The sequence below is a fragment of the Komarekiella delphini-convector SJRDD-AB1 genome (assembly GCF_014831675.1).
In the GTDB taxonomy this organism is placed as follows: domain Bacteria; phylum Cyanobacteriota; class Cyanobacteriia; order Cyanobacteriales; family Nostocaceae; genus Komarekiella.
In genome coordinates, this window is sequence record NZ_VJXY01000013.1 from 1 (window position 1) to 57671 (window position 57671).

Consider the following 57671-nt stretch of genomic DNA (forward strand, 5'->3'; position numbering starts at 1 on the left):
CTATAAATTCTTGTAGTTCTGCGATCACGGCTTGTAGATGCTGACTTATCATTGTTCTCTGTTAGACAGATATCTTTCTCCGTATTATCTCGCAGTTTTTTTCAGAAATCAAATATGATTCCTATAGAGTAGTAAGTGCGTTAATAATCAAGTATTGTGTTTCACTCGGTTCCATTAATAGTTATCCTATAAATTGACTTTAGCAATTCTAAAGGAAAACGAAAGTATTTCCTAAGCCATAGCAAATAAACCTACAATAAAAGTAAGAGTTCACAAGTTAGCCCATTCGTCTCTATTCAGTGGCTATAAATATGTGGGCGTAAATTATAAAACTATATTTGGAAGTAATAATAGGTAGTTGTACGTTACACAAGTGTCTTGTTCTCTATTTATTTAGGTACATTAACAAGATAAAAAACTTAAGGAACAATTGTACATATTCCGCGTCATCAAAGTGCTTTTACCTGCGGAATATGCCTATAGATAAGTTCAAAAGCAGTCAGAAACAATCTCAGTGACTCATCGTCATTAAATACATCACTCGCACTCACGGAAAGCCTCTTATGACACACCTTATTCGCTGGAAATCTGGAACCGCTGCACTCATGACAATGGCAATTGCCACAAGTGCTATTACTCCGATGATTGCCTTTGCTCCTGCTAATGCACAATACAATATTGGGCAATCCAGAACAGTTACTATTCCTGCTAATGTATCTTTTCCTGTCACCTACGAAAAAGATAAAGTAGTTGTTACTCCTGGGGAAAGTTTATCCCTAACGCTGAAAATAGCAAATGATATTATTGATAGGAACAGAAATGTATTGATTCCCGCTGGAACTGAAGTTGTAGGACGGTTAGAACCTGTAAATTTGGACAGTTATTCAAGCGATAGAGATTACAACAGGGATAGGGATTATAACAACGATAACAATAGAAAAGGTGTAAGGTTTGTAGCCCAGGAATTAGTATTTTCTTCTGGTCAACGTCAGCAGATTAATGCAACTTCTAGGACATATACTAGAACTGAAAAAATTTCTAAGGGAGCCGATACAGGCAGTATATTAACTGATGCAGCTATTGGTGCTGGTGCTGCTAGCGTCATTTCTCTAATTACAGGCAACCGCAGAATTGAGGTATTGGAACCTATTATCGGTGGTGCGGCGGGTGCAGCAGCAAGTGTGCTGTTGCGGAAAAAAGAAGCAACTGTTTTTGTCCTCAGACCTGAACAAGATTTGAGGCTCACACTCAACTCTAACTTGAACTTAGTACCATATCGCTACTAAGCTTAACTCTTTTCAAGTTGTGAATTTAATTATCCCCAATTAGCGATCGCCACTTCAACTAGAGTGTGCGATCGCTTCATTTTTAGCTAAAATTTATTCTTTTTAAAGACTACTTAATAGTAAAAATTTTTATTGACTAGCAACTATTTTATTAATGTCTCGTCTTGTTAAATATAAAGTAATACCCTTTAACTAAAACAATTGGCACTACCAATAACCTCTGTATTAGAAGACGTTGCATTGCAACGTCTACAATTGTCCATTTAATTAGGATATACAATATTTTAATTTTAAAATTAACTACTGATAAACTTAACTTTCTAGGAACTTCATACTTTAATTAATGTCTATTTAATTAACAGAAGAACAATTAATTGTAGAGAAATAAGAAACTAATGTTTGCTTTAAAAAATTGGCAATCTGGAACATCTGCACTCATGGCTTTGAGCATTACAGCAGGTACTATAGCTCCTTTTATTACAGCTACACCATCTTTTGCTCAAACAACTTTTTATGACGTTTCATCTAACTATTGGGCAGCACAGTTTATTCAAGAATTATCTGGGCGAGGTGTAATTGCCGGATTTCCTGATGGTAGCTTCCGCCCAGAACAAGCGGTAACACGCGCTCAATTTGCCGCTATGGTCAACAAAGCCTTTCAAAAAGCACAGCAAAGACAGGGAATCAATTTTGCTGATGTGCCAAGCAACTATTGGGCATCTAGTGCAATTGGGCAAGCTTATACTATCGGTTTCTTGTCAGGTTATCCTGGCAATCTCTTCAGACCTAACGAGGCTATTCCCCGCCAGCAGGTCTTGGTTTCCCTCGCTAACGGTTTAGGATATACTCCTAGCGGTGATACCACAAGCACTCTGCAATACTTCAACGATGCCTCTAGCATCGCTGACTATGCCCGTCGCCCTATCGCTGCGGCGACTGAGAAGCAAATTGTGGTGAACTATCCTAATGTGAAGTTTTTGAATCCAACTACAACCGCCACACGGGCACAGGTAGCTGCTTTTATCTACCAAGCGTTGGTCAGTTCTAATCAAGCCTCAGCAATTAACTCGCCCTATATCGTAGCTACTCAGTCTACGACCCCAACCCCTGTAGCTGTGACCATTCCTCAAGGAACTGCTATTCCTGTGAAGTATGATCAGGCTGAAAAAATTCTTGTCACTAAAGATGAAACAGCGCCTTTAACACTTACAGTAAACCAAAATGTAGTTACTCAAGAAGGAAGTGTAATAATTCCTGCTGGTAGCCAAGTGATTGGTCAACTTAAACCAGTTCAGGGCGGCTCTCAATTCGTTGCTGAGAAACTAGTGTTGCCTACAGGCCAAGAGTATCAAATTAACGCTACTTCGGAAGTGATCACCAAAACCGAAACAGTCAAAAAAGGTACTAGTACAGGTGCAATTCTCAAGAATACTGTATTAGGTGCAGGAGCAGCAGCAGCGGTATCTGCTGTTACAGGCGATCGCGCGATCGCCACAGAAGAAGTTTTGGGTGGCGCTGGTATAGGTGCGTTGATTGGTCTGTTCTTTGGTAAAAATAGTGTTGATTTAATCGCAATTGATCCAGATACCGATCTACAAATGACGATCAATCAAAATTTGCTGGTTTCACTAAGATAGTCAAGAGTTAAGAACTATGCATTTTTAACTAATTTTTAACTTCAGGCAACCAAATAATAAATGTAGTTCCTGGTGCATTGGGTGAAGTAATTACTGAGTTGATTGCAGGGCTGAAAATTTCAATTTTGCCCTGCATTTGCTCTATTAATTGTTTAGCGATCGCTAACCCTAAACCCGTGCCAGGAATTTCTGTTTGCGCTTGTACACCCCGGTAATGTCGTTCTCCAAGATGCTCTAAATCTTCGGGTGGAATGCCAGGGCCGTTATCACTGATGACAATTCCTTGAAAATTAGCTTTTTTTTGTCCCGCTTGGATCAAAATTTTACCACCAGCGGGAGTGTATTTCAATGCATTATCAATGATATTGCTCAATACTTCTTGTAAAGCTTTAACATTGGCGCGTACTAGTGGCATCTGCTTAATTTCAGCTATTAGTTTGAGATTTCGCTCCTGCGCTATTGCTTTGGCTGATACTAATAATGGTTTTAATATATCTGCTAACGAGCAATCAGTTTCTTTGTCTCCCGTTCCTGGTAATAATAGCGCTGGTTTGGCATCTTTTTGGACAGTTGCTTCTACCAATACTTCATGTTCAGGGAGCGAGAGTGGTGCTAAATCTGCCTCTGTCAAGTCAATTACTTTATCGAATTGTTGCAGCAATTCTTCGAGGCGATCGCTCTCCCGCACTATACTATTTGCTACATCACGGTTAGCATCCGCTGGTCGTAATCGCTTTAATAGTAGTTTGCCAAAAGTTCGCAACGCTGTTAATGGGTTACGAAACTGGTGTAATAAGTTATCTAGCAAATCCCGCTGTTTTTCTTGAAGAATTTGTTGTTCATGCAACTGTTGTTGCAACCATGCTCGTCGCTGATCCAAAATGCAAGCGATCGCTAATGTTTGAGCTATCCGTTGAATTTCACTTTGCTCATGTTCATTCCATACGCGATCTTCTCTACCTGTCACCAATAATCCCATCATCACACCCTCATAAATTAGAGGTAAAACAATTTGCTTACCACCAAGCAAGTATTCCTCTCTTAAATGAGGTTGAGTAGTATCTTGTGTCTCATACTCCCGTGATGAGGTGGGATCTGAGCCCGCTAACAACAACCTTCCTTGATGATTGGGTAATACTAATATATTTCCTACTTTCAATTGTTTGCGTAGTATTGACTCAGCAGTATCCTCTCCTTGCCGCAGTGCTGCTGTCTCCGGGTAAACCATTACAGGAACTAGTTTTGCCTCACCTGAACTCGACTCTACCAATTCTTGTGTTAAGTACACAACACTCAAAGATGCTCCTAACCCTTGGGTGAGCAGTGATATTTGCTCTCGGCACAGAGCAAGAAAATCAGAACTGGCAGACATTAACATTTTTTAGCATTTGCTCAGAATTACAGACTTTGAGGGATGATAAAAAAGAACACTTAGTTTTCCCTCACTCATTTAATAAAGCTTAACTGAATATTTTTAGTGATGCTTTGTACCAGGGGATTATATCCTTAGCTACTTTTAATTTATATATCTTCAAAAGATATTATTTTTTCTTGTATCAAAAGGTTAATTACTATTGATATTTTGAACTAGAACTTATATAATGACGACGGATTTTGTAGCTATCACTACAATCTATAGCTTGAAAGAGGAGGACAATAGGTTGGCAAGGAGACGTAAAAGGAAAAGTCGTCGTCGCCAAGAAGGACGACGAATTCTGGAACATGTGCCTCAATATAGCATCGAAAGCGGCGAAGAAAAACCTGTGACAGCAGCGAGAAAATTCATTCAAGCTGAAGGTATTTTGCCACCGGCGTTGCTACTCGTAAAGCGAAACGAACACACCACAGACCGTTATTTCTGGGCAGAAAAGGGACTGTTTGGTGCTCAATACGTAGAAGAAAACCATTTCTTGTTTCCTAGCCTGAGGGTGTTAGAACCTTCATCTAGTCAAGAACCCCTTGCTTTGGCTAGTAGGTGAACCATAAATGGTCATCTGACAAATTTATAGTGTGGCTTCTGACAATCATTTAACTGGCAAACTTGCTCAGTTTATGCAAAAATTTCTTTTTTTTTAGTTTGTAACTGAATTTGCCAGTCAGGCTAGTCCAGGTATTTGGAGAATCAACTCGTCTTCAACCACACTAGGTTAATTGCATGAATTGATTATTACTAGTCAGATGATACAGAAGGGAGTGAGGATATCAAGCGCTAGTGAAGTTGCGTTTGCATCCAGGTAGATTGTTAAATACGCTCTTTCAACATTAAACTTTTCCCCACAACTTGCGTTGTGGGGAAAATTGATAAAGAAAGCACTAGTTGTTTACTTCTCTCTACTGTCCATTGCTCAAGGAGTAAGTCAGAAGTCTGCATATCAAAAGATAGAGGATAGTGAATAAAACCAGCAATTATTCACCAGCCTTTAACTGTAGGTTCCTCTGCAATTCAATGAGTTCATCTCGATGGGCAACTACAGTTATCTTACTTGGGGAGGGTTGTTCGCTCTGGGTTGCTTCTACCTTGAGAGACACCTTCTCAAGTCTTCCAGCTTTTTTCCAATAAAATATACCACTCAAAGGCGACAGTAGTACCATAGCCAGAGAAAGCTTACTGAGGCCAGGAAAAAGTAGCGACAGAACTAGTGATAGGCAAACAAAGCCAGTAGATGCCAGCACAGTCAAAAATATAGCTAAGAACCAGCTGGGTCTAACAAACCCTTCAAAAGTCACTTGGTTTTGTTCTCGGTCTACCGCTGCCACTCGGTAAGACCGCAAGCGAAAATACTCCTTTAATTGAGACATTAAAGTAGCTTCATCTTGCTGAGATACCAGTTGCACTGTTTGTGTACGGTCTTTGGTCGAAGCACGAATAAAGAAAAACAGTCCAACCGATAACAACAAGGTTAGCAGCAACGTAGATGGCAGAATAGCAGTATCCATAACTATTTGTTACTGTGCGACTGGAGGAGACTTATTCATTATCAATATATTCCTTAATTTGTCCTTCCGTTTATGTAATCTTGCCAAAGAAAAGCCAAATCCTGTGCTTGAACTTGCCATTCTGGAGAAACTTGGTACATCCGCCTAGGGCGTCCTCGCCCTTCGAGTTTCTTCCAATATCCAGTAATTGCCCTTTGGTCTTCAAGAAATTTGATCGCACTATAAAGCACGGTGTCCGAAAGTCTATATGTGGAATATTCAGTTTCTAGTCGCTGGATTAACTCGGTTCCGTAGGATTCACCTTGTAGCAAAACATACAGTATGTAACAAACTGCTAGTTCCTGACAGAGGTAAGTTGGCGGAGGATTCTCAAAGAATTGATATATATCCTCAAGTTTCATGGTTAGTGAATGGCTAAAAAAAATGCCTTAGGGTAAGGTCTACAAGGATTGTAGTCAGTATATAGTTTTACTACAAAATGAGTAAGTATATAATGCTACTTGGGCCAGATTTTCAAAATGTAAACAACACAATAATTACCCACACCTCTGTAAAGTTGTAGGAAAAATTTGCGAGTTTTAGAGGTGCAATATATTACACCCCTACCCAAGCTCGATACGGTGTTGTGAGGAGCGATTTAGACAATGGCGAAGCCAGAGTCTTAGTGTTAAGCGATGCCGAGCGGGTTAGAACTGCTTAAGCATAAGATGCTATCGAAGAAATTTTACAGGTAAAATGCCGTTTTGTCTGTAAAACTTAATAAACACTTTGTTTGACAGTGGTTTTCCCAATGTATATTCTAAAAAATCAAGCTAAACGAGATGTCTTGGTTATAACCGTTCTGCTAGTGAACACACTCAAGCGAACATTCAGTACTGAAAGACATAGTGCTGAGTTACTGAAATTCAGTTGACCCTCCGACCGGGAATCAAGCTACGTATAGTGTTCCGTTGGCGCAGCCTCTCGTAAAAAAGGAAAAGCGTTAACGGAGCCATCACTATGCAGGTTTTATAGCCCAACCATTCTTTTAGTACTTCTAACTTTCTGGGCTTGAGATCCTATTGTTTCATCTGGTAAGTGTGATAGTAAACTTATCAAGCGCCTAGTATCTTGGTGATCAGTTATGTCACAAATCCCCGATGCTCCATCGTCTTCCTCTACTCTCCGAGCAATTGCCCAAACTTTTCGCCTTATAGGTTGGATTAGCTTTTGGATTCAGTTAGTACTAGGCGTTGTTTCTGGCATAATTGTGCTGCTGTTCGCCATCTTTAGTCAAAGATCTGGCAGTCCTAGTAATAACCCTGGAACTGGTTTTGGTGTTTTTTTAGCAGTTTGTGGACTGATTGTTTTGGGTGGAGGTATTTATTTAGCTTATCGCTACACTAGAATCGGCAGGCAACTGCAATCCTCCAATCCCAGTAACCGACCTCGGAAAAGCGAGACTGTGCAAGTCTTACGCTTAGGATTATGGGTGAACTTGGCGGGAACGTTAGTAACTCTTTTAGGGGCGCAAGCGATCGTTGGTACGTTGGTAGCAAGGTCTATATCTCCCCAAGCCATAACTACCCAGTTTTTTGATCCCACCCGAATAATTAGTGGTCTAGATATGCTTGTAGTACAGGCCAACACTAATACTGTCTCAGCGCATTTTGCAGGTCTTGTAGGGTCACTTTGGCTACTCAATCGCATCAACCGAGCTTAACAGGATGAGTGGCAAAGTAAGAGTAATTTTGACTTATTACTTATAAATCAAAAAGGTTTATCCTGACTTTTCCGAAACAATCAATCCTAAGTGTGAAGACTTCTATGATAGTTCCTGAAGAAACATCCTTTTAATGGGTGATGCCACACTTGGCACAGGGACGAGATTAACCTTTATTGGAAGTCTTATATCGTGAAAAATCAAGAAGCATGGAAATTTGCTATACAGGTTTTCTTTAGTACCATTGTGCTTGGGCTGTGTGTTTTTCAGATTGGCTCAGCACGGGACAAGGAGAATCTTGCACTTTACTGGGGTGGGTTATCAAGTGTACTTGCATACTGGTTGCCTTCACCTGCTGGACAACTTAAAGATGACAAGGAACAAATGACTGTAAATCAAAAAACCTTTGCAGCTGTTAATGACAGTAATGGGAAAGGTCAGGGTCTTGCTCAAGTTACTAATACGACAGTCACCACAGAACCTCAAAACTGATTGATTTGGCGAATTATCTATTTTTGTAGCCTTGGTAATAATGCTAGGGCTAAATTTTTTTTTAGTAAACCAAGACTGATTGTTCTAACAAATTTTGTTTTTCTAGTCACAGGAAGGCAAAATTACTATATGCTGCTGATGTGTTGACAGGAAGATACTAGGCGAAAGACTGAGAAAAATCTGTGCTGGATATTAAGCAAATACGGGAAAATCCACAATTAATTCAGGAACGGTTGGATAGTCGCAGTGGTAAATATGACATTCAGCCCATATTACAGCTAGATCGACAACAACGGGAACTGGAAGTGACGCGTAGCCAGCTCCAAGCTCGTAGCAACGAAATCGGTAAAATAGTCGGACAAAAGATCAAATCTGGTATCGATTCTCAAGACTCAGAAATTCAGACTCTACGGGATGAAGGCAATTCCATCAGAACTCAATTGAGTGAACTGGAACCGCAGGAAAAAGACCTTAAAGCTGAAATTGCACAACTTTTGCTGGCACTTCCTAACTTACCAAGCGACTCCACACCCATTGGTAAGAGTGAAGAAGAGAATGTAGAAGTGCGTCGTTGGGGTGATGAGTACATTATCCAAAACCCGAATATTCTGCCTCACTGGGAAATTGGCGAAAAGCTAGGTATTCTCAATGTTGAGCGGGCTGTAAAAGTTGCTCAAAGTCGCTTTATAACCCTGATAGGCGCTGGTGCAGCGCTGGAGAGGGCATTAATTCAATTTATGCTCTCTGTCCAGACTCAAGCTGGGTATATAGAAGTCAGTCCGCCGTTGTTAGTTAATACTGCGTCTTTGACGGCGACTGGTCAGCTACCAAAGTTCGCTGAGGAAAGTTTTAAATGTGCTGACGATGACTTATGGTTGATTCCCACAGCGGAAGTACCCGTTACTAACCTCTACCGGGGTGAAATTCTCGCCGCTGAAGACTTGCCTATCTACCACTGTGCTTATACTCCCTGTTTTCGTCGTGAAGCTGGGAGTTATGGGCGTGATATGCGAGGATTAATCCGCCTGCATCAATTTAATAAAGTGGAACTGGTAAAATTTGTCCATCCCAGCACTTCTTTTGATGAATTGGAGAGATTGGTGGGGAATGCAGAAGCGATTTTGCAGGCGTTACAATTGCCTTATCGAGTAGTAAGTTTATGCAGTGGGGATTTGGGATTCTCCTCAACCAAAACCTATGATTTAGAAGTTTGGCTGCCATCTTCTGGTAAATACCGCGAAATTTCCAGCTGTTCTAATACTATAGACTTCCAGGCGCGACGGGCTGATATTCGCTTCAAAGAGGCGGGGAAAAAAGGTACGCAGTTTGTACATACCCTTAACGGTTCTGGTTTGGCGGTGGGACGGACAATGGCAGCAATTCTGGAGAATTATCAGCAACTAGATGGGACGGTACGGATACCAGAAGCGTTGCAACCTTACTTAGGACGTGAGGTATTGTAGTTCAGTTGTCATTTGTCCTTTACCAGTGACTAATGCCAATAGACGACGGAAATATCCCATTGAGAGAAGTCCTATCTTGTGACACATCTTAAAATGGAGATAAGTATATAGCTTAATATCTTCACTAATTTGCTCTATGTCAGTTTTAGCAGCGATCGCAGTCTTGGCTGTTTTGATCTTGGTTCACGAGTTGGGACATTTTGTTGCAGCACGTTCTCAAGGTATTTACGTTAACCGCTTTTCTTTAGGTTTTGGCCCAGTTCTTTGGAAGTATCAAGGATCGCAAACCGAATATGCTGTCCGTGCTTTTCCTTTGGGTGGTTTTGTGGGCTTTCCCGATGATGACCCCGATAGCGATATTCCACCCAATGACCCAAATCTGCTGCGTAACCGTCCAATTTTAGACCGGGCGATCGTTATCAGTGCCGGAGTGATCGCAAATTTAATATTTGCCTATATGTTACTGGTGGCCCAGGTTAGTTTCATTGGCATAGGGCAAGCCAGCCAAAACGGGGTATTGATCCAACAGCTCGCACCAGAGGTTAGTTCTGTAGCAGCTAAAGCAGGCATTCAGGCAGGAGACGTTATATTAGCAGCTAATCAAAGAGAATTTGGGAAATCGCTGCAAGAGATAGAAACTTTAAGGGACATCATTAAAACTAGTCCAGGTAAGCCCGTTCAACTAGAAGTTGCCCGTGGCGATCAAAAACTAGCTGTGAATGTGATTCCTGAAGCCAAATCCAATGGAGGTAGTATTGGTATCGGACTTGCTCCCAACGGGAAAGTTGTGCGTCGTCGCGTTACTAATCCAATAGCAGCTTTGAATTTTGGTGCTACAGAATTTCAGCGACTTGTGACAACAACTTTTAAAGGTTTTGGGCAACTAATTACCAACTTTGGCGAAACAGCTAGTCAAGTAGCTGGGCCTATTAAAATTGTGGAAATTGGTGCCAACATTGCCCAAAATGATACAGGTAGTTTGTTCTTCTTTGCCGCACTAATCAGCATTAACTTAGCGATTATTAACATTTTGCCACTACCGGCTTTGGATGGGGGACAACTCGCTTTTCTGCTGATTGAAGGTTTGCGCGGTAAGCCCTTGCCCAATCGCATTCAAGAAGGTGTCATGCAAACTGGTTTGGTGCTACTGTTAGGACTAGGAATTTTTCTGATAGTTAAAGAAACCACCCAATTAACTAGCCAGTTGGAATGGGTGCAAAAATTATTGCAATGAGCCTCTGGCAAAATTTATTTAACGCTATCAGGCTGAAGTCCTTTTCATTACCAGTATTTTTTTACCTCTGACTTCGTTGCTATAACGCTTGGAAATTAAGTTCCAAAGCTAAGAACAAAGTCTGTTGAAACTGAAATCTTACGCTCCTAGAAACAACCGCCTAGGAATTCATTCCTAGGCTAATAGCTAAAGTCTTCTAAAAAAGACTAAGTTAGGGTTAAGTCCACGCAAGCGTGGAGTTGGGCTATGAACCGCTGCAATTGATTGCAGGGCGTGTAAGGATGCTGATTGACATTGGTGCAAGTTATCAAAACGAACTCAGTTTGAAAGCATTTTAACTAAAAATCCAGTGAGCGTTACCCGTAAATTCTTGTCTAAAAAGCAACGGGCGCTAGAAATTTTAGCTCGTTTGAAACATTTTTATCCAGACGCTACTTGCTCTTTAAACTACTCAACGCCGGTGCAACTGCTGGTAGCAACAATTCTTTCGGCTCAGTGTACTGATGAACGAGTAAATAAAGTGACGCCAGCTTTATTTAGTCGGTTTCCCGATGCAGCTAGTTTGGCGATCGCGGATTTGGTAGAGTTAGAAAACTTGGTACGTTCGACAGGATTTTATCGCAATAAGGCCAAGAATATTCAAGCCGCTTGTCGGATGATTGTTACCGAGTTTGACTCTATCGTCCCCAATCAAATGAAGCAACTGTTGCAGCTTCCAGGTGTGGCACGCAAAACAGCAAATGTAGTTCTGGCTCATGCTTATGGCATTAATGCTGGGGTAACAGTAGATACTCACGTTAAGCGTCTGAGCGATCGCTTGGGTTTAACTGAGCATACAGACCCCGTTCGGATTGAGCAAGATTTAATGGAGTTATTGCCACAATCAGATTGGGAAAATTGGTCAATTAGGCTAATTTATCATGGTCGTGCTGTTTGTAAAGCCCGCTCTCCTGCCTGTGTTGCTTGTGAACTTGCCGATTTATGTCCTGCCGCTAATAAACCAGTGGTAATAGGGTAGAGAACACAAGTAGCCCTAGAATTGATGGGGAGACTGTAGAATAGAAAATGCTGTCTTTAAAGAAATTAGAAAATGTATGGCGAAAAAGAGCATGATTGAGCGCGAGAAAAAACGCGCCAAGTTGGTAGAAAAGTATGCTGACAAGCGGGAAGCTCTGCTGGATGATTTCAAAAGTGCAGAATCTCCGCTAGATAAGCTGGAAATCCACCGACAAATTCAACAGCTACCCCGGAACAGTGCGCCCACCCGCCGCCGTAACCGTTGCTGGGTAACTGGTCGTTCTAGAGGTGTTTACCGCGATTTTGGGCTATCTCGGAATGTCCTGCGGGAATGGGCACATGAAGGTCTTTTGCCTGGAGTGGTTAAGTCTAGCTGGTAGTCAGTAGAGACGCGATTAATCGCGTCTGTACAATAATCATTAGTCATTAGTCATTGGTAAAGAACAAATGACTAAGCGCAAAGTACTGAGCTAAAGCTTCCTTAGATTAGACGCCAGTGACGTTCCTGCGTCGCTACCGCTACGCTAATGCACAAGTCTCTTAACCCGCACAAGCAACTGGCTCAACTTTGTAAGAGAGGACAAATGACAAATGACAAACATTATTGACCACAACACTTATCAATTCCCAGACTTTCTAAGAGTAGGTCGCTAACGGCGTTGGCGATCGCAAACTCTCCATAGAAGCTATTGGAAAAATCATACGACTGCATCTCTGTGACAATGGCAATTACCAGAGAACCTAGGTCGTTTTCTCCTTCCATCCGTTGACGCACGAAAATCTGTGCTGCACGTTGGGCGATATTTTGATTGACTGCTTCGGGGATAAATTCTGTATCTAGCCACCGCAATAAACTCTCTTGCAACCATTGACCTTCGAGTTGGGGATTTTCGGGCGGTGGTAGAGTGATGGGTGGGATTGGTTGAGTCATCTTTTTTATTTTAAACGCTGAGGTAAACGCTGAGGAACGCTGAGGATGGTTGTTAACATCAAATTGCGTTTCTCCGATATTTTTATATATTTATGCAATATGATATCGCCGCCATTGTTCAAGGTTATGCTCAAGGTTATTTTCTCATGGCTGATGAGCGCGATCGCCTGAGTTGGTACGGAAGTCGCGATCGGACTTTCATCCCTTTAGATGAACGATTTCGTTACCCTAAGTCTTTGCAACGTGTCCTTAATCAAGAGCGGTTTACTGTGGCGATTAATCGTGACTTTGAAGCTGTGGTAGTTGGGTGCGCTAACCGCGAAACAACTTGGATTTCACCAGAATTACAAGAGATTTACTGGTTACTTTACCAGACAGGATATGCTTATAGTTTTGAAACTTGGCAGGGTGACGAACTCGCTGGGGGAATTTTAGGGATTGTCATTGGCGGTGCTTTCATTGGCGAATCGATGTTCTACCGTATTCCTGAAGGGTCAAAGGTAGCGATGGTAAAGTTAGTGGAAAGATTGCGCCAGAGGCAATTTGTGTTTTTCGATGCCCAAATGATGAATCCTCACTTAGAAAGATTTGGTGCTTATCGCGTTGGGGATGAAGAATATCAAGCTTTACTTAAACAAGCGTTGCAACGCTGCTGTTCTCTAATTATTCCGTCAGGCTAAAGTCTGTGGCTACAGAAACTAAGCTTTCTTAGTTAGGTTAATCATTTTCTCTGTTGTGTAAGCAGAATTTTTCATTTGTGTTACACTGCCGCAATTATCATGTCAACCGTAGACGAAAGTAAGTATGCCTATCGATACTGCTGTTAATAACTTGCTCGCTATTCTTATTGAGCGATTGCAAGGTAGTGAAACGCTAGAAGTCGAAGTCAAATTAGCCCAAGGCGGTATACCTAAAAGTCTCTGGGAGACAGTCAGTGCATTTGCCAATACTAATGGTGGGTGGATTCTGTTGGGCGTCAAAGAGTCAAATAATATGCTTGAGATTGAAGGGCTTTTTAATCCGTCCAAAATGTTGGATGATTTCTACAACATGTTGCGTAATCCTCAAAAAATTAATTACCCAATTTGTAACGCACAGGATGCACGGATTGAAACTTTAGATGAGAAGGAAATACTTGTTATCCGTGTGCCAGAAGCACCACGCCAACAACGTCCTGTTTATATCAATGGCAACCCATATAACGGTACTTATGTGAGACGCCACACTGGCGATCATCACTGCACTAAGCCAGAAGTAGATCGGATGATGCGTGAAGCGTCAGATGTCGGTGCAGACTCCGCGATTTTGCCCGGATTTAACCTAGATGATATAGACCAAGATGCATTAACACGATATAGGCGATTAGATCAAACACTTCACCCTGGCGAACCGCGTAATACCTATGATGATCTCCGGTTTCTGACAGCAGTAGGCGGTTATGGTCGTGAGAGAGGAACTGGAAAAGAGGGCTTGACTGTCGCAGGATTGCTTTTACTAGGAACGGATGGGGCTATTCGGGAGTGGCGATCACGTCACCTTATCGACTATAGAGTGGTACTAACTGAAGATGATCCCGATAAGCGCTGGGATGATCGTGTTCCGTGGGAAGGACATTTGTTTGGTGCTTTTGAGAATATTTATCTTCGCCTAACAGCAGGTCTAGCTACAGCCTTTCAGTTGCAGGGAGCAACACGAATTGAGGAAAGCCCTGTCCATATTGTACTACGTGAGGCACTGGTAAACCTTCTTGTCCACGCTGATTATGCTGTACCAGAAGCATCACTTATTGTCCGCACACCTAGCGGGTTTTTGTTTCGGAACCCTGGAAGTTCTCGTATTGCTGAATTTGATCTTCTTCACGGTGATCGTTCTGATCCGCGTAACCCTGAATTAGTCCGCATGTTTCGTCTAATTGGATTAGCAGAAGAAGCGGGAACTGGCATCCCAAAAATTATCCGAGCATGGCGTGAATTAGGCTTAGAAATGCCCAAAATTGATGCAGGAACAGAGCGATACGAATTTACATTACAGCTTCGTCAGGCTCACTTGCTTTCTGTTGAAGATCGTCGTTGGCTAAAGAATTTGAGTTCTCAATGGAATGAAGCAGAGCAATTAGCCTTGGTTCATGCCAAACACCATAGCTATGTTGATAATGCAACATTAACTCGATTGACTGGACAGCACCCAGCTGACATATCTAAGGTACTAGTTGGTCTTCGTAATCGACAGTTCTTACAAATGGTTAGCGGAGGGCGTTACGCTTGTTACGAGTTAAGTTCACAGGTGATATCTGGAACTCGAATGCCTACAAATACTGTTACATTGCCCAGCAAACAAGAAACTATTCCAATAAATATTTGGAATGAACTGATGCAGCTAGGTACAGTTATCCGGGATCATCGTCGAGTGAATCGCCTAACATTAGAAACAGTCATAGTACAAATATGTACATTAGCTCCACTAGGAGTTAATGATATTGAAACTATTTTACAACGTAAAAAGCAATATCTTCTAAAAATAATTCGCGCCTTGATTGCGTCAGGTCGGATTAACTACTTCTATCCTCATCAACCTAATCACCCACGCCAGAAGTATATTGCAATAGAGATAGTTAATGAAAATGTTAGTTCACAGTAAACCTCTTTGAACTTCAATTTAAATTAAACGGCTATTTCAACTTACTTCCTAACGGAAATTACCAGCAATGTTGTTTAACAAGAAATCCACGTGAAGTAATTGAAATCGGTGAGGATATATTTTGAGGTTGCCTGTTGGGCGATCGCAGTTAAATTAGTTGATTATGCTTACACTCTTTCTTCAGTAACTAATGTCAGACTGACCCATTCGCCTTTGTCGTTGTAGCTGCGAATCATCCGCTGGCGCAGGTTTGGCTGGATTAACCAACCCACTTCCAAGAATAAGGGTTGACGTAATTGCACTTTGAGAGGAGAAGTTGCAGAAGCGCCATCAGGTAGCAGCAATACTTGTACTTGCTTTTGCGGATCTTGATCAAAGAGGATGATGGAGTCTTTGATGGTAGCAGTTGAGGTAATTGTCCGATCGCCAAAAGAGGTACTTTGAATTAATCGCCCAGCGTTATCAAGTTGTAATTGCAGAGTTGTAGAGTAAATATCAGGCGATCGCCAATCTGGATATATTGTTACTGCTTCGCCTTGCCATTCTCCCAACAAGTCGTCTACCTGCAAGGGTGGACGTTCTACTTTTTCTGTTCCAGCTAAATGTTCTCGAATTAGAGTTAGTGCATTTAGATGACCGTTTTTATCAAACAGTTGTACTAGACGCAAGCGGTGATTCTCATGAATCAAAGCCAGTTCTGCACCGAATTCCGAAAATGGGCCTAGCTGAATTAAACCTTCAGAAAATGCCCCATTTTCAAAAAACAAGATACTTCGCCCCAGAGAGCTATACTCTAAAACCAAATCATCTCGTCCCGAACGACACAGAGTTAAGCGTACTGTCTGGTTATTGTTCAAACCTTCTAGGGATAAGCGGCTAGGAACATCTTTCAAAAGTGTACCTTGGGGAGAAAAGTTAGTGAATGATCCTTCCCATATGCCGAGATTTTGCAGAAAACATTCCCATTGAGATTTCATAGTGATTTTATCCTTTGTCACTAGTCATTTGCAATGACCAATGATTAATGACTAACCCTTAGCAAAACGCCGGACAGCAAATAAGCTTCCCATTAATCCTACAGCTGCACCAAAGCTCAAGAGAATCAGGGGGAGTTGTAAAATTTGTGCTGGAGTGAGTTGTACCCCGTTGGTAATAACTTGGATAAACTCAGGTTGCTTGGCTAGCAACCTACCCAAGAATTGTTGAATAACAGAAATGAAACTCCAAGCGATCGCACCACCAACTAAGCCAAAAGCAATTCCTTGTAAAATAAATGGGAGATAAATCCAAACGGAAGTTGCTCCCACTAATTGCATAATTTCAATTTCCTGGCGTCGTGCCATGACGATCAAGCGTATTGTGGTGGTAGTAACTGCGATCGCAGTTAAAGTCAAAATGATCGTAATTGTCAAAGTAATCTTGTTTAGACCTTGGTGCAATTGGGCAATGCGTTTGACTGCTTCATCTATATATTGCACCGCATCAACTCCTGGCAACTTGGCCAAATTCGTCGCTAAAGTTGGTACAACTTGAGAATTACGGGCTTTCACTTTCATCTCGTCAACTAGAGGATTCTCCTCTAGCTGCTGGGTAGCACCTTCGATATCCGAAATGCCCATTTCTTTAACTAACTTAGCCCAAGCTTGCTCTTTAGGAATGGTTTGCATCGTGGCTACCTCTGACATTTTTGCTATCAGTGGTTCAATGATTTCGGCTCGCGTACCCGGTTCGAGATAAACTGATACTTCCAATTGACTACCGAACTGATTAAGGAGTTTTTCTACTTGCCAGGAGGTTTGCAAACTCAAACCGAATAAAAATAGTAATACCGTTACAGTACTAACAGCAGCCCAATTCATCCAACCGCCCCGCATTAAACCCAGGAAAGTTTCTTTGAGCAAGTAATCAAGTTTCGTAAGAGATTTAAACATAGATCACCTTAAAACTTAAAACTTAGCGCTTTAGCGTTAAGTTCTAAGTTTGCGTATTTGCGTGGAATAATACCACTATTTATACTCGACCAAAGTAGAGTTCGTGTATTTTTGCTCCAGGTAGAAGAATGTATTCCAGAACTTACGCACTCAGATCCCCCAACCCCCTTAAAAAGGGGGCTTTATAAATTCTCCCCTTTTGAAGGGGAGCCAGCGCGGTCTTCTCTACTTTGAGGCTGCGCCAAGGGGGTTTCCACGCCACTCCCCACAACGGATAGCGCAGCGTAAAGCCTTCTGTTCGTTCGCGTAGCGTGTCGTAGACAGAGGCTTCGCCTTAAGCGAAGCCATGCCGCAGGCTTTACGGCATGGCTTCTCTACTTTGAGGCTGCGCCAACGCTGAGAGCGAGTCTTGTCTGCGACACGCTGCGCGAACGAGCGTCGGCAACCTCCGCCTTGGGGTGGCTCCCCATGAGCGACTAGCGTGGGCTAGAGGGGATCTAGGTTTCAGCCTTCAGTGCGTAAGTCCTATCTATATTCTTGTTTCTGAGCAGTTTTAACTTGAAAATTCGATGCAAGTAGGTTCCATTGGGGTTCTGCTAAATCAGTCACTTAACCAAGGCTGTTCGCATTTGTTGATATAGAGTGCGTGCTTCTACTGCATTCATGAAAACTTAAATTTTTTACATTGACTTGCTGACAGTAAAGAAAGCGCAACGTGGACGATAAACTATAGCGGTTCTCGTTTGAGTGAGGTATCACGTACGAACGTCTGTGTTTCACTGCTATATTTGGGCTTTTATGGAAACCATATCAAACACTCCATTCCTTGTGGATAGAGTTTTTGAGCATCGGGAATGAGGTAGAGTTTGTCGCTCCTCTACGACTACCTAAAAGCTTAGTATATGGGGCAAGTCAGAAAATGCTATTAAGGAGATTGTTGCATCTCAACTGGGGTCTAACTGAGATTGATAGAATTAAAGTAGGAATTTTCACAATTTAGCTATCAAGAATCATGCCCTCGGAAATTGCTGTAGAAAAAACAAAGTTAAAAAATCCGCCTTTGGAGCTTCACTATTTAGGCGATCGCGTATTGCGTCAAGCTGCAAAGCGAGTTGCGAAAGTAGATGACGAAATTCGCCAACTGGTGCGCGAAATGCTGCAAACCATGTACAGCAAAGATGGCATTGGTTTAGCTGCACCCCAAGTGGGAATTCATAAACAACTAATTGTCATCGACCTAGAACCAGACAACGCAGTGAATCAGCCTTTGGTGCTGATTAACCCTACAATTAAACAGGTTAGCCGCGATATTAGCGTTGCTCAAGAAGGGTGTTTAAGCATTCCTAATGTTTACATGGATGTGAAGCGTCCTGAAGTTGTAGAAATTGCCTACAAAGATGAGTATGGCCGTCCCCGGACATTAAAAGCTAATGATCTGCTAGGCCGCTGTATTCAACATGAGATGGATCACCTTAATGGGGTGGTATTTGTAGATCGTGTAGAAAATTCCTTGACTTTGGCACAAGAGTTATCTAAGAATGGCTTCTCGTATCAAGCGGTGAAACCAGTAGCATAGGGTGGTCTAATAGTGTATTTAACTCCAAAAAGCGGATTATTTCTAGGTGGTTCGTGTGTAACAGCCATCGCAGCTGTAGGTTCAATTTTTGAACTCAGTTATGGGCAACCGGATTTGGGCTTCCAAGTAACTGCCATTATCTTGGGATTGAGCATTCCACTTACAGGATTATTTTTCTTTGCCGCAGTGAGGGACGCAAGGGCTAACATTAAATAAGCATCAGGTACATAAAAAAGGTAAAGGGATGAGTTAAAAATACAAAATTCATTCTTTTACCTTTTATTTTTCTATATAGCGTTTCCTAATCTGCTGAGGTATTAACTCATCTGTGTTTACACCGAAGTTCAGAGCGGCGGCTTCCGCAGCTCCGACTTTTCTCCATGTTCATCTGTGGTTAATTACTTCTTTGTGTACCTCACTGAAGTGAGAAATGCTATATATCCTCCACCGCACCTAAAGCTTTTAACGTCACCTTTTGAGCCGTAGTTAAACCGATAGAGCCTGTAATATCCATATCCTTGTATGGTTTAGGATTGCTGAAAATTTTCAAACACTCGCCAGTGTCGGCATTCCATATCCTTACAGTCTCGTCTTCACCACCACTAGCCAGGAATTGTCCATCGGGGCTGAAGACGACTGACCAAATCCTCTTGGTGTGCCCTTGGAGTGATTGCAGGCATTGGCCTGTAGTCACATCCCAGATTTTCACAGTATTATCATCACCAGCACTGGCCAAAATGTAACTAGGTTGCTCGCTCTCATTGGTGGTCGCATAACTGCGAGGACTAAAGGCGATCGCTCGTACCTTATCAGTGTGTGCCTTCAAAGGAGGTTGTAGAGGTTCTAAGTGTTGGTCGTTGTTAGCCTTCCATAATCTGACTGTACCATCTTCGCTAGCACTGGCTAAAATGTTACCTCTAGGACTAAAAGCTACTGACCTTACCCAATTAGTGTGTCCTTGCAAAGGTTTTAAGGATTCGCCAGTGCTAACCTTCCATAGTTTCACTGTATGGTCTTCACTAGCACCAGCTAAAATATCACCTTTGGGGCTAAAGGCGACAAACCATATTCGGTTAATGTCTTCTGACAAAGTTTTGAAACATTTGCCAGTGTTTACATCCCATAACTTTACTGTTTGATCATCACTGGCGCTGGCTAAAATTTGACCGTTAGGACTGAAGCCAATTGACCATACCCAATTAGTATGTCCCTTTAATGTGTGTAAACAAATACCAGTTTTTGCATTCCACAGTTTGATAGTTTGGTCATCACTAGCACTAGCGAGAATTTGACCATCGGGACTAAAGGCAACTGACCGTACCCCATTCGTATGACCCTGCAAAGTTTTTAGACATTTACCAGTGTTGATATCCCAAAGCCTAACTGTATAGTCATCATTGGCACTAGCTAGAATTGGATCGTTAGGACTAAAAGCTACACACCATACCCAATTGGTGTAACCTTTCAAAGTTTTCAAGCATCTACCAGTATCCGCATCCCATAGCTTTACTGTTTGGTCATCACTGGTACTGGCAATTGTGCGACCTTGGGGACTAAAAGCTACTGACCAGATTCTATCTGTGTGCCCCGGCAAAGTTTTCAAACATTTACCAGTATTGACATCCCACAATCTAACTGTTTGGTCGTCACTGCCACTAACTATAATGTCTCCTTGAGGACTATAGTCTACTGACCATACCCAATTAGTGTGACCTAACAAAGTTTTTAAGCACTCACCTGTGTCTACATCCCATAGCTTTACTGTTTGGTCATCACTGGCGCTGGCAATTGTATGACCTTGAGGACTAAAAGCGACTGACCAAATTCTATCTGTGTGTCCTAGTAAAGTTTTCAAACATTCACCGCTTTGGACATCCCAAATTTTCACGGTCTGGTCTTTACTGCCACTAATTAGGGTTGTACCATCGGGACTATAATCTACTGACCGTACCCCATTGATGTGACCAGACAAAGTTTTTAAGCATTCACCGCTTTGGACATTCCAGATTTTCACGGTCTGGTCTTCACTGGCACTAGCAATGGTATGGTCTTGAGGACTAAAAGCGACTGACCAGATTCTATCTGTATGCCCTAGTAAAGTTTTCAAACATTCACCGGTTTGAACATCCCAGATTTTTAGGGTCTGGTCTTCACTGGCACTGACTAACGTTGTACCACTAGCATTAAAAGCAATTGACCAAACTTTATTATTGTGTCCTTGATAAAGCAAAAGTTGTTGACCATTGATAACTCGCCACAGGCGAATCTCACCGTTTGCATCTCCTGTAGCTAAAAGTTGACCGTTTCGACTAAATGTTACTGACAAGACAGTGGCAAAGTTTTTCGCAAACACAGAGCGAGTTAAGTTGCTGTAAGCAAAACTAACCTGATGCAGATTTACATTCTGGAGGTAAGTTTGTCGAACAGTTAAATGGGAGAAGTCATAACCAGTTAAATCAGTTTGTAGTTGACACAGTAGATGGAGAACATTACTTCCGGCATAGCCTGGTTTAATTACAAATTTGTCTCGTAAGGGTTCCAGAATTTGAGTTAGCTTGTCTTCAATATTTGTCTTACTAAGAAAAAGACTGAGCAATCTTTCTAGAATTGGCTTAAGTATGAGCCGAATTTGAATATCTCTGACATAATCTTTGACAGTTGCCCCCATCAGACCATGACTCATGAATAGTGCAATTTTACCTGTAGTAATTTCTTGACAAACCTGCTCAATTATGGATTCTGTAATGTATTCCATAACCACAGGTTGCAGGGTAAACAGTGCTACACTTTTTTCAATTAGCGTAGGCAAAGCCTTGTCGATTAGACATCGCCTGCGTAGAGATTTTAGTGCTTCTAGTAATTCCCTTTTTGATAAAGGACGCACAATATCATCTAGCAATTCTTCCAGTGAAACTGGCTCACGTTTAATTGCCAACCAGTAAATGATTTCTTTTTCAAACTCTGAGGCGCGCTCAAACTGCTGGTCTAATAAATTACGGGTGTCGCCAAAAATTATCTCTCCTTCATCTAAAAAGGCAGCAATATCTCCACCAAATAATTCTCGGATTGTCTCAGAGACTAGCTTTAAGGCTAAAGGATTACCTGAATAATTATCAATTAGTTTTGCCCAGTTTTGCTGCGACCCAAATAAGCTTTTATCTTTAAGAATTTCTTGCCCTTCTGTTTCTCCCACACCAGCTACTGACATTGTTCTAACTGGTGATGCTTCGCCTTCTAAAGGCGCAAATTCGTTTGGCTTTTCGCGACTGGTAATCACTAAGCAACTTTGATGAGGTTCTTCCCCTACCCGTCTCAGTAGTTGACCATAACCTTCATATCCTTCTTTATAGTATCCAACACGGGCTTCTTGCAAAGAAGCTTGCAAAATAGTTTCTGCATTGTCCAACATTAGTAAACAACGGCGCTCTCGTAAATATTTAATCAGCAGCGTGACTCTGCCATTTACGGTTTCTGGTAAATTTGTTTCGCGCTCATCAGATAGAAATCGGATCAGATTTGCTAACATCTCTTGGATAGGTGGAGCATTACGGAGAGTTCGCCAAATAAAATATTCAAAATTCTCCTGAACTTCGTCTGCTAGCTTCACAGACAAAGTTGTTTTGCCAATTCCTCCCATACCCAGTAGTGCTACTAATCGACAGTTATCTTTGACAATCCATTGCTTGAGCTTAGACAGTTCTGCTTCCCGCCCGCAAAAGACACTAAGGATGCTAGGCGCTTCACCCCAGTCTTGACGCTTGGTTGCAATGGGTTTTATTGTTTGCGAAGATGCTTGATATGCATTTTCGATAACTTGCTGTAACTTAGTGAGCTTACCTGGCCCACCGCCACTCACTTGGAATTTTTTGTAAACCTCGCTCAATCTTTTGCGTACTGCCTCGGCACTAATACCTAATTCTATGGCGATCGCATTTGGCGATTTGTCCTGAACAGCATATAACAATACCTCTAGCTCACTGCTAGACAAGCAATGCTCTTGCGCTAAAGCCAAAAGAAAGTCTTCGGGAATCTCACTCATACTCACACCAAGACGAACTGAACTATACTCCCAATCTTAGCTCACTAGGTGAGAAATTAACCTAGATAGAGTGAAGTTCAACTAGTGCCTTGTGTTTCAAATACCTTTTTGAATAAGTCTTTTATCGTTTTTTAAATAATTTTTTCAGTTTTGCCTTGACTAAGTAACTTAGTTACTTTATAGTGAATTTAACACAGGTTAATTGAATAACTTAGTAAGTTTACGGTTTAATTACAGAAACTTAGTGAGTAAGAGGTAAAGGCAAAGGCTAAAACGGTTAATCCATCTTGAAAAAGTCAAGCATTAAAAATCTGTTGTCTGTAGAAATTGCATTTTAGGGGTTAATGCGCGTAATGCTTATTCTGCATCATCACGAGCATTGAGCGCCTAACTTCGATTGCAAAATTATCTTTGGAATTGATTTAAAGGTTTACTTTCACCATCTGCAAATATCAAGACTACTGTTGTTGGCATTCAAACTTTACTTAGGTTTGGTAGGAATGCTGCGTGCCTTGACTAGCTAAAAGCAACGCTGCAAGTATTGGCTCCTTTTTTAGGACAGTCGAGGTAGCGTTAGCTGCTGCTTAGATTCAACTCTCAAAACAGGACAAAAACAATGAAAACTAGTCTCAAAGATGACGATAATCTGCTATTCAAGTGGGCTTGTAAGGGACTCAAATATTTCTTGTTGATTCTGCTAGGCTTTGCTATTGCTTTTGTTTTGGCTCACGTTTTTGGCGCAGGCTCGATACTTGGGATGCTGTTATCTGCAAGTATATGGAGATGGGTTTTTCGGACAGCAGTTTTCCTATTTTGCTTGTTTGCGATCGCCATGATGATTGAGTCTTGGGGTTAGTCTTTCACCCACTGATCAGTAGCAAGATTGCAATTTTAGGTTCGTGGTCAATTTTAATCAATTGCCTTTGGCTAACTTGTACTTAGCTAGAGGCTTCCACTTGGAGATCATATCATGCCAAATAACAAAAGTAGCAATTCTGGAGGAGAAATCCTTTCGCCGATTTTAGTCATCTTAGTGGCTGGGTCAATCTCTTTAGCAATTGTGAACAAAGCTAATCACCCAGCATATTTTGACATAGTTAAAATAGCGATCGCCTACAGTTTTGGTTCAATGAAAAACAAAGGTGAAATTAAAAAGTTGGAGAAACAGGATGATTTAGATGACGACGAGTTGAAATAGCTATTATTTCACATCAGTCACCCGCCAGCTTAATTTCAAATTCACCCAGAAATTCCAAATAGTAGCAACTGCGATCGCAATTAAGTTAGCTATGTAGCGATTAGGAATCAGGAAATTGAATACCAAATTCAACACCAGCACATTCAACACAAGTCCAGCAAGACAAACGATGTTGAATTTTAAAAAGCGCTTTAGGCGATGACGCCATTCTTGCTGGTTTACACTCACATCAGCAAAAGTCCAAGCGTCATTCCATAAGAAATTATTGCAAATCGCAATTTCACCTGCAAGAATTTTGCTGCGCGTCAAAGGCCAAGCTAGGGTTGTCGGATCGCTAAGTAAGTAAAGTACTGTCATATCCACAAATACACCACTCAATCCCACCAAACCAAAGCGCAGGAATCTACCAATGGGAAAATCGACTTTTTGACTGATTTTTCCTAATCTTCCTGTGGAAATCCGCAACCGCAATAAATGGTGTATGTAATCCACATATTGCTTCCATGTCACTTTGCTTTCACCTTGTTTACGCTCACAGAACACATAACCAACTTCAGCAATTTCGCTTACCTTTCCGCGTCCAATTACTTCAAGGAGGATTTTGTATCCTACTGGATTAAGTGTTACACCTGCGATCGCACTCCGACGCACCATAAAATAACCACTCATGGGGTCAGAAACCCTGCCCAATACCCCTGGTAGAATAGTCAATCCCAACACTTGTGCGCCACGCGATAAAAAACGCCTAACAACACTCCAACTACTAACACCGCCTCCTTCTACATGACGACTGGCTACTGCTAAATCTGCTCCCTGTTCAATTGCGCTGAGCAGTTGCGTCAATATCTCTGGCGGATGCTGTAAATCCCCATCAATTACCCCTAGCACACGCCCTCTGGCTACCTGCCACCCACGAATCACTGCAGAAGATAGCCCTCGCTCTTGTTGTCGTCGCATCACCTGCAACTGCGGGTATACTTCCATCAGGGATTGTGCTACCTCCCAAGTGCGGTCTGGACTATCATCGTCTACTATAATCAGCTCGTAGTTTCCTGGGATAGCTTCATCTAACAACTGGCTCAATATTCTGACAACATTTTTAATATTATCTCGCTCTTTATAAGTGGGAATTACTAGAGAAAGATGTATAGATTTATTACCTATACTTGTACCACTAGGAGTCAGTTCAGAAATCTGCAAACAGCCAGATGGTACTGGTAACAATGAAGTAAGTTGGTTGTTACTCATAAAGCAGAATCCAGGTTGTAAAAGAGTAGTTTTTTGTCAATCAATATTGCTTTAATAGGTTTAGATTTTATACATTTTTTTACTCAAATTGAATACTTTGTTTTACTCCTAAGATCTTCTTTCAAACAAATAAACCCGATGTTGCTCATAAGTTAATTGGAAACCTGGATTATTTTTTAATTGATTGATAAAGCTATTTACAGAATCATTTGTTTTAAAATTGTTCATAAAACTAGAATGATTCAAATTGAGTAATACATACTCAAAACTATTTAAATTCTTAGCAAAAAAAGGATTACCATCCCAAGAACCATAATAATTAACCAAGGCACGGTGGGTTACATGAGGTGCAATTTCATGAGTTGTTAAAACGCTTCCCTGAGTTTGAATCTGTGTAATCGCAGCGTTTGTTGCTTGCCAATTTGACCAATCAAAAGGAGAGTTTTTAAAATCCATCCGGGACAACCTTGTTCCAAGACCTAATAACAAAATCATTAACATAAACAAGATTATTTTCCGTCCCTGTTTTAGCCATCCTTTATTATCAGCCAGGGTAGAAATTATCGATAGGAATATAAAGGGAATGATGAGTAAAGAATAGTGGTTATCTATCTGCCGCTGAGAAGAATAAATAGATAGGATATTTAATGCCAGTATTGGAAGTGCTCCAATTAACGGAGATAGATGCCGAGGTGATAATCCCCAGATTATTGGCAATACCAATAAACCTAAATATTTGAGTGTGTCCAGAGAGATAACTTTGCTCAAGATTATGTTAGGTCTGAGAAACAAATTCTGGACAAATTTTAGAGGAGTTTCACCTAAATATCTATAACGATTTAATCCGTTCAGATAACCTATAGTGACATCCCCTACTGCATTAGCACTAAAAAATGGGATGATTGCCTTAGTAGCAATTAAATACCAACTTACACCAGCAAATAATGCGATCGCACCACATAAACGCCTCTTCTCAAAGAAGAAAAGCCATATCCCCATTGCAAATACAGTCAGTGACAATACACTTTTGCAGCTTAAGGCAAGAGCAATAGCTAATCCAAACCATATTGTCTTACCCAAACGTGCAGCCCAAACTGCTCCCAAAAGTGCTGGAACTGCTAAAACTTCTGGATGAAAATCAAACAAATTGCTGGTCAGAACCACTGGATACATTAGATAGGCTACTGCTAAGCCTATTGCTTGTTCCTGGTTTAATCCAGCTTGACGAGCTAAACCCCAGATTGGCCAAGCTCCCAAGGCTAAAGCCAATGCTTGCACAGCTAACAACCAATGAACATCTGGGATAATTTTGTACAGCAAACTCAATGGATAGAGGATTAATGCTGCATGATCCCCCAAAATATGAACATTTAAGAAGGAGGAAACAGGTGTTTGTCCCTGACTAATTAAGTAAACCACTTGGTCAAAAATTCCTAAGTCCCAAGCGCCTGAACGAAAAAGTCCGTGTCTAAGACTACTGAAAGTGAATAATACCAGAGCGCCCACGCCAATTATCCAAACCACAGTCTTAGATTTTAGTTCTTGAGGGTTTAAGCTATGCATATTTTTGCACTATCTTTTGACTTACTTAAAGGTTTTTTACTAAGTTAGAGGTGATGCTTACCTTGTCTATACACATACTGTAATAATTGGACATCTCATTGAGGTTATTAAAACTCAGACCCGTTACTGTATTTATCGCAACTAGGTCACACAAGTCTGCAAATTTGTGTAACCAAATCAGGTTCTTCTTAACCCATAGAGACTACTGAAAATGAGTATGTCGGGTAAAAATGTTTATATGTAAATGTATGTAAATATCTTCTAATCCCTGACTACTACTAGTTAATTTTCAATAAAAATACTGTGATATATTACACAGTATATTAATATGACTGTAACATCCTCAAAATGCAACTACTATTGAAGTTCTTTATCAGAAAAATATAGTGAATTTTTTATAAGTCAGAAACATTTACAGTACAACTGTAGATTTTCATAGCTATTTCGTTTGTGTAAAATTTCAATAAAGCCTAGCATTTATAACTTATGTATTAATAAATTAAAAAATATATAAATTAAAACATAAATAAATCTAATACACCTAAGTTAGTGCAAATGATCAAGAGTGCTGTTAGCATAACCCGTGCTGAGTTTGGTTAATGCTTTTGACAAACCCTGACGCTCGCGTACTTATGAACACTGAGTAATGCACTCGTTTGGCTCTGTTTCTTCTGCTTTGCTCTGAATACAAGGGTTATAATGCTTACCAAGCTATAGAAACTATTTAGTTTAGTGCCTCAATTTGCCTAGATTTTTGATAGCGCTTCTAAAATATAAGAATGCTATCAACTACAACTCAACTATTACGACTGTCTCAAGGGCAGCTGAACTTGTTAGAAGCTTGTCCGCGTAAATTCCAACACACCTATTTAGAAAAACTCAGTTCTCCCTTAGATCCCGAACACGAGGAACGACAGACTTTGGGTAGTCGTTTTCACTTGCTGATGCAGCAGCGAGAAATGGGTTTGCCAATTGATAGTTTCCTGCAAGTAGATGCTCAACTACAAAAGTGGATGTCAGCTTTTGGCAATGCAGCACCGGAAGTTTTAACGCCTGCAACCAATAACCAAACTTTCCGTGAAAGTGAACACTATCGCACCTTGCAACTTCAAGACTATTTACTGACAGTTGTCTACGATTTATTAATTGCAGATAACCAGCAAGTACAAATTCTTGATTGGAAAACTTATCCTAAGCCACCAAATAAAAGCAAGTTAGCAAAGAACTGGCAAACACGTCTTTATATGTACGTGTTAGCGGAAACTAGCGAATACTTGCCGGAAAAAATTTCGATGACTTACTGGTTTGTTCAGTCTGAAGGCAAACCACAGAGTATTAAATTTAATTACAATGCTGTCGAGCATGAGCATACAGCCAGGAAACTTAATCAACTATTAAGCAAGTTAACAAATTGGCTGGAACTTTATCAAAATAACGAACAATTTCCACAAGTGGTGGAAACTAGTAAAGCCTGTAATTATTGCCAGTTTGTTACACGATGCGAACGTAAACAAGCTACCGAACAAGACATTTATGATGACAATCAACTAAGTGTAAACGGCACAAGCTTGTTACCAAATCTTGCTAACATTCAAGAAGTATCGCTTTAATGTGAGTACCCAAAGACTTGATGATAATGACTTGAAAATAGATTCTCATATTAAAAAATCACAACTTCTACAACTATGACAAACTATGATGGAAATGACATGGTTTATGTTCGTGAATTAGGAATTGATGACATTGCTCCCATTTACCACTTGGGAGAAGAATTATTTACTAGTGATTTATATCCTTATTTGTACCGTACCTGGGACGAATGGGAGGTAATTGGGCTTTACAACACAGATGCAGAATATTGCCTTGTTGCTGAAACAGATGGGGAACTAGCAGGATTCGTTTTAGGAACCATTATTACTAAAACATCCTGGACTTATGGATACATTTTATGGCTAGGAGTGAGTCCTAAGTTTCAGCGTCGGGGAGTAGCAGATAAGTTGGTTGATAAAGTCGTTGCCCGCATGATTGAAGATGGAGCAAGGTTTATGTTAGTGGATACTGACCCAACTAATACTTCAGCATTAAAGTTTTTTAATCGTAAAGGTTTTGGTAATGTTCGCCAGCATATTTTCTTATCAATGAATTTAAGTAAGCACGAATATTATGGCAGACTGATTGACTACGAACACCAAAAAGCTGAAAGAGCGGGTTATAAGCGATCGCGTCCAGCAATTCGCGCCCGTAAACCCGATAGTGCTGCTAATGAAATCGTTCTCAATCCCCTTGTTAAATCTCAAAGCAATGAAGAAGAATCTTCAATTTGAGCGTTGATAAATGTGCTCAATTAATGCTAGGTATATACCAAAATAACGCACAAAATAACTTAAATTTGATGACAATTTTAGCTCAGACATAGCATTATAAAGTTTTTGAACTTTAAAATATTTTAAATGCAGTGGATTCTATCAACAACTGAACAAGCGCCAGAGTGGTTCATCCAAGCAGTGAAACAACATACACCCGCATCAAATGGATTGTACGCGGCAAAATTGTTGTGGCAACGAGGAATTAAAAATGAGCAACAACTAGCAGCTTTTATCAATCATAAATCTTATCAACCAGCAAGTCCGTTTGAGTTTGGGCACGAAATGCATTTGGCGATCGCAAGATTAAAACAGGCTTGCAGTGCTAACGAAAAGATTGCTATTTGGGGAGATTTCGACGCTGATGGGATCACAGCCACAGCTGTATTATGGGATGGCTTGGGAGAGTTTTTTACCCAACATACTCAGTTAATTTACTACATTCCTAATCGCCTCACAGAATCTCACGGACTCAATAACCAAGGGATTGATAACTTAAAACAACAAGATTGTAAGTTAATTGTCACTTGCGACACAGGAAGCACAAATATTAATGAGATTATTTATGCTAAACAGCTAGGCATAGATGTAATAGTTACAGACCACCACACCTTACCCACAGAACGCCCATCAGTTTCAGCGATTATCAACCCTCGCTACTTGTCTAGTGAACATCAGCTGTTTCATCTTTCTGGGGTGGCGGTGGCTTATAAGTTGGTGGAAGCCCTGTATCAAAGTCTGCCTGATGTTCCCCAACATCCGTTAGAGGATTTATTAGATTTAGTGGCAGTAGGGCTAATTGCTGACTTAGTACAGTTAAGTGGAGATTGTCGTTATTTGGCACAGTTGGGAATTCAACGATTGCAAGCAGATTTTCAACAGCCAGCAACAACAAGACGACGACCGGGGGTAGGGCGATTATTAGAATTGTGCCAGAAAAGTGGCGATCGCCCTACAGATATTTCCTTCGGCTTAGGGCCGCGAATCAATGCCGTCAGCCGCATCCAAGGCGATGCTAGTTTCTGCGTCGAATTGCTGACTAGTCGAGATACCAAATGTTGTAACCAACTAGCTGAAGTTACAGAACTAGCCAACGCCCGTCGCAAGTCTTTACAGAAAGATGTGCAAAAGCAAGTAATACAAAAACTTACTCAATTAGATTTATCAACCACCAGCGTGATTGTGCTAGAAGATGCCCAATGGCCAGCAGGCGTGTTAGGTCTAGTCGCTGGACAAGTAGCACAAGAAACAGGTCGCCCCACAATTTTGTTGAGTACCGAAGGAATGGGGACTGAAGGAGATAAGGAGAATTCTCTTCCTCCTCTTGCAAGGGGTTCCGCCCGTTCAGTGAATTCTGTCGATTTATATCAATTGGTAAAAGACCAAGCACATTTGTTGCATCGCTTTGGTGGACATCCCTTTGCAGCAGGTTTGAGTTTGTTAGCAGAGAATATTCCTTTATTTACGGCAGCTATTAATCAGCAGTTGCGGCAATCTTTGGGTGGTAAAACCCTAACGCCAACAGTGCAAGCAGACTTGGTGGTAACAGTTGCAGATTTAGGAAAAGAGTTATTTTTGGAACTTAAATTGCTAGAACCTTGTGGTATGGGCAACCCTGTCCCGAAATTGCTAATTCAAAATTGCTGGTTTGAAAATACTTGGAATCGCAATCAGCAGGATTGGCAGGGGAAAAAGGTACAGTACATTAAAACTGAGTTTGAGATCCGCGATGACTCTGGCAGAAGTGCCTTTCCTGGCATCTGGTGGGGGCACTACAAAGATGAATTACCTCTAGGAAGGTGTGATTGCATAGCCGAACTGGACTATAACACCTTCAAAAAACGCTATGAAATCAGATTACTGGCCGTGCGTCCTGCTGCTAACACAGAACTTAGTACTCCTAATTCAACACTCATACTAGACTGGCGCAACTTTGCAACTGAAAAATACTCAGCACAGGCTACGCCCCCTGACGCTAACACAACTCAGTACTCAGCACTGACTGTCGATGAATGTCCCACTAGCTGGGATGATTTACGTGCGTGGTGGCGGCGATGTCTAGCTACAAGCCCTTCGGGTTCGCAGTCGCCTGCGGAGGGAAACCCTCCCGCAGCGCTGTCTCACCGCTCTGCGTCTACGCAATATAATCAACAACTAGCGATCGCCTGGTCTAAACCCAACCTGCAACCACCCAGCCAAATTTGGCTAACTCTTGTGGGAGTTGCTAAATATCTCAGTCGCACTAATCAACTAGTTACTCGTGTACAGCTTTTGGAGAAACTCGGCATAGGCAACCAAAGCTTACTTTTGGGATTCAAAGCTTTAAAATACTTGGGATTTACAGTTAAACGTCAAGACCGTTGTTTACAAATTAGCTGGTGTGAAATTAATATCACAGAAAACGCTGCCGATGTTGCCATTGCACAATTTTTAGCCGCTGTACGAGAAGAACAATTTCAGAAACAGTATTTTGCCGAAGTGCCTCTATCTACCATTATTGCGATGATAAATAGTCAGTAGTCAGTTTGTTCAGATTTTGCATAAGTTCCGATAACGGTCTCAGAATTCATGTTGAGGCTAATAGCTAAAGTCTTCTAAAGAAAACTGAGTAAAGGTTTTGGTTTATTGAAATGAAGATGTGAGAAATGATAAGGGTTACAAGCTAAAGGATTCTGAGTTTGGCGGAATTTCACTAAATCTAAGTCGAGGTAGTATCTTCCCAAAAGCAGGCTTAGCCTGCTTTTTTTAGACGCTTTGCATTTTATGCTATGTTTTTCTCAAAAAATGTGGCAACAGAAACAGGAGTTTGGCAGTCGTGAAAAAGTAAGCTTAAAAATCCTTATTACTGAACTAAAGAATTTAATATAAGTCACGCCATAATGATCTGAATTTGGGATCAATAATTTTCTTGTCCATCTACCTATACGTATGTCTAATCGTCCATTGAACGTTGCAAAACCAATATTATTTTGGCGACACCTGTGGGTTGTTGTTTTCAGTAGTAATTTGTTGATCCCCTACTTTGGGAGCCAACCAGCAGAGGCACAAGTCACCCAATATTGTCAGTTATCACCAGCTGCGGCACAAAAAAAAGAAAACTTACGTTTGTCAGCCATCAAAGGCAATCAAGATTCCCAGACTAGCTACCAAAAGCTAGTGCAAGAACAAGCACAGGAATTACAGGAGTGCCGCACTCGCACTTGGCCGCAAATCCAAGCAATCTGGTTACGTTTGTATCCTTGCGACATTCGTCCGGGAGCAATTGAGCAGATTATGGATCGGATTGTTAATCGCGGCTATAACCAAGTTTATTTAGAAGTATTTTACGATGGACAAGTATTATTACCAACGACTGCTAACCCTACAGTTTGGCCTTCTGTGATTCGCACAGCAGGATCAGAAAATATCGATTTGCTCTCTTTAGCTATTCAAAAAGGTCGGCAACGCGGTTTAAAGGTTTATGCTTGGATGTTTACCACAAATTTTGGCTATACCTACGCTCAGCGTCGAGATAGGGAAGCAGCGATCGCCCGCAATGGCAAGGGTCAAACGAGTTTATATGTAGTAGATGACAGCAGTCAGGTATTTATCGACCCCTACAACTTGCAAGCAAAGCGCGACTACTATCAAATAGTGCAAGAAGTGCTGCGCCGTCGCCCAGATGGATTGCTATTTGACTATGTACGTTATCCCCGACAGACAGGAAGTAATTCCATCGCTACCAAAGTCACAGATTTGTGGCTATTTAGTCCAGCAACTCAAGAAGCTTTATTTCGACGGGCACTGAATTACAAGGGGCTGGACATGATTCGCCGCTTTTTGAGTCGGGGATACATTACAGCAGGAGATATAGCTGAAGTCGATAAACTTTACCCCCAAGAACCAGAACCCATGTGGCAAGGACGCACTCCTCCACCAGGGCAAAAGTCAATCCTGCCTGCAACTGAGAGACAACCACTTTTGCAATGGGAGTTATGGCAACTTTCTGTTGCTCACGCCATGCAAGGCATTCTAGATTTTGTAACCATAGCTAGTTACCCAGCACAGCAACAAGGTATTCCCGCAGGAGTGGTGTTTTTTTCTGATGGCAACCAAACGCTAGGCCAAGGATATGATTCCCGTTTGCAACCTTGGGATAGATTCCCCAGCACATTAGAGTGGCATCCCATGTTGTACGCGACTTGCGGTAACGTCAGTTGTATTGTGGCGCAAGCACAGCGGGTTTTGAGTATGGCAAAACCAGGTACGCAGATAATTCCAGCTTTAGCTGGCAAATGGGGACAACCCATCAGTAATCGCCCACCGCTAGAAGCGCAAATGCAAGCACTTCGCAAATTTACCCCCCAATTGAAGGGAGTTAGCCATTTTGCCTATTCTTGGCAATACCCTGAACATGATGGCGATCGCAAATTCTGTCGCACTAAGTAGTTTACTTCGTTTCCATCCAATTATCACCCGCACGTACATCTACAACTAACGGCACACTTAATTGCACCGCATCTTGCATCACAGACTTAATTTGCGGTTGCAATTCTTCCCACTCTTGAGGAGGAACTTCAAACACTAATTCATCGTGAACTTGTAATAACAAACGCGCTTGATATTTTTGCAAAACTTCATGCAATCTTACCATCGCAATTTTGATAATATCAGCACTCGAACCTTGAATTGGTGCATTAGCAGCGGCGCGTAGCAAACCTGCATCATAAGCTCCTAAATTCTTCAATTTACTTAAGTCAATCTTTTCTGGACTCTTACCTTTTAATTGACGTAAAGTGTTGTTAGTAAACTCAACATAGCGACGACGACCGAGAATAGTTTCTACATAACCTTGAGCGATCGCTTGCTTTTTTACCCCTTCCAAATATGCAAAAACTTTGGGATAACGTTCGTTGAACCGCTTAATGAACTCATTGGCAATAGCTTTATCTATTCCTGTGGAACGTGAAAATCTAAGAGAACCCATTCCATAAATCACACCAAAGTTGATGGTTTTCGCTAACCTTCGTTCATCTGATGTTACGTCTTCTTTTTCAAATATCAAACGAGCCGTTACTGTGTGAATATCTTCATTTTGTTGATACGCTTGCACTAATATCGGCTCTTGACACAAATGAGCCAAAATCCGCAACTCAATTTGTGAGTAGTCAGCAGCCACCATTAACCAACCTGGTTCTGGCAAAAATGCCTTACGAATCTGGCGACTAAAAGCTGTGCGAATTGGGATATTTTGTAAATTTGGATTAGAAGAAGACAACCTACCAGTTGATGTTGCTGCTTGGTTAAAATCAGTATGCACCCGCTGGGTATCTGAACGTACTAATGCTGGCAGTGCATCAACATAAGTAGACTTTAATTTAGATAGGGTGCGGTACTCAATGATGGCATCAACAAACCCTGTTTCATCAACTTCTCCGAGTTTTTCTAGTGTCGCTGCATCTGTAGAGTAACCTGTTTGAATTTTGCGAGAATGCTTGGTACTTAATCCCAATTTTTCAAACAATATTTGACTTAACTGTTTAGGCGAACCTAAGTTAAATTTTTCTCCAGCTATTTCAGTTGCTTTCTGTTCCAATCTTGCTAAATCTATTTCTAAATTCTGCGAAAGTTCTTGAAGATAAGCTGAATTAATGCGGACACCTGTATATTCCATTTCCGCTAAAACTGCTTCTAGCGGTTGTTCAACTTCTATCAATAGCTGATACAAAGCTGGAATTTTTTCCAGTTCCTCTCGCAATTTTGGTACTAAACCAAATGTAGAATAAACATCCATCCCGCAGTAATCTGCTACAGCAGGAATATCTATATCAGCAATGGTTTTACCTTTAGGAACTAAATCTACATAACTTTTTCCAACCAACCCCAAATATCGCTGTGCCAAGCCGCTTAGATTATGGCTAGCGTCTGGATTTAAAAGGTAACTAGCTAGCATCGGGTCAAACACCACTCCTGCCAAGTTAATTCCTTGACAGCGAAAAACTAAGCGGTCAAATTTGGCATTTTGTAAGCTTTTGGGATAATCAGCACTTTCGAGAATTGGGCGTAGTACTTCTAGCGCCACCTCTTTTTTTAGATTATCCCCAGTTTTATGTCCAAGGGGAATATAAGCTAATTCATCTGGTTCTATTCCCCAGCAACAACCAATTCCTACTAACTCAGCGTCTCGTGGTTCTAAGTCGGTGGTTTCAGTATCCCAAGCAACTGGTGTTTCTGGGTTAGTGAATTTTTGCAAAAGTTTTACTAACTCAGTTAGTTTGGCTTTTGTGTCGATAATACGCGGCTGAATTGGCAACGCAGACTGTTGTTGTGCATCTTGTGTCTCAGCAAAACTGAAAAACGCAAGGTCTTCACCTTCAAATTCTGGTTCTGTATCTGCTTCGGCTGTTTCTATTGTTGGCATTGCTTCAACTTTGCCACCAAACCGTTGCTGAAGTTCGTTGATTTTGCTTAAAAAAGTTTTGAATTCTAATTTTTCTAAAATTGATGCTAGGACGCTTGTGTCAAACCCTTTTAATTTACAATCTTCTAAATCAATTTCTATAGGAACATCTATAACTATGGTTGCTAGATAACGAGATCTATCAGCGTCTTCTTTACCTAATGCCAGTTTTTTCTGAGTTGCTGCTTTGATTTCATCCAAAGCAGCATAAATATGGTCAAGGGAACCATAGGCGTCCAGCAATTGTACCGCTGTCTTTTCGCCAATTCCCTTGACCCCTGGAATATTATCTGATTTATCACCGCAAAGAGCTTTGAAATCGACAATTTGTGAAGGTAAAACGCCTAGTTTTTCTTTGACTTGTTCTATCCCAAATTCGGTGATGCTATTGGTGGAACGCTTGAGGGCATCTGGACTAAAATTTAGAACAGTGATTTCCTTATTAGGGTCAATCAGCTGAAATAAATCGCGATCGCCAGTGAGAATCTTTACTTTGTATCCAGCAGCAGTTGCTCGTTGTGCTAAGGTTCCCAAAACATCATCTGCCTCGTAACCAGGGGCAGTTAAAATTGGGAGATTAAAGCCATTGAGCAACTCGTGCAAGTTTGCTAAGTCGGGAACAAAGTCTTCTGGTGTACCTGGACGATCAGCTTTATAAGTATCGTCAGCTTCGTGGCGGAAGGTTGGCAAGCCCAAATCAAAAGCAATCGCCATTGCTTGTGGCTGTTGTGTTGCCATTACCTCCAACAGGCATTTCAGAAAACCAAAACATACACTAGTAGGAATGCCCGTTTTTGTACGTAGTCCTCCATCTCGCCCTTTAGCGAAAGCAAAATATGAACGGTAGGCGAGGGAGTGTCCATCTACGAGGATGAACGTGGGGCGTGTTACGGTTGCAGAATCGGAAGTCAACTGGTTAGAAAAAGTTTGGGACATAGCCCTATTTTAACCAGTGGCTTCCGCTGCATGAACAAATAGTGTTATTTAAGCTGACTTTTCTGCTTTGCTCTGGCGACGGCGACGCAATTTCAACATCCCAATTGCTCCTACACCCAACATCGCTGCTGCTGTAGATGGTTCTGGTACAGAAGAAGTTAGTATATTGTCTTTGCCAAAATCCACAACAAAAACTACGTCATTGAAGTCGCGATCTGTAGGACTGATATTACCGCCATCTGTGGAACCTAGTGAACCATACAAATCTTCAAACCCAATTAGAAGATAACCATTATATTCGTAAGCAACTAAGTGTTCTAATCCATCTGGATTCGCAGCATCAGGAGCACCGTAGACATTGTTAAAACTTCTGTTTTGATTAGCACCATCTGCGTTCAACCAAAAGTTGATTTGTGTACCACCAGCTATTGTCCCCAGATCAACATAATCACCAACATTCAAGATTCCATCGTTACTGGGTTTTTCGCACAGATTACCTGTTTTGCAAGAGGCGTCTTCAAAAATTAATCCTTTTTGGGATTGACTACCGTTGATTGCTTGGTAAGCTAACTGATTTTTATAGCTAGCACCTTCATTGAGAAACCAAAGGCGAACATTGCTCTCAGATTTCAAAAAAAGCTTAGTGGGGTCTAGTTTATTGAGATTTTGTAATGCTATTCCCTCTGGTTGCACCAATTGTTGGAAATTAGGAATCAAAGATTGGAAACCAGATGTATCAGTCGTTGCGCTTTGAACGCCGGAAGTTGTGGCATTCCAATTACCCCAGGTAAAGTCAGCCGCACTTGCAGGAGCTATGGCAGAAATTACACTAGTTAAAGTAGCTGCCGCCGCCGCAATGAGTCCAGTCAAGCCTTTATTATTCATGAAAATCCTTGTATTATTCACTTGAGTTATCGAATTGTTCACTTCATTTAACCCATAAATGGGCTTTCAAAAAGTACTCAATTCAGCCTTTAAGGCTTATTTGCATTGATTGAAGTGAGTTGGGTTGATTCTTTAATTGATAACTCTAAAAATCACTAAATGTCTATATTTGTTAACTGGTTTGGAACACTCTTTATATTGTTAAGACTTTGGCTTCTAAAAACCGAGATTATTTCCTATAATGTTCTTTTTTTATAGAATTCAAAAGGATAATTACTGAAAAACCTTAGTAAGATTACGGGGTTAATTATCTCCAAAAACAAATTATTAATTTATAACTACGTATTTATTCATAGTAAGACTTATTATTATCAACACCATTTATACAATGTTTTGCTATGACAGTCCTAAATCCTAATTACATGTGTATTCGATTTTTTTGGCATTACCGTAGAAGTTCAGTTGCATGTTCTAGTCAATCCATTTTTTTTCTTACCACTCCCCGCTGGCTACTAGAGCCTGTTAACCTCATACTGGGAGTTCAAACCTAGGGAATTATTATATGGAGAAAGCATCTACTACTCATTTGGCATCCACTGGTAATCAGATTATGGCTGCAAGAGATATCAAACTACTAGTTTTAGATATTGATGGCACAATCGCCGGAAAGTCTAACAATCTAAGCGAGGCTGTCAAGCAAGCAATTTTTGCAGTACAAGCACAAGGAATTCAAGTGGCGATCGCTACAGGTCGCATGTACTGCTCAGCCTTACGCTTTCACCAAGAAATTAACTCTGTTCTGCCATTATTAGCCTATCAGGGAGCCTGGATTCAAGATCCAGCCACTCAAAAGATTCATCGCCATTTGGTTGTTTCCAGGGAAATTGCCCACCAGCTAATCGATTATTTTGAACAGCCTCAGTTGCGATCGCTTTTGTCTGTTCACTTCTATATTAATGATCAGCTATACGTGCGGGAGTTAACAAGAGAAACCCAAATTTACGCAGAACGTTCCGGTATTAACCCAATTCCTGTAGGTGACTTGCGCCGAGTATTAACTAATGAACCGACAAAAGTTCTGGCTTTATGCGATGACACAAATGTAATCAATGAGCTATTGGGTAATTTACGCCGCCAATACACACCAGCTGAACTTTATCTAACAACATCTGTTGCTACCTTCTTTGAAGCGACTAATGCCTCTGTCAATAAAGGATATGCTGTGCGTTACCTAGCTGAAGAACTGTTGGGATTAGAGAAAGCCAACGTTATGACTATTGGTGATAACTTCAATGATTTGGAAATGCTAGAGTATGCTGGCTTTGGTATAGCTATGGGCAATGCACCAGCAAAAGTTCAAGCGATCGCTCAATGGGTAGCTCCTACTGTAGAGGAGGACGGAGCCGCAGTGGCAATTGAAAAGTTTTTGCTGTAGTAAGGGCAGTCTTTTTTACCTACCTTACTTAAAATCAGAAAGGACACCGACGACTGGCCGTGTTTCGTCTCGGTGCCCCTGCTGGTTCGCTCCTCACACACCTGCTAATATAGCCGAGGTGATTTATTGAGTCAATAGCTGTTATAAAAGTTTTTATTTTTACCTCAGAGACATTTAATAATTCATAACTCCAAGGGTGCAAAAACCCCCAGTTTTTCTTCTAGCAAAAACCTTAATACAGACTGAGTGGCCATAAGCAATCCGAGTCTGGCTTGAGCTAGCTCTAATGAGGTAATTTTCACCTCACCCCAAATGCGGCAATTACACCAAAAGTTTTCAAACGCTCGACTCAAATTTAGCGCTGCTTTTTGCCATTTTAAATAACTGCTAATATCAGGACACTTTATGCTGTCTACTACTTGTACTAACTCGGCAATTAGACGACGCTCATCTGGGTGATGTAGGCGCAGTTTTCCGTCGCAGTTAAGCCAAGGAATGGGGTTGGAAGAAATAAAACTCCAAAAAGCTGGACTAGTATCTGGAACTGGTTCATTAAGTTTAATTAACCCTTCTTGGTGAGCTAGCAGTACTAGAGAGCAACAGCGTGCATGAACATATTGAACAGCAAATAAAGAATTGGTGAAATTAGAGCCCTCTTTTGGAATTAAGTATTTCTCTTCATGTACGACTCTCTCCATCTCCGACTCTCTCCATCTCCCACTTTTCTCATCTCTTCCTGAATACCCAACGACGAGACTTTGCAACCAAACAGCTAAGCTAGGGTGAGTCAATTCTAAATGTATCCAGCCGGGGGGAACTATTTGAATGCTAAAAACGTCATCACAGGTCGCTGATAAATGAGAGGCGATTGCATGGGCAAGCTCCATAGATTTTTGATTCTGAGATTTTGATAATCGCAGAGCCATACCTGAGATATACAAAACTCGCTTATCATCTCTATCTTTATATAGAAGACTTTTTTTATGTTCTATGTAATTAACTTTATAATTTTTAGTACAAATACTTAGTGTATTCACTAAGTAACCATACAACAACCACTTAATTGCTGTGTATTTGCTAACTAGTAGTCTATGATGCACGTAGTCCTGGGTAAATAACTCCTTACATTGTATTTGTTGGTTTTCTGACATCTATCTTGAGATATAAGTTTAATCTAGATGAAGAAAAATGAGAGTACGATAAAATTTGATGAATAATCGATGAATAGTAAGTAAACTTTACTACCATCATTGTACAGTAAGAAGTATAACAAAAGAGTGGAGCGCAATTAATTTGCTTTCTACTCTTTGTATGGCTGGCGCTGTTAGGCGTTAAGCCAACCTCGCCAACACAAAGACACTCCTTGCACCTTTTTATGACGTCTTTGTCTTCAGCCGAACGCTCTTTGTTACCTATGCAATCTCCATCCTCCTTTTCAGAGGCTTCACGGCCTTTTCTAACTTGGCAACGAATTCTTGATTGGGCTCAAGAACACTATCGCTGCCGCACCTTTAGCAAAGATGAGCGCATTCCAGCTCGACCTGGATTGCTATATTTGGTGCAAAGGGGTGCTATCCGTATGGTAGGAACCGCCCAGGTTAGTGCTACTGCCAGTCAGCTAACGTCTCGACGAATCAATAGAACTCCAGAAGAAGCTTTCTTGGGTTTTGTGGGAGCGGGACAGCCGTTTGAAATTGTTGCCCAGTCACCATTCACACTCCAGGCTTACGCGCATGTTGATCAAACTGCGGTGCTGTGGATGTACTGGCACGACTTAGACAATTGGCCTCACTTCCGCCGCGAAGTTATGGATGCCTTTAGATATCAGCACCAGCGCAAGCTGCTGTGGCTGAGTGCCTTGGGGCAACGACGCACAATTGACCGACTCTTAGGATTTCTCACATTGTTGATTGAGGAATATGGAGAGCCGGCAATGAGCGACACTGATCCTGATGTGATTCGTGGCTATTGTCTGCCTTTTCCCCTCACTCATGCCCAAATTGGTAGCGCGATTGGTTCGACTCGTGTTACCGTCACCCGTTTGATGGGTAAATTGCGTCAACGCGGCTTAATCCTTACCCAAGGAGATAATCTTATTTGCTTGCCAGCAGAGTCGATTAATAGAGCCAGCTAGAGCACCAATAGCAGGTGTCAGCGAATTTTGACAAACCCTGTTTGGGTAATCAGTTCCTGTCCCTGCTCAGTTAGCAGTAAGTTGGCATAGGCAACACCTGCTTGCTGCTCATCTTGATCATTCTGTTTGACCACCACGAACAGATTGCGGGTAATCGGGTATTTTCTTAATTGGAAAGCCTCAATGTTCAATTTGTTCCGTTTACCAGGACATTCAGAAGGGAGGACAAATGGTTCTTGGTAGGGAGCAATTATTGCCCTTGCGTCCGCCCCAAAGGCAAGGGCTTTATTGAACACTGAGGAACTACCTGTGGCGCAGAAGCGTAGTAAATGCCACTAGGACTACTAGCTAATTTTTGCAAAGCTTGGGTGGTAGTTGAGATAAACTCCACATTAGAGCCAAAAGCTTGACCACTCAAGATGTCTTGGACAAAAAGTTCGGCCGGCCGTATCGCCATCAGCGACGCGGTCAGAATAAAGTTTGATCAGCATATTGGGGCCCCCACCTGGCTCCAATTGTTAACAGTTCTCGTACAAATTGACTTTTACTGGTCTATTGTCAGTCCAGGAACATCGAGGCTAGAGTTAACAGCTACCGCTAAACCGTAAATTGCCAGGAGAATTTGTTTTAGTTTAAATTCTCTTTGCTTGGCACGCGAGGTAACTTATCGTCTGATACTGGTATGCAGGGCTCGGAAAAGGTAATTTGACCGTCGATTAGGAATTTTATACCTATATCAGCTTGATCGCCGCTGATAGATTCCACATAAAGCAGCTTAATATAAATGCTTGATAAGTTTTTGCTACTTGCAATTGTATTTAGACAGGTTTTTTTATTTATTAGAGAATTTTGAAAAATCCTGCTTTAGAAATTAATTTTTGACTTTGAACAGTCAACAGCAATTTAGCGTATATTTCTCATACTTGCTTACTATTTTATTGATATTGCTTAATTAAGAAAATTACCGCCTAGTATTAGATATTTTAACTGCTTATTGCACTAAGCTTGAAAAAGCTGGTTGAGATTGTATTGAACGTGGTTGCTGCTGTTGCTGTGCCGTTGTTGTAGCGGTAATACTGTTGGAAGTATCAATGGGTAAGAGAGAGCTTCAAGAACCTCATAAGCCGACTGAAACTGTTGATTAGCAACAGGTAGAAGCAGCTTATCTAAAATATCAGCCAAGTGAGGTTTGATAGTCCCTTGCATTCGCCATTGCCATTGATTGCTGTGAGCATCAGATAGCTTAGTTGGTTCCTGACTTATTAATAAAATAAGAGTAGTGACAGTCAAAGCATATAAATATTACTGCAAAGAGAGAAAACAAATCAGTAATTTGTTCGTGTTCGAGACCAATCTGTGCTAGGGTTTCTGCCTATTTCAAATATATGTTGTGCTTGTTGCAGTTGAGTGGAGGTTAAGTTCCCGGTGGTTGGAACTACTTAACCACACATTGATGCATTCCCAGAATTAGGCGATCGCGTGCCAAATGCTCCAAATTCACCTTTTCTCAATAGCTTAATTGCTACGTAGCGGTCATCTAGCATCAGTAGCATACTACAGTGGTACAGTATTTTTGCTGCGCTGTTTTCAGCGTTGTAACATCACCTATGAGCCGCGAAATAGTTTTGTGAGCGTGGACAGCGTAGACGAGTACAGTGAAGTTCCATTTTTTTGTCCTTAGTCAGTTGTCAGTTGCAAAAAGTCAAGAGTTTTTTACTAATAACTACTGGCTATTGACTACTGAATATCAGTTCATTCAACGGGAGTAACCCACTGATCGTCTTTGACGTCTCACGCCACTTGCACCCCTATCAAGAAGTAAGCTACGCACAGCACTGACCGTAGGAAAAGTTATGAAGCTACTCCCGAAGTTCTGTTCGCCCACCGTAGCCTTTCTCTACGGTGCGCTGCGCGAACAGGAAAGCAAGCTACGCATAGAGTCAATCATAGGAGAAGTTCTGTTCGCCTAGGCGAGTCAAGCGGGCCAGATGCTCTGGTGCGGATGCTACGCATAGCCTCCTTAAGAGTAGGGGTATTGAGTACGCTATTACCTCCATCCGGTGCATCTTGCGGGAATTTGTAGAAGCTTCTAAAAGGTTCTGTTTGCATTTACGAAGCAAGCCGACCCTCAGACTTCTCTGTGTAAGTGACTAGCTTCTCTTAATGCCTGACAAAATTTTAGACTCCTCCTGAGTTAGGTGTAGCTGCATCTAATGTAGCTACCACTATATTTTTTTGTGCTAATTTTAACAGATCTTGATTCCATCCAGGATTAGCAAACTGGGGCAAAATTTCCTGACTAAACGCTTCTGCGGCCTTGGATCTATAGCGATTGGGATTAAATATTAGCCACAGTGTTCGTTTGACAACAACACCTTCAATGGGGGCGCAGTGTAGAACGCCCATTTGTAACTCTTTAGCGATCGCCGATGTTGAAACAAAGGCAGCTCCTAAACCAGATTGCACAGCATTTTTAATTGCTTCAATGGAATTTAGTTCCATTTCGACTTTAAAACGTCTTGTATCAATCTCACAGCGTCCTAGCACTTGGTCAATTACCTTGCGAATAGTTGATTGAGAATCTAGAGCGATGAATTGTAATTTATATAGGTCTTCTTTTTGGATTGTTTCAAGTTTGGCAAAGGGATGAAAGACAGGTAAAATCAGCGCTAGTTCGTCTTCAGCGTAGGGAAGAATTTCCAATGATTCAGTCAGTTCACCTGGAATCTCTCCACCGATGATGGCTAGATCAACCTGTCCGTTAGCTACGCTCCAAGCAGTTCGCCGGGTAGAGTGGACATGCAATTGCACAGCCACATCTGGATATCTTTGTCGGAACGTCCCAATCATTCTGGGTAAAAGATACGTGCCGGTGGTTTGAGAAGCGCCGACAATCAAAGTACCGCCTTGGAGATTTTGTAAATCCTCGATCGCGCGGCAGGTTTCTTGACATAGACTGAGGATTTTTTCGCCGTAGCTTAAGAGTAAATGCCCTGCTTCGGTTAATTGTGCACGACGTCCCCCACGGTCAAATAGGGGGACATCCAGCTGCCGTTCTAGATTTTGGACTTGCAAGCTCACGGCAGGTTGGGAGACGTAAAGACTATCAGCGGCGCGCTTGAAGCTGCCTTCTACGGCGATCGCTTTTAGAATACGTAACTGATCTAAAGTGAAAGGAAGGTCAGACATAAGGCTCAACCCACAAACTTTGAAAGGAGCGGTGGCAACAAATCAAGTTTCACAGCAATAAGCCGAGGCTGATTTATTGCATCTTAAACTTGAAGGCTTTACTCGAAAAAGACAGTAACACAACATCTTGACTAAAGTCCTCTTTTGAACACTTTGTGGTATCGGTGTACTGAATTAAGTTTTCTTGAAATTACTTTACCTGTGTATATGATGCTGAATCCTTGGTTAACCCCCAGTCATTTTGTCATACTAGGGTTACAATTAGCTTTTGCGATCGCTCACAGTGGGGGCGCTGCTTTGCGCCCTTGGGCAGAAAAATATATTTCACCAAGGCTTTATCGCGTTCTCTTTGCATTAATCAGCCTAGCGTTGGCTGTGATATTAATTATTTACTTTTTTAACCATCGCTATGACGGTTTGGTGCTTTGGCAGGTGCAGGGAGTACCAGGTGTTCGGGAAGTAGTTTGGATGCTATCAGCGATTTCGTTTTTGTTTTTATATCCTGCTACCTTCAATCTACTAGAAATTGCTGCCATTCAAAAGCCCCAAGTCCATCTCTATGAAACAGGGATTATTCGTATTACCCGTCATCCCCAGATGGTAGGACAAATAATTTGGTGCTTTGCCCATACTCTTTGGCTCGGTACTACCTTTACTTTGGTGACATCAATTGGGTTGGTGTTACACCACTTGTTTGGAGTTTGGCATGGGGATCGCCGTTTGAGTTCCCGCTATGGAGAAGCCTTTGAAATTGTCAAACAACGGACTTCAATTATTCCCTTCCAAGCAATTATTGACGGTCGTCAATCTATCAAATGGCAGGAATTTCTCCGTCCTGCCTATTTTGGAGTTGCTATTTTTGTGGCTTTACTTTGGTGGTCGCACCCTCTGTTGCTGCAAGCAACTAGTAGGATAGGATGGTAATTTTAAATGATCCCCGATCCCCAATATAAGCATGAGATAAAAAGTAGATGGACGTTTGAGCTTATCAACTGCTACCGAATCAATGTAGGATGAGTTTAAACATCTATGAGTGGGAGTGTATTCAGTCGGTTTGAGATTTTATATTGTTAGTTGTTGGTCAGTGGTCTTTCCTGGGGAATAAATGGCAGATCAGTCTACATTTCTAGGCAGCCACGGCAATCAGGAGTTAGAAATCCAAAAAAGCCAGCGCGACTTTCACGGTGGCTTTTTTGTCAGAGACACGTCAACGCGCTTATTTTTTGCTTAATTATCTGTGTCTTGCACATCTGTGTCCTGAGAGCATCTATCGGCAGTTACTGGCTTGCCAATCCCTCAGTGCTGATAGCTAGTTTGATATAAAAACCCTATAATCCAAGAGGCGTCATGGTGTTGTCGGTTAGTGAGCGGACATTTACTCAAGAAGTTTTAGAATCTCCAATTCCTGTTTTAGTTAACTTTGAAGCACCTTGGTGTGGATTGTGTCGTATTATCCAGCCACTATTGTTGCAATTTAAAGCCCAATACGGAGAGGAAATTAAATTAGTTGGGGTTAACGCAGATCAAAATTTTAAATTGTCTACTACCTATAAATTAAAATCACTGCCAACTTTACTATTGATTGAAAATGGTATTGTCCGGCATCGCTTGGAAAGTTTTCGTGGTAGAGAAGATTTACGTTTAGCCTTGGAAGAAATTAAAGTCAGCTACAGCAACAGTCCTAAAAACTACAACAGCTCAAAAACCGCAGATTTGGGATGTCGCTCAGCATAAAGAAAGTTAACAGTCAATCGTCAATAGTCAATAGTCAAAAGTGAGTATTTAAACTCTTGACTATCGACTGTGGGCGATTTAACGAGTCAGTCAAATCTAAAACCATGCTTAACACCCCACCCAATGGTCATTGGGTGGGGTATTTTATCCTAAAGGGTGTGTGTCACAATTATTAACAGTTCCGACTCGAACAGTTTCCTACGACGGACATCGTCTAGAAAACTGTTCTACCTTAGTCAAGAATTCTAAAAGTAGGCGTCAGTGATGGAAGTAATCTATCAGTATGCCTGGCTGATTCCGGTATTACCTCTTTTTGGGGCAATGCTGGTCGGTCTAGGGTTAATCTCGTTGAATCAGGTGACAAACCGCTTGCGGCAGCTTAACGCTGTAGTGATTATTTCCCTGATGGGAGTGGCCATGGGGTTGTCGTTTGCCTTGCTATGGAGTCAAATTCAAGGACACGCGCCTTATATCCGCACTCTGGAATGGGCGGCAGCAGGTAATTTTCATCTGAGCATGGGCTACACTGTTGACCACCTGACAGCCCTAATGCTGGTGATTGTGACAACAGTAGCCTTCCTAGTCATGGTCTATACCGATGGCTATATGGCTCATGATCCCGGTTACGTGCGGTTTTACGCCTATCTCAGCTTGTTTGGCTCCTCAATGTTGGGTCTGGTGGTCAGCCCCAACCTAGTACAGATTTATATTTTCTGGGAACTAGTCGGGATGTGTTCCTACTTGCTGGTCGGCTTTTGGTACGATCGCAAGTCAGCAGCAGATGCCTGCCAAAAAGCATTTGTAACCAACCGTGTGGGTGACTTTGGTCTTCTATTGGGTATTCTGGGGCTGTTCTGGGCAACAGGAAGCTTTGAATTTGATGTGATGGGCGATCGCCTAGCACAACTGGTGCAATCAGGTTCTATCAGCAATTTTCTTGCTGTCCTGTTTGCGATTTTAGTTTTCTTAGGCCCAGTGGCAAAATCCGCTCAATTCCCCCTGCATGTCTGGCTACCAGATGCGATGGAAGGCCCCACCCCCATTTCTGCCCTAATCCATGCGGCAACGATGGTGGCAGCTGGTGTTTTCCTAATTGCCCGGATGTACCCAGTATTTGAACACGTTCCAGCAGCAATGAACGTGATTGCCTTTACTGGGGCGTTTACGGCATTTTTGGGGGCAAGTATTGCTATTACCCAAAACGACATTAAAAAAGGCTTGGCTTACTCTACCATTTCCCAACTCGGTTACATGGTGATGGCAATGGGAGTAGGCTCCTACAGTGCTGGACTTTTCCACCTCATGACACACGCCTATTTCAAGGCGATGCTGTTCTTGGGTTCTGGTTCTGTAATTCACGGCATGGAAGGAGTCGTCGGACACGACCCCGCCTTGGCACAGGATATGCGGTTGATGGGTGGATTGCGGAAGTATATGCCCATCACAGCGATTACCTTTTTAATTGGTTGCTTGGCAATTTCTGGTATCCCGCCTTTTGCTGGGTTCTGGTCAAAAGACGAAATTCTTGGGAATGCCTTTGAGGCTAACCCATTTCTTTGGTTGATCGGCTGGCTAACTGCCGGGATTACTGCTTTCTATATGTTTAGAATGTATTTCTTGACATTTGAAGGTAAATTCCGGGGTAATGACGAGAAAATTCAAGAAAAACTCAAGCAAGCAGCAGCCACAATTGTTCTGGAATTAGAGTCAGCAGAACCAGCCCCGACATTTGGCCCTGGGGCAATGAAAAAAGGAGAATTGGCAGCAATAGGTGCTCACCATGACTCCCATGACTCTCATGGGCATCACAGCGATTCTCCTCATGAATCACCGTGGACAATGACTCTGCCGTTAGCATTGTTGGCTGTGCCTTCGATTTTGATTGGTTTGGTAGGGACTCCCTATGCCAATTACTTCGAGGAGTTTATTTTTCCTCCTAGCGAAACTCTCTCGGAAGTTATAGAAAAAGCTGCTGAGTTTAACCCGACAGAATTTTATATCATGGCGGGGGCTTCAGTCGGAATTTCTTTAATTGCGATTACTTTAGCTTCGCTAATGTATTTGCGGGGTAAAATCGACCCAGCTGCGATCGCTGCTAAAATCAAACCACTTTATGAGTTGTCCCTCAACAAGTGGTACTTTGATGACATTTACCATCGTGTTTTTGTCATCGGCTTGCGTCGCCTAGCCAGACAAGTCATGGAAGTTGACTTCCGCGTTGTCGATGGTGCTGTTAACCTTACAGGTTTTTTCACACTAGTTAGTGGTGAAGGTCTGAAATACCTAGAAAACGGTCGCGCTCAATTCTATGCCTTGATCGTGTTTGGGGCAGTTTTGGGTTTAGTGATTGTCTTTGGTGTTACCTAAATTCAGTGCTGAGTCCTGAGTCCTGAGCAGAATAAGAATTCGGAATCAGCAAGCAGCACCACAAGCGCTATGTTTACTCAGTACTCAACACTTTCAACTCAGCACTCTTAGGATGAAGGCAAGGATATCATTTACCTACCTTCATCTTTCTTTATTTTTCTTAAATCAACCTAACATTGAAGACTAAAGCCCTAAAAAACTGCTAGTTAATAGCTAGTGACTTTTTGCTAAACATGATTTTGATAGCAGACGAATTGCGATGAATACAGCTAATTTTCCGTGGCTGACGACGATTATTCTGTTTCCAATAGCGGCGTCACTATTGATTCCCCTCATCCCGGATAAAGACGGCAAAACAGTGCGCTGGTATTCCCTTATTGTAGGGCTAATAGATTTTGCACTGATTGTTTATGCTTTTTATACCGGGTACGATTTCTCTAATCCAGATTTACAGTTGGTCGAGAGTTACCCCTGGGTACCACAACTAGATTTGAATTGGTCGGTAGGGGCAGATGGCTTGTCCATGCCCCTAATTATTTTGACTGGATTCATTACTACGCTGGCGATTTTAGCAGCTTGGCCTGTTACCTTCAAACCAAAGCTGTTTTACTTCTTGATTCTGGCGATGTATGGCGGTCAGATTGCCGTGTTTGCTGTCCAGGACATGCTGTTGTTTTTCCTGGTGTGGGAACTAGAATTAGTGCCGATATACTTTCTGCTGTCGATTTGGGGAGGCAAAAAGCGGCAGTACGCAGCAACCAAGTTCATTTTATACACCGCTGGCGGTTCGCTGTTTATTTTGCTATCTGCCCTGACAATGGGATTTTACGGCGATACGGTGACGTTCGATATGCGATCGCTCGCCCTCAAAGACTTCGCTCTCAACTTCCAACTTGTCTTATACGCTGGCTTTCTGATTGCCTACGCCGTCAAATTGCCGATCATTCCCTTACACACCTGGCTACCTGATGCCCACGGTGAAGCTACGGCCCCTGTGCATATGTTGTTGGCAGGTATTCTCTTAAAAATGGGCGGTTACGCCTTAATTCGGATGAATGCCCAAATGCTACCCGATGCTCATGCTTATTTCGCACCAGTGTTGGTGATTTTGGGGGTAGTTAATATTATCTATGCTGCCTTAACATCCTTTGCCCAGCGCAACCTCAAGCGGAAAATTGCCTACTCCTCAATTTCCCACATGGGTTTTGTCACCATTGGTATTGCCTCCTTCACAGATTTGGGATTGAGTGGGGCAGTATTGCAAATGGTTTCTCACGGGTTAATTGGGGCGAGTTTATTCTTCCTCGTCGGCGCGACTTATGACCGCACACACACTTTGATGTTGGATGAAATGGGCGGTGTCGGCAAGAGGATGAAGAAGATTTTCGCCATGTTCACTACCTGTTCGATGGCTTCTCTGGCATTACCAGGGATGAGCGGTTTTGTGGCAGAGTTGATGGTGTTTGTGGGTTTTGCTACCAGCGATGCTTATAGTTCTACCTTCAAAGTTATCGTGGTCTTTTTGATGGCAGTTGGAGTGATTTTAACTCCGATTTATCTACTGTCGATGTTGCGGGAAATTTTCTACGGTCAAGAGAATGAGGAACTAGTTTCTCACCAAGAGTTGATAGATGCTGAACCCCGCGAAGTATTTATCATTGCTTGTTTGTTAGTACCAATTATTGGTATTGGTTTCTATCCGAAATTGCTGACTCAGATGTATGACTCCACAACTGTGCAATTAACAGCAAGATTGCGTGATTCCGTGCCAACATTAGCACAACAAACAGAAGTACCAAAGGTTTCTTTGAGTGCGCCAGAAATTGCTAATTAAATAGCGATCGCTAATTTAAATTACCATTTATTTAAGGGCGGGTTTTGTACCTGCCCTTTTTTATGTATCTTTATAACAAGATAGACCACTGTAGAGACGTTGCATTGTAACGTCTCTACAAAAGGATTTGTTGCAATCATTAATTGAATCGGTATTACACAATTAAATTTAATCCAAAGGCACAAGGTTTTTTTGTCGTCTTGACATGAATGTTGCTTATAAATTAACTAAATTTTATAATTTGCGCTGCCTCAATGTTAATTGTATTGTTCTTCAGGGAATTATATCTATAAAGCAACTTGTTGATTGACGGCACAAACCGTAAAAGCTTGTTGCTAAATAAACTTGTTTACAAAAACCTTCATCACAAATATGGAAGTTAAATTAGGATTCGGACAAACCCCAAAACCTCAATATGTCTTTGTTAGCAGAGAACCCGACCACTGTTGGTATATGCTTGCTGAAGATGAAAGACGCATCCCAATTTATGAGAAAGCTTTAACTGGACTAATTACAGGAATAGAAGCAAATAAAAGGGTTGAAACTAAGTTTGGAATAGTTGAAAAAACTGATTTATATATTTTGGCAGACAAACCTTATATTATCCGTTCAGGAAGTGAATCTTACTTTTCTAAAAATTTGTTGTTATCTTTAGATGTGATTACTTCTGAACAACTGCGTAATCCACTGACGATCGCCGTTAGCCCAGGAAATAATAATGTAGTTTTTTGTAATATTTATGATCCAGTTACTTATCGCTCTATAGGTGTTAGTTGTGACGGACACAATGAAATTAACTGGCAAGCTTTGGGACAAACAGTCAGTCTTAAAATCAACGAAAATCACAATTTAAATCAAGAACAAATACAAATATGTACTAATAAAATACCCGTGAATTCTACACATGTCTAATATCTCAAACTGATACATATTTACCACAATTAAACTCGACTACAGAGCGAGGAAAGGGATATTTGTAGTATAAATATGGTAAGTGATCGCACTTTCTTGAACTGATGCCATAAATATTGGGAGTGCGATCGCTTTTAATCTAAATCTTCTTCGGTGAGCGCTTCTTTAGATCAATATCTTCACGCTGGCTGGCGACTTCCAAACAAGCTTGAATCGCATCTAGCAGCATGTCTAATAGATGTTCGTAGCTGTCCCCCAAGTATGACATCCTGGTAAAGCAGGTACGGAACCACACCACACACCGTCTTCTTGCCAGATAACTGCTTTAATTTTCATCGTCAATCATCTCCACAAGATTGCGTCTAAATATTTTAGCGTCAAACTAAGCGCGATCGCCTATCCGCTGCACTCAAATGAGCGATCGCATTAAAAACAAATAAGAATTGGCAACTGCGTTTATTACAGCCTCAAATTTACGGTTCCTGAATTGTTGATCATCGGGTATTTCTGGGAAATATGGGTATAAGGTGATGCCTTATTTTCATTTAAATACCTTTAGAAAAATATTAACTAAGTACTAATCACAATCAGGAGTATTTCATGATTCCAATTATCTTGGGTGCTGCTGCTTTGGCTACTGGAGCCATCGGAGCTCTAAAAGGTGCTGAAGGCGTTGGCAATATGAATCAAGCAAAGGAAATTGGTGAACAGGCTCAACAAAGATACGAAAGTAGCTTACAAAACTTAAAAGCAGCCTGGGAAATTACCAACCAGTCAGCAGAAGTCTATGGTCAAATGCAGCTTCGTATCAAGCAGGGTACAATTTCAAACTTTATAGCTTTTATTGAGAGAATTGGTCAGCGAGCTTCGCAAAACAATCTGGATATCATAGCTGGATTAGACGTCTCCACTCAGCAAATTCAGGAGTACAAAACTGAAGTTATCAAAGCTCAAGAGTGGGTGAAAGGTGGTGTATCAGCAGCCGTTGCGGCCTCAACAGCAGGTTCTAGTGCAGTTACCCTAGCAATGAATGTCGGTAAAGTTCCTGTTTCCAAGTTCTTTGGATTGTGGACTAGTGAAGTCGCCATCTCACAACTTGGTGGTAGCGCCGCTTTGAAGGCGACTATAGCGTGGTTGGGTGGTAGCAGTATGGCAGTTGGTAGTGCTGTATTGGGAGGTATTACACTCGGCCCTGCATTGATGGCTGGAGGTTTTCAACTTGCTGGCAAAGGTGAGGAAGCTTTAACTAAAGCGCGGGAGTATGAAGCTAATGTCAATGTAGAAATTGCCAATATTGAAGCAGCTCAAGATTTTCTATTACAGGTTAAACGGCGAACAGTGGAACTGGCTAATTTAGTGTGTAATTTAAACAACCGTGCTAAAAGCGCACTTCAGCAGCTTGAAGCTCAACCTTTTGATCGCGATCGCGATGCAAGCAAATTTCAAGAGGTAGCACTTTTAATTAAAGCACTTGCAGAAATTATGAAAATTTCTATTTTAGATAATGAAGGAATGTTAAACCCTACAACTTTAACCATCCAAGCTAAATACAGAACTCTAGGAGGTATTTAGCAATGGTTTTACCAAATATCGGTACAATATGTACTGCGGTTAACGCTACAAAATCGTTAGCAAGCATTGTTGTAAGTTACAAGCAAATTGGAGAGCAAGAAGGGAATAAAAGGCGTGAGATAGCAGCTTTGGAAAAAACAAAATCTGTTGACACACTTGCTTCAGATTATACTGAATATAAAATAATTGCCGAACAAGAACAGATAAAGCGGCGAGAAATTGAGGCTTGGGAAAAAGAAACAATCACCAAGATTAATGCTCAACGAGAGTTGCTGATGGCGTATCTAGACCGTTCTTTTGATGAACGTGCAGAAAACTTTCGTGCTTTGTTTGCTGTCGTTGATAGTGCGATCGCATCCGGTAACAACGACCAATTAGCCTTCACCTTAAATTCAATTACAGAAATTGCTAAATCAAGCCCTTTCAAAGACCTTGCTAACTTAGCTTCTGTTCGTGCTGCCTTAGATGATCCAGAGCACGAATGGACATTTTAATTTAACACCGCGATCGCTCTCTCAAAGTATCAAAAAAAGCCTGCTAATGCAGGCTTTTTTGTGTAGTTACAGACACTTAGAGATAATGGCGATCGCCTTCCTACTTCCCATTAGCATCGTCAGTATTTGTTTTTCTCTATCAGCCGCATAGCTTAGGCAAGCCAAAATATCCTCTTGTATCAAATAAGGAAAATCATTCAATATTTCCTCATAGGTCATACCAGAAGCAAGATAAGATAAAACATTATATACAGTAATTCGCCTCTTTCGAATACAAGGCTGACCGCCTCGTTTTCCTGGTTCAATAGTAATAATTCTTTGGTACGGCACAGCCATAAAAATAAATAGATTTAGTTAATTGAAAAGTTAGTAATTATGCATACTTACTAACGTCATACCAGTTAAACTAAAACTTTAGCGATCGCCCTTCGCCTCATTTTCCGATTCGCTCAAGTTCCTCGCGCAATACTCGCCGTAATGTTTCTTCTAAAGGTTCACGGCGCTGCTGAATGTACTCATGTAGAGCATCGTTAATCAAAGTTTGGTAATTTCCCCCACCTGCTGCGTGAACTTGGTCACGAAACCATGCTAATACTTCATCATCTAGGCGAATTGTAATTCGAGTTTTGCCTGTTGGTGTTACTTCAATCGCTCCCCGCTTGCCCTGGCTAAAATCATACTCACCTTCCATAACTTATCCCTCCTCATACTGATTTTGTTCATAGCGCGTAGCTTTGCGGGCAGAAATCAATCGAATCTCATTATTGCGCCATGTATACACAACTACTAAAACTCGACCGAAAGCATCTACCCCAATAGTGATAAACCTCTCCTCATCAAAACGTTCATCTGTGATAGTAATTGCTAAATCGTCAGAAAATACGGTTACTGCATCAGCAAAATTAACGTCATGCTTGTGAAAATTGGCTGCTGCCTTATCTTTATCCCACTGATACGCCATCTAAATCTATTGTATGCACATTCGTGCATATTAGCAGATGACGAGTACTTAACTGGTGTGAGCCGATAACCGTGTACTTTTGTATGTTTGTTTTTAAACCTTAAAAATCATCATCGACGAAGAATTCAGCATCGTCTTCCAATCTAGAATTACCTCGCCCAGAACCAGCAAGTACCCAGAATGGTTGCAGCACTGCCATACCAATTAGCCCCAAGCCGGCACTGAAAGCTAGAACTAAACCTAATGGTATTTGAATTGATTGGAATGTTAAGAATTTTAACGATACGGGTGTGGCATTTTGGACTGAAATAATTGCGATCGCTACTACCCAGATAGCTACCACGAGGGATATCAAAAAAGGAGCCAGAGTTTTCATAATTAGTCCCAAGTTATGACTCCCCTCTCCGTTGATAAAGTTAGGGGTCAGGTTATTTTAAACTGCTACTGCCTCTAGCTTAGCAATCACGCTCTCCATCTCTTGAGCGATTTTGGTAAGTTTTTCAGGAGAGTTGGTTTCCAGGTAAACGCGTACCAGCGGTTCTGTACCGGAAGGACGCAGTAAAATCCAGCTACCTTCTTCTAAATAAAGCTTAATACCGTCTTTACGCCCTACTTCTTTGACTTTAATTCCTGCAACTTCTGTGGGTGGGTTTTTAGTAAAGGAATCAATGACAGCGACTTTGTGAGGCTCGGTGAGGTGTAAGTCAAGACGGTTGTTGTAAAGCGGCCCATTAGCTTCGACGACCGCTTCTTTGACAAGTTGACTCAGCGGTTTGCCTTCATAGGCGATCGCTTCTGCTACTAGCATATCGGCTAAAATTCCGTCTTTTTCAGGAATATGTCCAATAATGCTTAAACCACCTGATTCTTCTCCACCAATTAGTACAGCAGTTTCCCGCATTTTTTCACCAATATATTTAAACCCTACTGGTGTCTCATAAATTGGCAACCCATATTTAGCCGCGAGATTATCCAGTAAATGGGTTGTAGCAACAGTGCGGACTATTGCGCCGCTTTTACCTTTGTTTTTTATTAAATGACGTGCTAAAACTAGCAGCACAGTGTTAGGAGTGAGGACGGTTCCTTGTTCATCAACAATGCCAAAGCGATCGCTATCTCCATCCGTTGCTAAACCCAAATCTGCCTGATCGCGGCGTACTGCTTTCACTAACTCAACTAACTGCTCTCCTTTGGGTTCTGGCATACCGCCGCCGAATAGCACATCCCTCCAAGTATGGAAACTTTCTAAATGAGCGCTGCTGTGTTGCAAAATTTCATCTAAATAACCGCGAGAGGTAGAATATAGCGCATCATACTTAACTTTCAACTGAGCATTCTTGATTCGTTCTACATCCAGTAGGGTGTAGATAAATTTCAGATAATCTGGTTTGGGATCGAAAATGGAAATTGAACCTGATGAACTGCTGCCAGGCAGATCATCCGATGCACCTTCTATATTTGCCACAATAGTATCAGTAATTTCTGGAGTGGCAGGCCCAGCATAATCGGGGATATATTTAATTCCACAGTATGGTGCTGGATTATGGCTAGCAGTAAACATCAACGCCCCAGCTGAATTTAAGTGACGGGCGTTGTAAGCAATTACTGGTGTAGGACAATCCCGCTCAGTAATTTTGACAGCCCAACCCAAATCAGCCAAGACTTGGGCCGCTGTGTGAGCAAACTGGTCAGCTAAAAACCGAGTATCGTAGGCAATGAGTACTGGTCTATCTTTCGTATAGGCTGTTTCTAAGTAACTGGCGATCGCCCTTGCTACTTTCCGCACATTGGGGAATGTAAAGTCATCGGCAATAATCCCTCGCCATCCATCAGTGCCAAATTTTATCTTGCTGGAATTGCTACTGGCCCTCATTTTTGCCACTTTCTCCCGTTCATCATTACTATTAGGAGGCTTCTTACAAGGCTTGTGTAACAGCAAGTATCTCCCAAAGTTCTGTAGGTCATATCCCTACGGGGAAGCGCAGCACCGACCATAGTAAAAGACAAGCCATCTAGCATCGAACTTCTGCTCGTAATGCGGGTCTTACTGCACAACCATTTTTACAGAAAAGTTCCCTTGTGTCTAAAAATACAAGGGCTAGGTAGGCGCAAAGTCTTGTATCTCTCGCCAGTGATCAGACCCTTGGAGAAAGCCTCTACTCAGAGTTCTTAGAAGCCCTCGCTCTGACTTCTCCCCACCGTATTTTCTCTCACTGTTCCTTAGCAATGTCAACCCCCGATCGACCTTTTGCCAGTTATCACCTTTGGTCTTTAGTTGCCCCAGCGACAGGGCAAGAACGCTGGCATTGCCAGATGAGACGGGGGTTTATCAAAGCTCGGCAACACGAACCACAAGTCAAAGCGCTGTTAGCGCAAGCCACTGCACCTCAGCGGATTGGTATATTAGCTCAAAAAGGCGTTTATGAGTTTCATCATCACAGGCATCTGTTGAATCAATCAGATGGTGTAGAAAAAGTTGCCCAGCTACTAAAATTAGGCAACTCAAGTGATCAAGTTCAGCAACGCGTGCTACAAATTTTGAAAAAATATCACGACGCTCCGTTGCTTTTAGATAAACATATTATCCAATTAACTCCGGGCGATGAAGGTTTTCCCAAACCGATTGTGATTGAACAAGAGGATTATTGCTTTCGCTTATATGCGGCTATGGATTGCGTTTTCATTGAGTCTGATAGCACTTTACATATTATAGATTTCAAGACTGGTAAGTCAGCTTTTGACCGACGACAAGCATTAGTTTATTTATTGGCTGCTCGTTATCTTTATCCTGGACGGCACGCTGTTGCATCATTCTATAATTTAGAGATAGGTAAAACGTCTGAACTGATTAGCATTAATAATAGGGAATTAGAATCTTTGGAATTTGACTTAGCTAATATAGCTCACAAGCATCAGCACGATTTGCATAAATATCAAGAAAAAACTAGTAATTTTAGCAAAATCTTTCCCCCAAATCCTGGCTCTCACTGCCGTTTTTGCCCATTTAGCTCTATCTGTGAGTTTGGAGATTTTAAGCCGCCTTATTCACATCCATTGCCAAGTTTAAAAGCTAACAGCTAATTGAGAAATCAGAGGATTGAGGACTCTTTAAGAGAGGAAAAGGTTAAAGGGTAAAGGTATAATTTTTCCCTTTACCCCTTTCCTTTTTCTCTATGCCCAATGCCCCAATTCAAAAAGGCGGTAATTCTTTGAGAATCGTAAACCGAATATGATTAATTGCCAAATCGCCAATAGGGACATCTTCTTTTGTTAGCCGTGTACCTTGACTTGTGACAGTTTCAAAAGAGATACCTTTACCAATTTCAATGTGATACCAGCATAAGCCCATAAAAAAGCGCGTAGGATAAGGGCCAGCGTCCCCAACATCATCAGGATTCGATTCCATTGGCAACCAGCCAAAATTCGGTACGTAGAATTCCAGCCAAACATGATTAAAGTCGGGTTGCAGAGGGACACCTTGGTGTTCGCTATTGGGAGGGCATTTGTATCTACCTACGGTGCGGC

General features: G+C 41.6%; 51 protein-coding genes and 1 pseudogene (1 of these 52 running past the window's edge). 30 read left to right on the forward strand and 22 right to left on the reverse strand.

Annotated elements, in window-relative coordinates:
- Window positions 1–563: 563 nt before the first annotated feature.
- Window positions 564–1286 carry a conjugal transfer protein TrbI gene (locus FNW02_RS13500; protein WP_191758058.1) on the forward strand — a complete coding sequence of 241 codons (723 nt, stop codon included), beginning with the start codon at window positions 564–566 and terminating at the stop codon, window positions 1284–1286.
- Window positions 1287–1681: 395 nt separating this feature from the next.
- Window positions 1682–2923: an S-layer homology domain-containing protein gene (locus FNW02_RS13505; RefSeq protein WP_191758059.1), complete on the forward strand. Its 1242-nt coding sequence runs from the start codon at window positions 1682–1684 to the stop codon at window positions 2921–2923.
- Between the two features lie 28 nt (window positions 2924–2951).
- Here the strand turns inward: FNW02_RS13505 and FNW02_RS13510 are convergent, their stop codons facing one another.
- A complete protein-coding gene (locus tag FNW02_RS13510; protein WP_191758060.1) occupies window positions 2952–4301 on the reverse strand; it encodes a GAF domain-containing sensor histidine kinase in 1350 nt (449 codons plus the stop codon).
- A gap of 283 nt (window positions 4302–4584) precedes the next feature.
- Between FNW02_RS13510 and FNW02_RS13515 the strand changes: the two genes are divergently transcribed.
- A complete protein-coding gene (locus FNW02_RS13515; RefSeq protein WP_191758061.1) occupies window positions 4585–4902 on the forward strand; it encodes a DUF3155 domain-containing protein in 318 nt (105 codons plus the stop codon).
- 427 nt (window positions 4903–5329) lie between these two features.
- Here the strand turns inward: FNW02_RS13515 and FNW02_RS13520 are convergent, their stop codons facing one another.
- On the reverse strand, window positions 5330–5860 hold the full coding sequence (locus FNW02_RS13520; RefSeq protein WP_191758062.1) for a cofactor assembly of complex C subunit B: 531 nt from the start codon (window positions 5858–5860) through the stop codon (window positions 5330–5332).
- Between the two features lie 53 nt (window positions 5861–5913).
- Window positions 5914–6261 (reverse strand): PadR family transcriptional regulator, encoded by a 348-nt coding sequence (locus FNW02_RS13525; RefSeq protein WP_162396718.1) that lies wholly within the window; start codon window positions 6259–6261, stop codon window positions 5914–5916.
- A gap of 722 nt (window positions 6262–6983) precedes the next feature.
- Here FNW02_RS13525 and FNW02_RS13530 point away from each other — a divergent pair.
- The 6 genes from FNW02_RS13530 to rpsN all read left to right on the forward strand — a co-directional run bounded on the left by FNW02_RS13530 (window position 6984) and on the right by rpsN (window position 12148).
- Window positions 6984–7562, forward strand: coding sequence for a DUF3611 family protein (locus FNW02_RS13530; RefSeq protein WP_191758063.1), 579 nt, complete (start codon window positions 6984–6986; stop codon window positions 7560–7562).
- A 192-nt stretch (window positions 7563–7754) separates the two neighbouring features.
- A complete protein-coding gene (locus FNW02_RS13535; protein WP_191758064.1) occupies window positions 7755–8054 on the forward strand; it encodes a hypothetical protein in 300 nt (99 codons plus the stop codon).
- A gap of 182 nt (window positions 8055–8236) precedes the next feature.
- Window positions 8237–9517, forward strand: coding sequence for a serine--tRNA ligase (serS, locus tag FNW02_RS13540; RefSeq protein ID WP_191758065.1), 1281 nt, complete (start codon window positions 8237–8239; stop codon window positions 9515–9517).
- A 136-nt stretch (window positions 9518–9653) separates the two neighbouring features.
- Window positions 9654–10751 carry an RIP metalloprotease RseP gene (gene rseP, locus FNW02_RS13545; RefSeq protein WP_191758066.1) on the forward strand — a complete coding sequence of 366 codons (1098 nt, stop codon included), beginning with the start codon at window positions 9654–9656 and terminating at the stop codon, window positions 10749–10751.
- 349 nt (window positions 10752–11100) lie between these two features.
- Window positions 11101–11769 carry an endonuclease III gene (nth, locus tag FNW02_RS13550; RefSeq protein ID WP_191758067.1) on the forward strand — a complete coding sequence of 223 codons (669 nt, stop codon included), beginning with the start codon at window positions 11101–11103 and terminating at the stop codon, window positions 11767–11769.
- Between the two features lie 76 nt (window positions 11770–11845).
- On the forward strand, window positions 11846–12148 hold the full coding sequence (rpsN, locus tag FNW02_RS13555; protein ID WP_191758068.1) for a 30S ribosomal protein S14: 303 nt from the start codon (window positions 11846–11848) through the stop codon (window positions 12146–12148).
- Window positions 12149–12369: 221 nt separating this feature from the next.
- Here rpsN and FNW02_RS13560 read toward each other — a convergent pair whose 3' ends face one another.
- Window positions 12370–12699: a hypothetical protein gene (locus FNW02_RS13560; RefSeq protein WP_191758069.1), complete on the reverse strand. Its 330-nt coding sequence runs from the start codon at window positions 12697–12699 to the stop codon at window positions 12370–12372.
- Window positions 12700–12791: 92 nt separating this feature from the next.
- On the opposite strand from FNW02_RS13560, the gene aat reads away from it, so the two are divergent.
- Together aat and FNW02_RS13570 are read left to right on the forward strand one after the other, a co-directional pair.
- Window positions 12792–13379 (forward strand): leucyl/phenylalanyl-tRNA--protein transferase, encoded by a 588-nt coding sequence (gene aat, locus FNW02_RS13565; protein WP_191758070.1) that lies wholly within the window; start codon window positions 12792–12794, stop codon window positions 13377–13379.
- A gap of 124 nt (window positions 13380–13503) precedes the next feature.
- Entirely contained in the window at window positions 13504–15336 is a 1833-nt protein-coding gene (locus FNW02_RS13570) for an RNA-binding domain-containing protein (RefSeq protein ID WP_191758071.1), read from the forward strand.
- A 167-nt stretch (window positions 15337–15503) separates the two neighbouring features.
- Here FNW02_RS13570 and FNW02_RS13575 read toward each other — a convergent pair whose 3' ends face one another.
- Both FNW02_RS13575 and FNW02_RS13580 read right to left on the reverse strand, forming a co-directional pair.
- A complete protein-coding gene (locus FNW02_RS13575) occupies window positions 15504–16313 on the reverse strand; it encodes a DUF3598 family protein (protein WP_191758072.1) in 810 nt (269 codons plus the stop codon).
- A 51-nt stretch (window positions 16314–16364) separates the two neighbouring features.
- Entirely contained in the window at window positions 16365–17267 is a 903-nt protein-coding gene (locus FNW02_RS13580) for a cell division protein FtsX (protein WP_191758073.1), read from the reverse strand.
- A gap of 1012 nt (window positions 17268–18279) precedes the next feature.
- On the opposite strand from FNW02_RS13580, the gene def reads away from it, so the two are divergent.
- The gene (gene def / locus FNW02_RS13585; RefSeq protein ID WP_191758074.1) at window positions 18280–18843 is read left to right on the forward strand and encodes a peptide deformylase; all 564 of its coding nucleotides are present in this window, start codon (window positions 18280–18282) and stop codon (window positions 18841–18843) included.
- Window positions 18844–18855: 12 nt separating this feature from the next.
- Window positions 18856–19059, forward strand: coding sequence for a hypothetical protein (locus tag FNW02_RS13590; protein ID WP_191758075.1), 204 nt, complete (start codon window positions 18856–18858; stop codon window positions 19057–19059).
- Window positions 19060–19276: 217 nt separating this feature from the next.
- Here FNW02_RS13590 and FNW02_RS13595 read toward each other — a convergent pair whose 3' ends face one another.
- Window positions 19277–22882: a WD40 domain-containing protein gene (locus FNW02_RS13595; protein ID WP_191758076.1), complete on the reverse strand. Its 3606-nt coding sequence runs from the start codon at window positions 22880–22882 to the stop codon at window positions 19277–19279.
- 616 nt (window positions 22883–23498) lie between these two features.
- On the opposite strand from FNW02_RS13595, the gene FNW02_RS13600 reads away from it, so the two are divergent.
- Both FNW02_RS13600 and FNW02_RS13605 read left to right on the forward strand, forming a co-directional pair.
- Entirely contained in the window at window positions 23499–23738 is a 240-nt protein-coding gene (locus FNW02_RS13600) for a hypothetical protein (RefSeq protein ID WP_191758077.1), read from the forward strand.
- Window positions 23739–23852: 114 nt separating this feature from the next.
- A complete protein-coding gene (locus tag FNW02_RS13605) occupies window positions 23853–24080 on the forward strand; it encodes a hypothetical protein (RefSeq protein WP_191758078.1) in 228 nt (75 codons plus the stop codon).
- A gap of 3 nt (window positions 24081–24083) precedes the next feature.
- Here the strand turns inward: FNW02_RS13605 and FNW02_RS13610 are convergent, their stop codons facing one another.
- Window positions 24084–25328, reverse strand: a complete 1245-nt coding sequence (locus FNW02_RS13610) for a glycosyltransferase (RefSeq protein WP_191758079.1) — start codon at window positions 25326–25328, stop codon at window positions 24084–24086.
- A gap of 108 nt (window positions 25329–25436) precedes the next feature.
- Window positions 25437–26891: a DUF2079 domain-containing protein gene (locus FNW02_RS13615; protein ID WP_191758080.1), complete on the reverse strand. Its 1455-nt coding sequence runs from the start codon at window positions 26889–26891 to the stop codon at window positions 25437–25439.
- 779 nt (window positions 26892–27670) lie between these two features.
- Here FNW02_RS13615 and FNW02_RS13620 point away from each other — a divergent pair.
- The 4 genes from FNW02_RS13620 to FNW02_RS13635 all read left to right on the forward strand — a co-directional run bounded on the left by FNW02_RS13620 (window position 27671) and on the right by FNW02_RS13635 (window position 33682).
- Entirely contained in the window at window positions 27671–28501 is an 831-nt protein-coding gene (locus tag FNW02_RS13620) for a PD-(D/E)XK nuclease family protein (protein WP_191758081.1), read from the forward strand.
- 75 nt (window positions 28502–28576) lie between these two features.
- Window positions 28577–29215 (forward strand): GNAT family N-acetyltransferase, encoded by a 639-nt coding sequence (locus FNW02_RS13625; RefSeq protein WP_191758082.1) that lies wholly within the window; start codon window positions 28577–28579, stop codon window positions 29213–29215.
- 126 nt (window positions 29216–29341) lie between these two features.
- Window positions 29342–31774, forward strand: coding sequence for a single-stranded-DNA-specific exonuclease RecJ (recJ, locus tag FNW02_RS13630; protein WP_191758083.1), 2433 nt, complete (start codon window positions 29342–29344; stop codon window positions 31772–31774).
- 408 nt (window positions 31775–32182) lie between these two features.
- The gene (locus FNW02_RS13635) at window positions 32183–33682 is read left to right on the forward strand and encodes a family 10 glycosylhydrolase (RefSeq protein ID WP_191758084.1); all 1500 of its coding nucleotides are present in this window, start codon (window positions 32183–32185) and stop codon (window positions 33680–33682) included.
- Window position 33683: 1 nt separating this feature from the next.
- On the opposite strand, the gene polA is transcribed toward FNW02_RS13635, so the two are convergent.
- Both polA and FNW02_RS13645 read right to left on the reverse strand, forming a co-directional pair.
- Window positions 33684–36629: a DNA polymerase I gene (gene polA, locus FNW02_RS13640; RefSeq protein ID WP_191758085.1), complete on the reverse strand. Its 2946-nt coding sequence runs from the start codon at window positions 36627–36629 to the stop codon at window positions 33684–33686.
- Window positions 36630–36677: 48 nt separating this feature from the next.
- On the reverse strand, window positions 36678–37514 hold the full coding sequence (locus FNW02_RS13645; protein WP_191758086.1) for a DUF4114 domain-containing protein: 837 nt from the start codon (window positions 37512–37514) through the stop codon (window positions 36678–36680).
- Window positions 37515–38076: 562 nt separating this feature from the next.
- Between FNW02_RS13645 and FNW02_RS13650 the strand changes: the two genes are divergently transcribed.
- Window positions 38077–38949, forward strand: a complete 873-nt coding sequence (locus tag FNW02_RS13650; RefSeq protein ID WP_191758087.1) for a Cof-type HAD-IIB family hydrolase — start codon at window positions 38077–38079, stop codon at window positions 38947–38949.
- A gap of 182 nt (window positions 38950–39131) precedes the next feature.
- Here FNW02_RS13650 and FNW02_RS13655 read toward each other — a convergent pair whose 3' ends face one another.
- Complete coding sequence (locus FNW02_RS13655; protein ID WP_348535394.1) at window positions 39132–39836, reverse strand: DALR anticodon-binding domain-containing protein; 705 nt, start codon at window positions 39834–39836, stop codon at window positions 39132–39134.
- A gap of 488 nt (window positions 39837–40324) precedes the next feature.
- Between FNW02_RS13655 and FNW02_RS39555 the strand changes: the two genes are divergently transcribed.
- The gene (locus FNW02_RS39555; RefSeq protein ID WP_162396694.1) at window positions 40325–41083 is read left to right on the forward strand and encodes a Crp/Fnr family transcriptional regulator; all 759 of its coding nucleotides are present in this window, start codon (window positions 40325–40327) and stop codon (window positions 41081–41083) included.
- Between the two features lie 17 nt (window positions 41084–41100).
- On the opposite strand, the pseudogene FNW02_RS39910 reads toward FNW02_RS39555, so the two are convergent.
- The 3 genes and pseudogenes from FNW02_RS39910 to FNW02_RS13675 all read right to left on the reverse strand — a co-directional run.
- Window positions 41101–41860, reverse strand: a pseudogene (locus FNW02_RS39910) (PstS family phosphate ABC transporter substrate-binding protein); the annotation flags it as partial.
- Window positions 41861–42082: 222 nt separating this feature from the next.
- Window positions 42083–42373 carry a hypothetical protein gene (locus FNW02_RS13670; protein ID WP_191758089.1) on the reverse strand — a complete coding sequence of 97 codons (291 nt, stop codon included), beginning with the start codon at window positions 42371–42373 and terminating at the stop codon, window positions 42083–42085.
- 888 nt (window positions 42374–43261) lie between these two features.
- Entirely contained in the window at window positions 43262–44272 is a 1011-nt protein-coding gene (locus FNW02_RS13675) for a LysR family transcriptional regulator (RefSeq protein WP_191758090.1), read from the reverse strand.
- A 207-nt stretch (window positions 44273–44479) separates the two neighbouring features.
- Here FNW02_RS13675 and FNW02_RS13680 point away from each other — a divergent pair, with 207 nt between their 5' ends.
- The 6 genes from FNW02_RS13680 to FNW02_RS13700 all read left to right on the forward strand — a co-directional run bounded on the left by FNW02_RS13680 (window position 44480) and on the right by FNW02_RS13700 (window position 51119).
- Entirely contained in the window at window positions 44480–45196 is a 717-nt protein-coding gene (locus FNW02_RS13680) for an NnrU family protein (protein WP_191758194.1), read from the forward strand.
- 181 nt (window positions 45197–45377) lie between these two features.
- Complete coding sequence (locus FNW02_RS39560) at window positions 45378–45503, forward strand: hypothetical protein (RefSeq protein WP_263627748.1); 126 nt, start codon at window positions 45378–45380, stop codon at window positions 45501–45503.
- Between the two features lie 116 nt (window positions 45504–45619).
- Window positions 45620–46006: a thioredoxin family protein gene (locus FNW02_RS13685; protein WP_191758091.1), complete on the forward strand. Its 387-nt coding sequence runs from the start codon at window positions 45620–45622 to the stop codon at window positions 46004–46006.
- A 264-nt stretch (window positions 46007–46270) separates the two neighbouring features.
- Window positions 46271–48373 carry an NAD(P)H-quinone oxidoreductase subunit 5 gene (locus FNW02_RS13690; RefSeq protein ID WP_191758092.1) on the forward strand — a complete coding sequence of 701 codons (2103 nt, stop codon included), beginning with the start codon at window positions 46271–46273 and terminating at the stop codon, window positions 48371–48373.
- A 259-nt stretch (window positions 48374–48632) separates the two neighbouring features.
- Window positions 48633–50207, forward strand: a complete 1575-nt coding sequence (gene ndhD1, locus FNW02_RS13695; protein ID WP_191758093.1) for a photosynthetic/respiratory NAD(P)H-quinone oxidoreductase subunit D1 — start codon at window positions 48633–48635, stop codon at window positions 50205–50207.
- 372 nt (window positions 50208–50579) lie between these two features.
- The gene (locus tag FNW02_RS13700; RefSeq protein WP_191758094.1) at window positions 50580–51119 is read left to right on the forward strand and encodes a hypothetical protein; all 540 of its coding nucleotides are present in this window, start codon (window positions 50580–50582) and stop codon (window positions 51117–51119) included.
- A gap of 231 nt (window positions 51120–51350) precedes the next feature.
- On the opposite strand, the gene FNW02_RS40130 is transcribed toward FNW02_RS13700, so the two are convergent.
- Window positions 51351–51455 (reverse strand): type II toxin-antitoxin system HicB family antitoxin, encoded by a 105-nt coding sequence (locus FNW02_RS40130; protein ID WP_431356807.1) that lies wholly within the window; start codon window positions 51453–51455, stop codon window positions 51351–51353.
- Window positions 51456–51719: 264 nt separating this feature from the next.
- Here FNW02_RS40130 and FNW02_RS13710 point away from each other — a divergent pair, with 264 nt between their 5' ends.
- Window positions 51720–52691 carry a hypothetical protein gene (locus FNW02_RS13710; RefSeq protein WP_191758095.1) on the forward strand — a complete coding sequence of 324 codons (972 nt, stop codon included), beginning with the start codon at window positions 51720–51722 and terminating at the stop codon, window positions 52689–52691.
- A gap of 2 nt (window positions 52692–52693) precedes the next feature.
- On the forward strand, window positions 52694–53185 hold the full coding sequence (locus FNW02_RS38630; protein ID WP_225225631.1) for a hypothetical protein: 492 nt from the start codon (window positions 52694–52696) through the stop codon (window positions 53183–53185).
- A 66-nt stretch (window positions 53186–53251) separates the two neighbouring features.
- On the opposite strand, the gene FNW02_RS13720 is transcribed toward FNW02_RS38630, so the two are convergent.
- The 5 genes from FNW02_RS13720 to FNW02_RS13740 form a co-directional block, all read right to left on the reverse strand.
- Window positions 53252–53515: a DUF433 domain-containing protein gene (locus FNW02_RS13720; protein WP_191758196.1), complete on the reverse strand. Its 264-nt coding sequence runs from the start codon at window positions 53513–53515 to the stop codon at window positions 53252–53254.
- Window positions 53516–53618: 103 nt separating this feature from the next.
- Window positions 53619–53876, reverse strand: coding sequence for a BrnA antitoxin family protein (locus FNW02_RS13725; protein WP_191758096.1), 258 nt, complete (start codon window positions 53874–53876; stop codon window positions 53619–53621).
- Window positions 53877–53879: 3 nt separating this feature from the next.
- Window positions 53880–54146 carry a BrnT family toxin gene (locus FNW02_RS13730; protein WP_191758097.1) on the reverse strand — a complete coding sequence of 89 codons (267 nt, stop codon included), beginning with the start codon at window positions 54144–54146 and terminating at the stop codon, window positions 53880–53882.
- A 100-nt stretch (window positions 54147–54246) separates the two neighbouring features.
- Window positions 54247–54522: a LapA family protein gene (locus FNW02_RS13735; RefSeq protein WP_191758098.1), complete on the reverse strand. Its 276-nt coding sequence runs from the start codon at window positions 54520–54522 to the stop codon at window positions 54247–54249.
- Between the two features lie 57 nt (window positions 54523–54579).
- A complete protein-coding gene (locus tag FNW02_RS13740; RefSeq protein WP_191758197.1) occupies window positions 54580–56019 on the reverse strand; it encodes a phosphoglucomutase/phosphomannomutase family protein in 1440 nt (479 codons plus the stop codon).
- A 353-nt stretch (window positions 56020–56372) separates the two neighbouring features.
- Here FNW02_RS13740 and FNW02_RS13745 point away from each other — a divergent pair, with 353 nt between their 5' ends.
- Window positions 56373–57227, forward strand: coding sequence for a PD-(D/E)XK nuclease family protein (locus FNW02_RS13745; RefSeq protein WP_191758099.1), 855 nt, complete (start codon window positions 56373–56375; stop codon window positions 57225–57227).
- Between the two features lie 109 nt (window positions 57228–57336).
- On the opposite strand, the gene FNW02_RS13750 is transcribed toward FNW02_RS13745, so the two are convergent.
- A protein-coding gene (locus tag FNW02_RS13750) for a transglutaminase domain-containing protein (RefSeq protein ID WP_191758100.1) crosses the window boundary here: on the reverse strand, window positions 57337–57671 show its final stretch. It continues 1336 nt past the right edge of the window; 335 of the gene's 1671 nt are visible here — the last part of the coding sequence; its start codon lies off the right edge, out of view; it ends in the stop codon at window positions 57337–57339.

What these genes read in the sequence shown, in the direction of transcription:
- FNW02_RS13500 (WP_191758058.1), top strand. Translation starts at nt 564, where the DNA reads ATGACACACCTTATTCGCTGGAAATCTGGAACCGCTGCACTCATGACA.
- FNW02_RS13505 (WP_191758059.1), top strand. Translation starts at nt 1,682, where the DNA reads ATGTTTGCTTTAAAAAATTGGCAATCTGGAACATCTGCACTCATGGCT.
- FNW02_RS13510 (WP_191758060.1), bottom strand. Translation starts at nt 4,301, where the DNA reads ATGTTAATGTCTGCCAGTTCTGATTTTCTTGCTCTGTGCCGAGAGCAA.
- FNW02_RS13520 (WP_191758062.1), bottom strand. Translation starts at nt 5,860, where the DNA reads ATGGATACTGCTATTCTGCCATCTACGTTGCTGCTAACCTTGTTGTTA.
- FNW02_RS13525 (WP_162396718.1), bottom strand. Translation starts at nt 6,261, where the DNA reads ATGAAACTTGAGGATATATATCAATTCTTTGAGAATCCTCCGCCAACT.
- FNW02_RS13530 (WP_191758063.1), top strand. Translation starts at nt 6,984, where the DNA reads ATGTCACAAATCCCCGATGCTCCATCGTCTTCCTCTACTCTCCGAGCA.
- rseP (WP_191758066.1), top strand. Translation starts at nt 9,654, where the DNA reads ATGTCAGTTTTAGCAGCGATCGCAGTCTTGGCTGTTTTGATCTTGGTT.
- rpsN (WP_191758068.1), top strand. Translation starts at nt 11,846, where the DNA reads ATGGCGAAAAAGAGCATGATTGAGCGCGAGAAAAAACGCGCCAAGTTG.
- FNW02_RS13560 (WP_191758069.1), bottom strand. Translation starts at nt 12,699, where the DNA reads ATGACTCAACCAATCCCACCCATCACTCTACCACCGCCCGAAAATCCC.
- aat (WP_191758070.1), top strand. Translation starts at nt 12,792, where the DNA reads ATGCAATATGATATCGCCGCCATTGTTCAAGGTTATGCTCAAGGTTAT.
- FNW02_RS13570 (WP_191758071.1), top strand. Translation starts at nt 13,504, where the DNA reads ATGCCTATCGATACTGCTGTTAATAACTTGCTCGCTATTCTTATTGAG.
- FNW02_RS13575 (WP_191758072.1), bottom strand. Translation starts at nt 16,313, where the DNA reads ATGAAATCTCAATGGGAATGTTTTCTGCAAAATCTCGGCATATGGGAA.
- FNW02_RS13580 (WP_191758073.1), bottom strand. Translation starts at nt 17,267, where the DNA reads ATGTTTAAATCTCTTACGAAACTTGATTACTTGCTCAAAGAAACTTTC.
- def (WP_191758074.1), top strand. Translation starts at nt 18,280, where the DNA reads ATGCCCTCGGAAATTGCTGTAGAAAAAACAAAGTTAAAAAATCCGCCT.
- FNW02_RS13595 (WP_191758076.1), bottom strand. Translation starts at nt 22,882, where the DNA reads ATGAGTGAGATTCCCGAAGACTTTCTTTTGGCTTTAGCGCAAGAGCAT.
- FNW02_RS13600 (WP_191758077.1), top strand. Translation starts at nt 23,499, where the DNA reads ATGAAAACTAGTCTCAAAGATGACGATAATCTGCTATTCAAGTGGGCT.
- FNW02_RS13605 (WP_191758078.1), top strand. Translation starts at nt 23,853, where the DNA reads ATGCCAAATAACAAAAGTAGCAATTCTGGAGGAGAAATCCTTTCGCCG.
- FNW02_RS13610 (WP_191758079.1), bottom strand. Translation starts at nt 25,328, where the DNA reads ATGAGTAACAACCAACTTACTTCATTGTTACCAGTACCATCTGGCTGT.
- FNW02_RS13615 (WP_191758080.1), bottom strand. Translation starts at nt 26,891, where the DNA reads ATGCATAGCTTAAACCCTCAAGAACTAAAATCTAAGACTGTGGTTTGG.
- FNW02_RS13620 (WP_191758081.1), top strand. Translation starts at nt 27,671, where the DNA reads ATGCTATCAACTACAACTCAACTATTACGACTGTCTCAAGGGCAGCTG.
- FNW02_RS13625 (WP_191758082.1), top strand. Translation starts at nt 28,577, where the DNA reads ATGACAAACTATGATGGAAATGACATGGTTTATGTTCGTGAATTAGGA.
- recJ (WP_191758083.1), top strand. Translation starts at nt 29,342, where the DNA reads ATGCAGTGGATTCTATCAACAACTGAACAAGCGCCAGAGTGGTTCATC.
- FNW02_RS13635 (WP_191758084.1), top strand. Translation starts at nt 32,183, where the DNA reads ATGTCTAATCGTCCATTGAACGTTGCAAAACCAATATTATTTTGGCGA.
- polA (WP_191758085.1), bottom strand. Translation starts at nt 36,629, where the DNA reads ATGTCCCAAACTTTTTCTAACCAGTTGACTTCCGATTCTGCAACCGTA.
- FNW02_RS13645 (WP_191758086.1), bottom strand. Translation starts at nt 37,514, where the DNA reads ATGAATAATAAAGGCTTGACTGGACTCATTGCGGCGGCGGCAGCTACT.
- FNW02_RS13650 (WP_191758087.1), top strand. Translation starts at nt 38,077, where the DNA reads ATGGAGAAAGCATCTACTACTCATTTGGCATCCACTGGTAATCAGATT.
- FNW02_RS13655 (WP_348535394.1), bottom strand. Translation starts at nt 39,836, where the DNA reads ATGGAGCTTGCCCATGCAATCGCCTCTCATTTATCAGCGACCTGTGAT.
- FNW02_RS39555 (WP_162396694.1), top strand. Translation starts at nt 40,325, where the DNA reads ATGACGTCTTTGTCTTCAGCCGAACGCTCTTTGTTACCTATGCAATCT.
- FNW02_RS13675 (WP_191758090.1), bottom strand. Translation starts at nt 44,272, where the DNA reads ATGTCTGACCTTCCTTTCACTTTAGATCAGTTACGTATTCTAAAAGCG.
- FNW02_RS13680 (WP_191758194.1), top strand. Translation starts at nt 44,480, where the DNA reads ATGATGCTGAATCCTTGGTTAACCCCCAGTCATTTTGTCATACTAGGG.
- FNW02_RS39560 (WP_263627748.1), top strand. Translation starts at nt 45,378, where the DNA reads ATGGCAGATCAGTCTACATTTCTAGGCAGCCACGGCAATCAGGAGTTA.
- FNW02_RS13685 (WP_191758091.1), top strand. Translation starts at nt 45,620, where the DNA reads ATGGTGTTGTCGGTTAGTGAGCGGACATTTACTCAAGAAGTTTTAGAA.
- FNW02_RS13690 (WP_191758092.1), top strand. Translation starts at nt 46,271, where the DNA reads ATGGAAGTAATCTATCAGTATGCCTGGCTGATTCCGGTATTACCTCTT.
- ndhD1 (WP_191758093.1), top strand. Translation starts at nt 48,633, where the DNA reads ATGAATACAGCTAATTTTCCGTGGCTGACGACGATTATTCTGTTTCCA.
- FNW02_RS13700 (WP_191758094.1), top strand. Translation starts at nt 50,580, where the DNA reads ATGGAAGTTAAATTAGGATTCGGACAAACCCCAAAACCTCAATATGTC.
- FNW02_RS40130 (WP_431356807.1), bottom strand. Translation starts at nt 51,455, where the DNA reads ATGAAAATTAAAGCAGTTATCTGGCAAGAAGACGGTGTGTGGTGTGGT.
- FNW02_RS13710 (WP_191758095.1), top strand. Translation starts at nt 51,720, where the DNA reads ATGATTCCAATTATCTTGGGTGCTGCTGCTTTGGCTACTGGAGCCATC.
- FNW02_RS38630 (WP_225225631.1), top strand. Translation starts at nt 52,694, where the DNA reads ATGGTTTTACCAAATATCGGTACAATATGTACTGCGGTTAACGCTACA.
- FNW02_RS13725 (WP_191758096.1), bottom strand. Translation starts at nt 53,876, where the DNA reads ATGGAAGGTGAGTATGATTTTAGCCAGGGCAAGCGGGGAGCGATTGAA.
- FNW02_RS13730 (WP_191758097.1), bottom strand. Translation starts at nt 54,146, where the DNA reads ATGGCGTATCAGTGGGATAAAGATAAGGCAGCAGCCAATTTTCACAAG.
- FNW02_RS13735 (WP_191758098.1), bottom strand. Translation starts at nt 54,522, where the DNA reads ATGAAAACTCTGGCTCCTTTTTTGATATCCCTCGTGGTAGCTATCTGG.
- FNW02_RS13740 (WP_191758197.1), bottom strand. Translation starts at nt 56,019, where the DNA reads ATGAGGGCCAGTAGCAATTCCAGCAAGATAAAATTTGGCACTGATGGA.
- FNW02_RS13745 (WP_191758099.1), top strand. Translation starts at nt 56,373, where the DNA reads ATGTCAACCCCCGATCGACCTTTTGCCAGTTATCACCTTTGGTCTTTA.